This is a genomic window from Streptomyces sp. LBL (assembly GCF_029893585.1).
In the GTDB taxonomy this organism is placed as follows: domain Bacteria; phylum Actinomycetota; class Actinomycetes; order Streptomycetales; family Streptomycetaceae; genus Streptomyces.
Genome location: NZ_JARXYX010000015.1, coordinates 114173 through 170722 on the forward strand (window position 1 = coordinate 114173; position 56550 = coordinate 170722).

The 56550-nt window shown below is 70.8% G+C and carries 52 protein-coding genes (2 of these 52 only partly in view); 32 read left to right on the plus strand and 20 right to left on the minus strand.

Annotation, left to right across the window (positions count from 1 at the left end):
• The 4 genes from M2271_RS19760 to M2271_RS19775 all read left to right on the plus strand — a co-directional run.
• Nucleotides 1-177, plus strand: the 3' end of a protein-coding gene (locus M2271_RS19760; RefSeq protein WP_280888579.1) for a PEP-utilizing enzyme. It extends 1560 nt beyond the left edge of the window; 177 of the gene's 1737 nt are visible here — the last part of the coding sequence; the start codon falls outside the window, past its left edge; it ends in the stop codon at nucleotides 175-177.
• A gap of 86 nt (nucleotides 178-263) precedes the next feature.
• Nucleotides 264-578: a putative quinol monooxygenase gene (locus M2271_RS19765; RefSeq protein WP_280888580.1), complete on the plus strand. Its 315-nt coding sequence runs from the start codon at nucleotides 264-266 to the stop codon at nucleotides 576-578.
• A gap of 479 nt (nucleotides 579-1057) precedes the next feature.
• Nucleotides 1058-1552: a hypothetical protein gene (locus M2271_RS19770; protein ID WP_348539179.1), complete on the plus strand. Its 495-nt coding sequence runs from the start codon at nucleotides 1058-1060 to the stop codon at nucleotides 1550-1552.
• Nucleotides 1553-1576: 24 nt separating this feature from the next.
• Nucleotides 1577-2749, plus strand: a complete 1173-nt coding sequence (locus M2271_RS19775) for a substrate-binding domain-containing protein (RefSeq protein ID WP_280888582.1) — start codon at nucleotides 1577-1579, stop codon at nucleotides 2747-2749.
• Between the two features lie 95 nt (nucleotides 2750-2844).
• On the opposite strand, the gene M2271_RS19780 is transcribed toward M2271_RS19775, so the two are convergent.
• The 4 genes from M2271_RS19780 to M2271_RS19795 are packed head-to-tail and all read right to left on the minus strand — an operon-like array spanning nucleotide 2845 to nucleotide 5832.
• Nucleotides 2845-3882, minus strand: a complete 1038-nt coding sequence (locus tag M2271_RS19780; protein ID WP_280888583.1) for an NADP-dependent oxidoreductase — start codon at nucleotides 3880-3882, stop codon at nucleotides 2845-2847.
• A 4-nt stretch (nucleotides 3883-3886) separates the two neighbouring features.
• Nucleotides 3887-4105 (minus strand): transposase, encoded by a 219-nt coding sequence (locus tag M2271_RS19785; protein ID WP_280888584.1) that lies wholly within the window; start codon nucleotides 4103-4105, stop codon nucleotides 3887-3889.
• Nucleotides 4106-4108: 3 nt separating this feature from the next.
• Nucleotides 4109-4429, minus strand: coding sequence for a 2Fe-2S iron-sulfur cluster-binding protein (locus M2271_RS19790; protein ID WP_280888585.1), 321 nt, complete (start codon nucleotides 4427-4429; stop codon nucleotides 4109-4111).
• A complete protein-coding gene (locus M2271_RS19795) occupies nucleotides 4426-5832 on the minus strand; it encodes an aromatic ring-hydroxylating dioxygenase subunit alpha (RefSeq protein ID WP_280888586.1) in 1407 nt (468 codons plus the stop codon). The genes M2271_RS19790 and M2271_RS19795 overlap by 4 nt, the downstream gene beginning before the upstream one ends.
• 437 nt (nucleotides 5833-6269) lie before the next feature.
• Between M2271_RS19795 and M2271_RS19800 the strand changes: the two genes are divergently transcribed.
• The 3 genes from M2271_RS19800 to M2271_RS19810 all read left to right on the plus strand — a co-directional run bounded on the left by M2271_RS19800 (nucleotide 6270) and on the right by M2271_RS19810 (nucleotide 10200).
• Nucleotides 6270-7412, plus strand: coding sequence for a substrate-binding domain-containing protein (locus M2271_RS19800; protein WP_280888587.1), 1143 nt, complete (start codon nucleotides 6270-6272; stop codon nucleotides 7410-7412).
• Between the two features lie 63 nt (nucleotides 7413-7475).
• Entirely contained in the window at nucleotides 7476-9062 is a 1587-nt protein-coding gene (locus M2271_RS19805) for a sugar ABC transporter ATP-binding protein (protein WP_280888588.1), read from the plus strand.
• A 1-nt stretch (nucleotide 9063) separates the two neighbouring features.
• Nucleotides 9064-10200, plus strand: a complete 1137-nt coding sequence (locus M2271_RS19810; RefSeq protein ID WP_280888589.1) for an ABC transporter permease — start codon at nucleotides 9064-9066, stop codon at nucleotides 10198-10200.
• A gap of 105 nt (nucleotides 10201-10305) precedes the next feature.
• Here the strand turns inward: M2271_RS19810 and M2271_RS19815 are convergent, their stop codons facing one another.
• The 3 genes from M2271_RS19815 to M2271_RS19825 form a co-directional block, all read right to left on the minus strand.
• Nucleotides 10306-11103 carry a ThuA domain-containing protein gene (locus tag M2271_RS19815; RefSeq protein WP_280888590.1) on the minus strand — a complete coding sequence of 266 codons (798 nt, stop codon included), beginning with the start codon at nucleotides 11101-11103 and terminating at the stop codon, nucleotides 10306-10308.
• A gap of 2 nt (nucleotides 11104-11105) precedes the next feature.
• On the minus strand, nucleotides 11106-11870 hold the full coding sequence (locus M2271_RS19820) for an SDR family oxidoreductase (protein WP_280888591.1): 765 nt from the start codon (nucleotides 11868-11870) through the stop codon (nucleotides 11106-11108).
• Between the two features lie 156 nt (nucleotides 11871-12026).
• The gene (locus M2271_RS19825) at nucleotides 12027-13268 is read right to left on the minus strand and encodes an acyl-CoA dehydrogenase family protein (RefSeq protein WP_280888592.1); all 1242 of its coding nucleotides are present in this window, start codon (nucleotides 13266-13268) and stop codon (nucleotides 12027-12029) included.
• Between the two features lie 248 nt (nucleotides 13269-13516).
• Between M2271_RS19825 and M2271_RS19830 the strand changes: the two genes are divergently transcribed.
• The 3 genes from M2271_RS19830 (at nucleotide 13517) to M2271_RS19840 (ending at nucleotide 17473) form a co-directional block, all read left to right on the plus strand.
• Nucleotides 13517-15052: an AMP-binding protein gene (locus tag M2271_RS19830; RefSeq protein WP_280888593.1), complete on the plus strand. Its 1536-nt coding sequence runs from the start codon at nucleotides 13517-13519 to the stop codon at nucleotides 15050-15052.
• 159 nt (nucleotides 15053-15211) lie between these two features.
• Nucleotides 15212-16399 (plus strand): acetyl-CoA C-acyltransferase, encoded by a 1188-nt coding sequence (locus M2271_RS19835; RefSeq protein ID WP_280888594.1) that lies wholly within the window; start codon nucleotides 15212-15214, stop codon nucleotides 16397-16399.
• 63 nt (nucleotides 16400-16462) lie between these two features.
• The gene (locus M2271_RS19840; protein WP_280888595.1) at nucleotides 16463-17473 is read left to right on the plus strand and encodes a PDR/VanB family oxidoreductase; all 1011 of its coding nucleotides are present in this window, start codon (nucleotides 16463-16465) and stop codon (nucleotides 17471-17473) included.
• A gap of 109 nt (nucleotides 17474-17582) precedes the next feature.
• Here M2271_RS19840 and M2271_RS19845 read toward each other — a convergent pair whose 3' ends face one another.
• Both M2271_RS19845 and M2271_RS19850 read right to left on the minus strand, forming a co-directional pair.
• Nucleotides 17583-18503 (minus strand): sugar phosphate isomerase/epimerase, encoded by a 921-nt coding sequence (locus tag M2271_RS19845; protein WP_280888596.1) that lies wholly within the window; start codon nucleotides 18501-18503, stop codon nucleotides 17583-17585.
• Nucleotides 18500-19666: a Gfo/Idh/MocA family oxidoreductase gene (locus M2271_RS19850; protein ID WP_280888597.1), complete on the minus strand. Its 1167-nt coding sequence runs from the start codon at nucleotides 19664-19666 to the stop codon at nucleotides 18500-18502. The genes M2271_RS19845 and M2271_RS19850 overlap by 4 nt, the downstream gene beginning before the upstream one ends.
• A 198-nt stretch (nucleotides 19667-19864) precedes the next feature.
• Between M2271_RS19850 and M2271_RS19855 the strand changes: the two genes are divergently transcribed.
• Nucleotides 19865-20659: an alpha/beta hydrolase gene (locus M2271_RS19855; protein ID WP_280888598.1), complete on the plus strand. Its 795-nt coding sequence runs from the start codon at nucleotides 19865-19867 to the stop codon at nucleotides 20657-20659.
• Here M2271_RS19855 and M2271_RS19860 read toward each other — a convergent pair.
• From M2271_RS19860 to M2271_RS19870, 3 genes are read right to left on the minus strand one after another with little or no spacing between them, the layout of a single operon-like run.
• Entirely contained in the window at nucleotides 20631-22421 is a 1791-nt protein-coding gene (locus tag M2271_RS19860; protein WP_280888599.1) for an AMP-binding protein, read from the minus strand. The two genes, M2271_RS19855 and M2271_RS19860, sit on opposite strands and share 29 nt — an antisense overlap.
• On the minus strand, nucleotides 22418-24766 hold the full coding sequence (locus M2271_RS19865; RefSeq protein ID WP_280888600.1) for a CoA transferase: 2349 nt from the start codon (nucleotides 24764-24766) through the stop codon (nucleotides 22418-22420). The genes M2271_RS19860 and M2271_RS19865 overlap by 4 nt, the downstream gene beginning before the upstream one ends.
• A gap of 51 nt (nucleotides 24767-24817) precedes the next feature.
• Nucleotides 24818-25684, minus strand: a complete 867-nt coding sequence (locus M2271_RS19870; RefSeq protein ID WP_280888601.1) for an alpha/beta hydrolase — start codon at nucleotides 25682-25684, stop codon at nucleotides 24818-24820.
• A 127-nt stretch (nucleotides 25685-25811) separates the two neighbouring features.
• Here M2271_RS19870 and M2271_RS19875 point away from each other — a divergent pair, with 127 nt between their 5' ends.
• A complete protein-coding gene (locus M2271_RS19875) occupies nucleotides 25812-26297 on the plus strand; it encodes a MaoC family dehydratase N-terminal domain-containing protein (protein WP_280888602.1) in 486 nt (161 codons plus the stop codon).
• A gap of 35 nt (nucleotides 26298-26332) precedes the next feature.
• Nucleotides 26333-26707 carry an acyl dehydratase gene (locus M2271_RS19880; RefSeq protein ID WP_280888603.1) on the plus strand — a complete coding sequence of 125 codons (375 nt, stop codon included), beginning with the start codon at nucleotides 26333-26335 and terminating at the stop codon, nucleotides 26705-26707.
• A gap of 164 nt (nucleotides 26708-26871) precedes the next feature.
• Here M2271_RS19880 and M2271_RS19885 read toward each other — a convergent pair whose 3' ends face one another.
• From M2271_RS19885 to M2271_RS19900, 4 genes are read right to left on the minus strand one after another with little or no spacing between them, the layout of a single operon-like run.
• Entirely contained in the window at nucleotides 26872-27837 is a 966-nt protein-coding gene (locus M2271_RS19885) for a zinc-binding alcohol dehydrogenase family protein (RefSeq protein WP_280888604.1), read from the minus strand.
• Nucleotides 27834-28655: an ABC transporter permease gene (locus M2271_RS19890; RefSeq protein ID WP_280888605.1), complete on the minus strand. Its 822-nt coding sequence runs from the start codon at nucleotides 28653-28655 to the stop codon at nucleotides 27834-27836. Before M2271_RS19890 ends, M2271_RS19885 begins: the two co-directional genes overlap by 4 nt.
• A complete protein-coding gene (locus M2271_RS19895) occupies nucleotides 28652-29497 on the minus strand; it encodes an ABC transporter ATP-binding protein (RefSeq protein ID WP_280888606.1) in 846 nt (281 codons plus the stop codon). Before M2271_RS19895 ends, M2271_RS19890 begins: the two co-directional genes overlap by 4 nt.
• Nucleotides 29494-30492, minus strand: a complete 999-nt coding sequence (locus M2271_RS19900; RefSeq protein ID WP_280888607.1) for an ABC transporter substrate-binding protein — start codon at nucleotides 30490-30492, stop codon at nucleotides 29494-29496. The genes M2271_RS19895 and M2271_RS19900 overlap by 4 nt, the downstream gene beginning before the upstream one ends.
• A 298-nt stretch (nucleotides 30493-30790) precedes the next feature.
• Here M2271_RS19900 and M2271_RS19905 point away from each other — a divergent pair, with 298 nt between their 5' ends.
• The 10 genes from M2271_RS19905 (at nucleotide 30791) to M2271_RS19950 (ending at nucleotide 39774) form a co-directional block, all read left to right on the plus strand.
• Nucleotides 30791-32065: a Rieske 2Fe-2S domain-containing protein gene (locus M2271_RS19905; protein WP_280888608.1), complete on the plus strand. Its 1275-nt coding sequence runs from the start codon at nucleotides 30791-30793 to the stop codon at nucleotides 32063-32065.
• A gap of 115 nt (nucleotides 32066-32180) precedes the next feature.
• Entirely contained in the window at nucleotides 32181-33515 is a 1335-nt protein-coding gene (locus M2271_RS19910) for a peptidase dimerization domain-containing protein (protein WP_280888609.1), read from the plus strand.
• Entirely contained in the window at nucleotides 33512-34468 is a 957-nt protein-coding gene (locus M2271_RS19915; RefSeq protein WP_280888610.1) for a catechol 1,2-dioxygenase, read from the plus strand. Before M2271_RS19910 ends, M2271_RS19915 begins: the two co-directional genes overlap by 4 nt.
• Nucleotides 34465-35325, plus strand: coding sequence for an alpha/beta fold hydrolase (locus M2271_RS19920; protein ID WP_280888611.1), 861 nt, complete (start codon nucleotides 34465-34467; stop codon nucleotides 35323-35325). The genes M2271_RS19915 and M2271_RS19920 overlap by 4 nt, the downstream gene beginning before the upstream one ends.
• Nucleotides 35326-35335: 10 nt before the next feature.
• Nucleotides 35336-36169 carry an IclR family transcriptional regulator gene (locus M2271_RS19925; RefSeq protein ID WP_280888612.1) on the plus strand — a complete coding sequence of 278 codons (834 nt, stop codon included), beginning with the start codon at nucleotides 35336-35338 and terminating at the stop codon, nucleotides 36167-36169.
• Complete coding sequence (locus M2271_RS19930; RefSeq protein ID WP_280888613.1) at nucleotides 36166-36687, plus strand: MaoC family dehydratase N-terminal domain-containing protein; 522 nt, start codon at nucleotides 36166-36168, stop codon at nucleotides 36685-36687. Before M2271_RS19925 ends, M2271_RS19930 begins: the two co-directional genes overlap by 4 nt.
• Nucleotides 36684-37148 (plus strand): MaoC/PaaZ C-terminal domain-containing protein, encoded by a 465-nt coding sequence (locus M2271_RS19935; protein WP_280888614.1) that lies wholly within the window; start codon nucleotides 36684-36686, stop codon nucleotides 37146-37148. The genes M2271_RS19930 and M2271_RS19935 overlap by 4 nt, the downstream gene beginning before the upstream one ends.
• Before the next feature lie 194 nt (nucleotides 37149-37342).
• Entirely contained in the window at nucleotides 37343-38365 is a 1023-nt protein-coding gene (locus M2271_RS19940; protein WP_280888615.1) for an NAD(P)/FAD-dependent oxidoreductase, read from the plus strand.
• 1 nt (nucleotide 38366) lies between these two features.
• Nucleotides 38367-38699, plus strand: a complete 333-nt coding sequence (gene fdxA / locus M2271_RS19945; protein WP_280888616.1) for a ferredoxin — start codon at nucleotides 38367-38369, stop codon at nucleotides 38697-38699.
• 265 nt (nucleotides 38700-38964) lie between these two features.
• Complete coding sequence (locus M2271_RS19950) at nucleotides 38965-39774, plus strand: IclR family transcriptional regulator (RefSeq protein ID WP_280888617.1); 810 nt, start codon at nucleotides 38965-38967, stop codon at nucleotides 39772-39774.
• A gap of 53 nt (nucleotides 39775-39827) precedes the next feature.
• Here the strand turns inward: M2271_RS19950 and M2271_RS19955 are convergent, their stop codons facing one another.
• A complete protein-coding gene (locus M2271_RS19955; protein WP_280888618.1) occupies nucleotides 39828-41063 on the minus strand; it encodes an ROK family transcriptional regulator in 1236 nt (411 codons plus the stop codon).
• 915 nt (nucleotides 41064-41978) lie between these two features.
• On the opposite strand from M2271_RS19955, the gene M2271_RS19960 reads away from it, so the two are divergent.
• The 7 genes from M2271_RS19960 to M2271_RS19990 all read left to right on the plus strand — a co-directional run bounded on the left by M2271_RS19960 (nucleotide 41979) and on the right by M2271_RS19990 (nucleotide 50699).
• Entirely contained in the window at nucleotides 41979-43082 is a 1104-nt protein-coding gene (locus M2271_RS19960; protein ID WP_280888619.1) for a Gfo/Idh/MocA family oxidoreductase, read from the plus strand.
• 64 nt (nucleotides 43083-43146) lie between these two features.
• Nucleotides 43147-44085, plus strand: a complete 939-nt coding sequence (locus M2271_RS19965) for an NADP-dependent oxidoreductase (RefSeq protein ID WP_280888620.1) — start codon at nucleotides 43147-43149, stop codon at nucleotides 44083-44085.
• 167 nt (nucleotides 44086-44252) lie between these two features.
• The gene (locus tag M2271_RS19970) at nucleotides 44253-45818 is read left to right on the plus strand and encodes an ABC transporter substrate-binding protein (protein ID WP_280888621.1); all 1566 of its coding nucleotides are present in this window, start codon (nucleotides 44253-44255) and stop codon (nucleotides 45816-45818) included.
• Nucleotides 45815-46768: an ABC transporter permease gene (locus tag M2271_RS19975; RefSeq protein WP_280888622.1), complete on the plus strand. Its 954-nt coding sequence runs from the start codon at nucleotides 45815-45817 to the stop codon at nucleotides 46766-46768. Before M2271_RS19970 ends, M2271_RS19975 begins: the two co-directional genes overlap by 4 nt.
• Complete coding sequence (locus M2271_RS19980; protein WP_280888623.1) at nucleotides 46765-47646, plus strand: ABC transporter permease; 882 nt, start codon at nucleotides 46765-46767, stop codon at nucleotides 47644-47646. Before M2271_RS19975 ends, M2271_RS19980 begins: the two co-directional genes overlap by 4 nt.
• Nucleotides 47643-49754: an ABC transporter ATP-binding protein gene (locus M2271_RS19985; RefSeq protein ID WP_280888624.1), complete on the plus strand. Its 2112-nt coding sequence runs from the start codon at nucleotides 47643-47645 to the stop codon at nucleotides 49752-49754. Before M2271_RS19980 ends, M2271_RS19985 begins: the two co-directional genes overlap by 4 nt.
• Nucleotides 49755-49811: 57 nt before the next feature.
• Nucleotides 49812-50699, plus strand: a complete 888-nt coding sequence (locus M2271_RS19990; protein WP_280888625.1) for a sugar phosphate isomerase/epimerase — start codon at nucleotides 49812-49814, stop codon at nucleotides 50697-50699.
• Between the two features lie 115 nt (nucleotides 50700-50814).
• On the opposite strand, the gene dmpG is transcribed toward M2271_RS19990, so the two are convergent.
• The 3 genes from dmpG to mhpD are packed head-to-tail and all read right to left on the minus strand — an operon-like array spanning nucleotide 50815 to nucleotide 53644.
• A complete protein-coding gene (gene dmpG, locus M2271_RS19995; protein WP_280888626.1) occupies nucleotides 50815-51846 on the minus strand; it encodes a 4-hydroxy-2-oxovalerate aldolase in 1032 nt (343 codons plus the stop codon).
• The gene (locus tag M2271_RS20000) at nucleotides 51843-52826 is read right to left on the minus strand and encodes an acetaldehyde dehydrogenase (acetylating) (RefSeq protein WP_280888627.1); all 984 of its coding nucleotides are present in this window, start codon (nucleotides 52824-52826) and stop codon (nucleotides 51843-51845) included. The genes dmpG and M2271_RS20000 overlap by 4 nt, the downstream gene beginning before the upstream one ends.
• Nucleotides 52823-53644, minus strand: coding sequence for a 2-keto-4-pentenoate hydratase (mhpD, locus tag M2271_RS20005; RefSeq protein WP_280888628.1), 822 nt, complete (start codon nucleotides 53642-53644; stop codon nucleotides 52823-52825). Before mhpD ends, M2271_RS20000 begins: the two co-directional genes overlap by 4 nt.
• Before the next feature lie 224 nt (nucleotides 53645-53868).
• Here mhpD and M2271_RS20010 point away from each other — a divergent pair, with 224 nt between their 5' ends.
• Both M2271_RS20010 and htpG read left to right on the plus strand, forming a co-directional pair.
• Nucleotides 53869-54621 carry an IclR family transcriptional regulator gene (locus M2271_RS20010; RefSeq protein WP_280888657.1) on the plus strand — a complete coding sequence of 251 codons (753 nt, stop codon included), beginning with the start codon at nucleotides 53869-53871 and terminating at the stop codon, nucleotides 54619-54621.
• A 158-nt stretch (nucleotides 54622-54779) separates the two neighbouring features.
• Nucleotides 54780-56550 carry the 5' portion of a molecular chaperone HtpG gene (htpG, locus tag M2271_RS20015; protein WP_280888629.1) on the plus strand. It continues 131 nt past the right edge of the window, so only the first 1771 of its 1902 coding nucleotides appear in the window; its start codon is at nucleotides 54780-54782; its stop codon lies off the right edge, out of view.

Genomic DNA, 56550 nt, shown 5'->3' on the forward strand with positions numbered 1-56550 from the left:
GTGGATGTGGGCGCGCTCAACAGCCACGCCGTCGTGGTCTGCCGCGAGCTCGGCATTCCGGCCGTCATCTCGGTCGAAGGCGGTACGCGGCGGCTGCGGGACGGCATGGTGATCACGGTCGACGGCACCAAGGGCACGATCACCGTGGACAGCGTCCCGGCGCCACTCGGCGTCTGAACGGCCCGCGGGCCCGTCGTTCCTTCCTGACAGAGAGCGACGGGCCCACGGGCATGAGCGTGGACATGAGTGTGGAAAGGACCACCGTGGCAGAGGAAATCATCGTCGCCGGCTGGATGGACTACGAGCCCGCGGATCGGGACACGATGCTCAGGCACCTCCTCGAGGTCGGGAAGCGCACCCGTGCGGAGGAGCCAGGCTGCCTGGACTACGCCATGACGGCGGACCCCACTGACGGACGCCGGATCCGGGTCTACGAGCGATGGGTGTCCCAGGAGGCCCTGGACGAGCACTTCACCACGGCGCACATCAGGGAGTTCCGGGCGGTCACGTCCGCGCCGGCCCGGGTGGGGGCTTCCCTCAAGACCTTCAGCGTCGCGGTGGCTCGTTCCCTGCGATAGACGCCTCTGGAAATTTTTCTCAAAACGGCGGAACAAACGCATTCAAGGACAAAGTTCTAATATCTACATGAGAGCGAACATTCCCGTCTAACGATGAGCGACCGGACGGGCCGTCGGCGCCGCGATGAGAGAAGTGATCCGCATGGGCATGGTGGGGGATTCCATCGGTCCCTCACGCGCCCGTGAGCGGTTCCTGGAAGAGGGGCTGGTCGAGGGGGGCGTACGGGAGCCGATTCTGAGTTCCTGGCAGCGCTCCGCGCTGCTGGGTCTCTCGCCCGACCAGTCCGAGCTCCCCTACCGCGAGGACATCGATCTGGACGGCCGGCTCGTGCACGCGGCCAAACCGGTGCTCGACTGGCTGCAGTCCCGGTTCGCGGGCCGCCGCATGAACGTGGCTCTGGCCGACGCCAACGGGACCGTGTTGCAGCGTCGCTTCGGCATGGCGTCCATGGTCAGGCACCTCCCCCCCCTTCCAGGTCATTCCGGGGTTCGTGTTCGCCGAGGAGGTCGCCGGAACCAACGGCATCGGTATCGCACGCGCGGAACGACGGCTGTGTCACGTGTTCGGCGCCGAGCACTTCGCGGAGCGCTCACAGTCGAATGCCTGCTCGGCGATCCCCGTGCATGACCTGCTCAGCGGAGCTGTCGAGGGCATCCTCTCCCTCGGATGCTCGCGAACCGACGCGGATCCGACGATGGACACCGTGATACGCGAGGCGGCCAACGCCATCGAACGGCGACTCCTGGCGGAGAGCTCGGCCCGGGAGCGCGGCCTGCTGAGCGCCTATCTCGACGCCAGGCACCGTGGGCCGGCCGGGGCGGCGACGGGCGGGGACGGGCAGCTGATCCCGGTGGACGAACTGATGCACAGCGGTCTCGACCAGCACGATCGGACGATCCTCAAGGAGAAGGCCGCCGAGCTGATCTCCTCGGCCCAGCGGGCCGGCGTCGAGGTGCCCCTCTCCCACGGCTGACGGGTCGTCCTGCTGAGCCATGTCATGACGAACGCCTCCGGGGTGGAGGGCGTCGCCGTCGAGGCGGTCCTCCCCGACGACTCGGCGGGGCAACCGCCCGCCGTACCTGCGCACCCGTCGGGTGCGCCGCTCGGCCGCAGTGCACCGGAAGACGGGAGACCTGCCGTCCTGCCACCCGGGCCCCCCGGCGACGGGATGCCCATCCGGGCCGCCGCCGAGGCGGAGAAGGTGGACGTCTCCTGGAACGGCCCCACCACCGGACCCGCGGCCGTGCCGGGCAAGACGCTCGTCTACGTCGCGCAGACCATGACCAACCCCGGAGTCGCGGGCGTCGCGAACGGCCTGCGGGAGGCCGCGAAGGTGATCGGCTGGAAGGTCAGGGTCATCGACGGGCAGGGCACGCCCGCCGGCATCCAGGCGGCCCTGAGCCAGGCGGTCGGCGTCAAGCCCTCCGGCATCGTCCTCGGCGGCTTCGATCCCCGTGCGACGTCGGCGCAGGTCGCGCGGGCGAACGCGGAGGGTATCCCGCTCGTCGGCTGGCATGCGGTCGACTCCCCCGGACCGAGCAAGCACCCCGACCTCTTCACCAACGTCACGACCCAGGTCGAGGACGTCGCGGACATCAGCGCCGACTGGATCATCGCGCACTCCGACGGCCGGGCCGGTGTCGTCGTGTTCACCGATGCCTCGATCCCCTTCGCCAGGAACAAGTCCCAACTGATCGAGAAACGCCTGGCCACCTGTGCCGACGTGCGTCTTCTGGCGTCCGAGAACATCCCCATCCCGGACGCGGGCAGCCGCACTCCCCAGGAGGTCTCCTCCCTCCTGTCCCGCTTCCGCGGCAGGTGGACGTATTCCGTCGCCATCAACGACCTGTACTTCGCCGACGCCGCGCCCGCCCTGCGCGAGGCCGGCCGGAAGGGCTCCGGCCCCCCTTTCAACATCGGTGCCGGGGACGGCGATCCGTCCGCCTTCCAGCGCATCAACAGCAGGCAGTACCAGGCCGCCACCGTCCCGGAGCCGCTCACCGAGCAGGGCTGGCAGATCGTCGACGAGTTCGACCGGGCCTTCGCCGGCCGGTCCGCCAGCGCATACGTCGCTCCGGTCCACATCTCCACGGCCGGCAACAGCAGCGGAGCGAGGGCCTGGGACCCTCCCGGCTACCGCGAGGCGTACCGCAAGATCTGGGGCAGGTGAGAGGCGGTGCGGCAGGCGGGGAGGCTCGACCGCGTCTCCCGTTGTCTTCTCCGCGCCCTCCGCACCCCCGCCCGCCATGCCCTCCACGCTCGCAATCAGCTGTACGGATCCTGGGCCAGCCGGACCAGCATCTTGCCCACGTTGCCACCGTCCAGCAGGGTCAGCAGGGCCTGAACCGCGCTGTCGAGACCGTCGGTCACCGTCTCGCGGGCGGTGACGCGGCCCGAGCGCAGCCAGTCGGCGACCCGGCTCTCGAACTGTGGCCGTAGGTCGTCGTGGTCGCGGACGATGAAGCCGCGCAGGGTGAGCCGTTTGAGGACCGCCTGGATCAGCTGGTTGATGTCGGTGGACCGCCGCTCGCCCCCGAACTGCGACATCATGCCGCACAGGGCGATACGGCCGCCCGTCCGCAACGCGTGCAGGGCGGCGGCGAGTTGCTCTCCGCCGACGTTGTCGAAGTAGACGTCGATGCCGTCGGGGGCCAGCCGGGCCAGGGCCTCACGCACCGGCTCGGCGCGGTAGTCGGCGGCTTCGTCGTAGCCGAACTCCTTGACCAGCAGAGCGCACTTGTCCGGCCCACCGGCGGTTCCGACGACGCGCTCCGCGCCCAGCAGCCGGGCGAACTGTCCGGCGGCGCTGCCCACGGCTCCGGCCGCCGCCGACACGAAGACGGTGTCGCCGGGACGCACCTCGGCGATCCGCACGAGCCCGACGTAGGCGGTGAAGCCGGTCTGTCCGAGCAGCCCCAACCAGGTGGGCAGCGGGGCGAGTCGGGGGTCGACACGGCCGGCGGCATCGGTGTCCGCGGGGTCGAGCACGGCCCACTCCCGCCAGCCGAGCTGGTGGCGCAGGAAGGTGCCCGGTGGTACGGAGGGGCAGCGGCTCTCCTCGACGACGCCGAGGGCCCGGCCGTCCAGCGGCGATCCGGGGGTGAAGTTGTGCGTGTAGTGCTTCTCGGTGCTCTCCAGCCGCCCGCGCATCGACGGGTCGACGCTCATGTAGAGGTTGCGGACGAGCAGCCGGCCTTCGCCGAGCGGCGGGAGCGGGCGTTCCTCGACGGTGAAGTCGCGGAGCGCCGGCGCTCCTTGCGGCCGGCGCACCAGGCAGACCACCCGGGTGGTGCGGGGCGACACCGGCTCACTCCTCCGGCTGCCGGCCGCCGCGCCGTCGGGCGAGGCGGCCCACCCAGCCGGCCAGCTGGAGGTCGGCGTGGCGCAGTTCGCCGGACTGCCAGCGGGCCTGGAAGTCGAAGATGCCCTGCGCCCCGGTCCTGGGGTCGGTCACCTCCACCAGCCCGTCCTCCGTGAGCCGGTACACCTGTCCGGTCAGCGGATGGGTCACTTGCTTGGCGTTCACGGCTCACTCCTGCGGTCTGCGGCGTACGCCGCGCTTGGTCACGGTCACCGGGCCCTCGACCCGGAGCCGGCAGGCGAGCCGGGTCAGGCCGTCCACCGGTCTGCGCAGGGCCTCGATGCCCTCGCGCTCCAGCGGGCCCACGGGAGAACAGTTCTCGGCGCCCTCCTCGACCTGGACGAAGCAGGTACGGCAGGTGGCCTTGCCGCCGCAGACGGTGGGCCAGCGGTAGCCGAGCCGCTGGGCGGCGCTGAACAGGTCCTCGCCGTCCCGCACCGCCAGCTCGACACCCAGGGGCCGGACCGCGACCCGGTGGGTCACGGTCACCGGTTCATCCACCGGTCGAGCGTCTGGTTGAAGTGGCGGATGCGGCTCTCCTGGTAGTTGGCCAGGGTGATGCCCGGCTTGCGCATCGTCTTCAGGCCCTGCTGGACGTACGGGAGGTTCTCGCAGTCCTGGTCGAAGACGGGCCCGAGCACACCGAGTTCCGGGATGTCCGCGAAGAGCATGTCGTCCGGCACCCAGCGGATCCTGACGGGCGGCGGCATCTCGCCGGCCTGCTTCGGAGCCGACATGAAGATGATCTCGGCGGTGCAGGAGTCGGGGTCGAGGCCATTCGGCCTGAACCGGTAGATGATGTTGGACTTGGCGCCGCCCCAGGGATTGAAGTTGGGGAACAGCAGATAGTTGATGGCGTCCAGCAGTTCGGTGTCGGCGGTCTGCGAGAAGTCCTGCTGCGAGGTGGCCGCCAGTTGTGCGCGCATCCGCTCGGCGAGGACCTGGCGGGCGGTGCCGCCGGGCGGGATCGCGGGTATCTCGTCCCCCTCCCGCATCACCAGGTCGCGGCCCTGGGCGGCCGCGTAGAAGGCACGCGAGTCGTAGAACGTCTCCAGGACGTCCTCCTCCGTGACCGAGTCGGCCACGTGCGGGCTGGGGGCGCCCTGGATGTTGATCATGCGGTTCCAGTGCGGCTGGTCCGCCATGACGTCGTACTGGGAGTTGGCGTCGGCGAGCCACGGCAGCATCTGCGGGTGTGTGGCGATCACGTGGAAGGACTCGATGAACGCGTCCTGGGCGATCTTCCAGTTGCAGGGCAGCACCTTGGCGATGTGCAGCGACTTGTAGCGGTCCTGCAGCGGCCAGATGTAGTAGTCGTCGAACGTTCCGCGGTAGGTCTCGAAGGGCTCCGCGTACGGGTCCATGGTGATGAAGACGAAGCCGCGCCAGGTGGCCACCCTGGCCTCCGGCAGAGCGAACTTCTCCGGGGCGACGTGGGGAAAGTCCCAGGCGCAGGGCGGGGTCTGCAGGGTTCCGTCGAGGTTCCAGGCGAAGCCGTGGAACGGGCAGCGGAACTCGCCGACGTTGCCGCCGCCGGTGCGCAGTTTGCGGCCGCGGTGCAGGCACGCGTTGATGTACGCCCGGATCTCGTCCGGTGCCGTGCGCACGATGATCAGTGAGTCGTCGCCGATCTCGTAGATCTCGTGGTCTCCGACCTCGGGGATCTCGCTCTCCAGGCAGGCGAACTGCCAGACACGGCGCCACACCTGGCGCATCTCGCGCTCAGCCCATTCCCGGGAGGTGAAGCGGGTCGTGTCGATGTCCTCGCTGCCGAGGTGGTCGTTGTGGACGTGCCTGAGAGCGGCGGGAACCGGCCGGCTGTCCCGGTCGAGGTAGTCCTGGACGCTGGGCCCCGGGCACCGCGCCGTGCCCCACTCCGACGTGTCGTCCATCTTCTCTCCTCATCCAGAAACTTTATAGTGAGTGTAGTTATTGGTCGCGGCGGGGAGCAAGACTCACGACATCACCGGGGCACCACAGGACCCGAAACACCGAATACCGACATGCTCCACCTTGAATTTGTTGCGACCACCCCCTCCCCAAGGCCGACGGCGCGTGCCACACTCCCTCGCACCCGAGGCTGTAGAGCCTCACAAGTTTCTGTTCGGTTTGAGGCAAGGTCCGCCCGGTCTCCCGCCACAGCGCCGCCGATCTGCCCGACGGCCCGCGCCGTACCCCACGACGGCGATCCGACCAACCGCTCGATCAGCTGAGTGTGCCGTCCCGGCCCGGGCGGCACAGGATCCGCCGGCACGGCACCGGTACACCGCGGACGTGGGAACGACGCGGGCCGCTGCAGTGCGGGCACACACCACGGGAGTACTCAAAGATGAGTTCCAGACCCGGACGCGCGGTCCGTCGCGCGCTCACCGCGATCGTCCCCGTCACCACCCTGCTCGCCCTGACGGCGTGCGGCGCCGAGACGACTCCGGCCGCCGATACCGCGAAGGCGGCGGCTTCGGACGCCCCCGGCCTGACCGCGGCCCGGAACGCCCTGCGGACGTACTCGCAGCGCCCGGACAAAATTCCCGTCACCCAGCCGGTGGGCAAGAAGATCCCCGCGGGCAAGAAGATCGACTTCATTCTGTGCGGCGTCCAGTCCTGCAACGACCTGGCCGATTTCTTCACCGCCGCGGCCGACCAGCTCGACTGGAAGGTCAAGCAGATCTCCACACAGGGCACCCCGGAGTCCGTCCAGGCCGCCTACGAGACGGCGCTGCGCGACAAGCCGGACGCCGTCGTCGCCTCCGGATTCCCGCGCGCGGTGTACGCCAAGCAGCTGGCGCAACTGAAGGCAGCCGGTATCCCGGTCATCCAGTCGAACGCCGACGACGTGGTGGGCGACGGTATCGAGCTGCTGAAGAACGGGCCGAAGGAGGTCGGCGTCCAGGGCGAGATGCTCGCCTCGTGGGTGGTGTCCGACAGCGGTGCCCAGGCGGACACCGTCTACTTCGATCTGCCCGCCTACACCATCCTCAAGCCCGTCAAGGACTCCTTCGCCGCCAAGTACAAGCAGTGGTGCCCGGGCTGCGCACTGGACACCGTCGACGTGCCGATCACCTCGATCGGCAAGGACATCCCGGACCGCGTGGTGTCGTACGTCCGCTCGCACCCGAAGGTGACCCACATCGTCTTCTCGCTGGGCCTGCTCAACGTGGGCGTCCCGGCCGCGCTGAAGACCGCCGGCATCACGGGCAAGCACATCGCCGTGAACGTCGGTGACGCGCAGAACTACCAGTACATCCACAGCGGCCTCAGCGACGGCGCGATGGCGCTGAACTCGCACGAGACCGCCTGGCTCCAGGCCGACGCGCTGGCCCGCCGCTTCACCGGCCAGTCCATGGACGTGGACCAGAAGGCGGTGCTGCCCAACATGTTGATCACCAAGGACAACCTGTCGTTCGCTCTCGGTGATTTTCCGCTCGTCAAGGACTACCAGGCGCAGTTCGAGGCGCTCTGGGGCCTGAACTGACCGACCCGGGCCCCCGCCGCCGGCGACGTGCCGACGGCGGCGCCCTTCATGGAGGGAGCAGCAGTGCACGCTGACACGTCACCGCGGAGCACGCGGGGGCCGGCCGTTACCGACGAGAACGAGGGGCCGGTGCTGCGGGTGTCCGGGCTGTCGAAGCGCTTCGGCGGAACCCAGGCGCTCAAGGACGTCGACCTGGACATCGCGCCCGGTGAGATCCACGCGCTGATCGGACCCAACGGTTCCGGCAAGTCGACCCTCATCAAGATCCTCGCCGGCTATCACCACGCCGAGGCCGGAGCGGTCGCCGAACTGGACGGTGAGGCCTTCGACCTGGGCCAGGTCACCGGCTCGCGACACGACCGACTCCGCTTCGTCCACCAGGAGCTGGGGCTGGTCGGCGAGTTGAGCGCCACGGACAATCTCGCGCTCAGTCGCGGCTTCGCCCGTACCGCTGTCGGCAACATCCGCTGGTCGGAGATGGAGCGCCGGACGACCGCCCTGGTCGAGCGGTTCGGCCTCGGTATCGACGTGCGCCGCCCCCTGTCCACGGCCACCCCGGTGCAGCGCGCGGTGGTGGCCATCGCCGCCGCCCTGCAGGGCTGGGAGGGCCGCCGCGGCGTTCTGGTGCTCGACGAGCCGACCGCCGTGCTGCCGCCCGGCGAGGTGGCCCGGCTCTTCGACATCGTGCGGGAGATCCGGGACGCCGGGGCCGGTGTCCTGTACGTCTCGCACCGCATGGACGAGATCTTCGCGCTGGCCAACCGGGTCACCGTGATCCGCGGCGGACGCCGGATCGCCACCCGCCCGGTCGCCGAGCTCACTCCCCGGTCCTTGGCGGAGCTGATGGCGGGTGAGGAGAGGGAGACCGCGTACCGGCCGCGGCTCCCTTCCGCTCCCGCCGAGGCCGTGTCCGCTCCCACCGAGGCCGTACTGGAGGTCCGCGACCTGTGGGCCGGCCCGCTGCGCGGTATCGGCTTCGACGTCGCCCGGGGCGAACGGCTGGGCATCACCGGCCTGGTCGGCTCCGGTCACGAGGTGGTGCCGTACGCGGTGTGCGGGGCGTACCCGGGGCCGGTGCGCGGGAAGATGCGGCTGACGGAGCGCTCCGGGCGGTGGGTCGACGCACGGGAGGCCGGCGCGCTGAACATCCCGTTGGTGCCCGCCGACCGGGCGGGTGAGGGCGTGATCGGCGACTTCTCGGTCGGGGAGAACCTCACCCTCCCCCTGCTCGACCGGCTCCGCGCCCGGGCCGGACGGCTGCACCGGAGCCGCGAGTCCGCGCTGGCCGACGAGTGGATCCGGCGGGTGGGGGTGCGCACGGCCGGTCGCGGCGCCCGGATCACCACGCTGAGCGGCGGCAACCAGCAGAAGGTCGTCGTGGCCCGCTGCCTGGCTCAGCGGCCGCCGGCACTGGCACTGTGCGAGCCCACCGCGGGCGTCGACATCGCGACCCGCCTCCAGTTGTACGAGCTGATCGAGCGTCAGGCCGACGACGGGATGGGCGTGATCGTGTCCTCGTCGGACACGGAGGATCTGCTCGCCCTGTGCACCCGCGTCCTGGTGGTACGGGACGGCCGGATCGTCAGGGAGATCAGCGGTCGGGACATCACCGAACGCGCGCTGGTCCACGCCACGGAAGGAACCGAGTGACATGACATCCACCCCGACCCGGGCCGCCGAGCTCCGGCCGAGCGGATCGGACGAGCCGCCGATGCCCCCGGCAGGGCCACTGGGCGCGATGGCCCGGCGGGCGGCGGCCGCTCTGTCGTTCCGCACCATCGGCTCCGCCTACGTGTGGCTGCTGATCGCCGTCCTCTTCTCCGTATGGGCGCCGGACACCTTTCCGACCGTCACCACCGTCAAGCAGGTCCTCAACGGCAACGCGGTGGCCGGGCTGGTGGCGCTCAGCGTCGTCCTTCCGCTGGCCGCGCGGGTCTTCGACCTGTCGGTCGCCTACACCATGTCCCTCACCAGTGTCCTGACCGCGTATTTCCTGGTCTCCACGGGCCTCGGCCCGGCCACCGCGATCGCCCTGTCGATGACCGCCGCCCTGCTGATCGGGGTGGTCAACGGGATCGTCGTCGTGGTGCTGCGGGTGGACTCCTTCATCGCCACGCTGGCGACCGGCGCGCTGATCCAGTCCCTGATCACCATGGTCACCAACGACACATCCATCACCGGGGTCCAGCTGCTGGCCACACCGTTCTCCAGCATCGCCCAGCTGGACGCGGGCGGCATCACGCTGCCGGTGCTGTATCTGCTGCTCGCCGCGACGGCCATCTGGTTCCTACTGGAACACACCGCGAGCGGACGCCGGTTGTACGCGACCGGCTTCAACGCGGACGCGGCGCGTCTGCAAGGGGTGCGCACCGACCGGCTGCGTTTCCTGACCCTGGTGGCGTCCGCGCTGCTGTCCGGTTTCGCCGGCGTCGTCTTCGCGTCCTCGGTGGGCTCCGGATCGCCGACCGCGGGCACCCCGTATCTGCTGTCGGCGTACGCGGCGGCCTTCGTCGGGGCGACCCAACTGCGCGCGGGCCGGTTCAACGCCTGGGGCACGGTGATCGCGGTACTGCTGCTGGGCACCGGCATCACCGGGCTCGGCCTCGCCACCAGCGCGCAGTGGGCCGCGAGCCTGTTCACCGGCTCGGTCCTGATCGTCGCGCTCGTCCTCACGGGCGGACGGATCGCCCTGCCCGCGGTGCTGCGCCGCCGCAGGCCGCCGCACCATTCCGCGAGTTCGACAGTGGACGGCTCCGGGGCTGTCCCGGCCGGGGAGGGGCCGAGGTGAAAGGGGTTCAGTAGTGGGTCCGGGGCGGCGGGGGCGAACCCCACGAGGGCGGTACCGCCCCCTCGGTGCCGCCCCTCGGTGCCGCCCCTCGGTGCCGCCCCTCGCTCAGCGACCCACCGGATCCTCCGCCAGGCTCCTCGCGCCCACCATCCGCTCCACGCAGCGGCCCAGCACCGTCAGGAACTCCGGTGTCTCCCAGGGCCCCCGGTCCACGCGCCCCGTGTCGTCCACGCCCAGATCCCGCACGTCGTACCGCCCGCGGCAGTGGCCGAGAGTGAAGTAGCAGACCTCGCCGAGGCCATGGCGCTTGAGGTACAGCACGGGACGGGGTGCGTCGTCGAGCGCCGCCGTGTCGCCCTCGGCGAACCCGCGGCACGGCCCCGTGTACTCGGCGTGCAGCAGCACGTCCAGCTCTCCGTGCAGTGCGCACACGTACAGCTCGTCGGTGACCGTGAACGGCTCGATGCCCTCGACCAGGGGATGGTCCGGCCGGGTGACCCGTACCTGGTACGGCTCGATGGGCGGGTGGGCCAGGAACTGGCTGCCGAGCACACCGGCCAGGTCGCCGAACAGCCGCGGGGTGGTGAAGACCCGGGGTTGCCCGGCGCGCGGTGCCTCGATCACCGAGTTGGTGCCGTGCAGGGCGAGCCAGCGCCCGCCCCGCTCCACGAACCGTGCCAGCGCGGCCCGTTGGGACGGGCGGGGCCGTACGTCGCAGGTGTAGGTCACCAGCAGGTCGGCCTGCTCCAGCGCCGGCAGGCAGTCATAGTCCTGCTGGACAGTGGTGTGAACCCGAGGGTGGTCGCCGAGCATCTGGAGCAGCCGCAGCCGCGCATAGTCGAAGTCGTGCCACTTCCCGCCGCAGACCAGTACGGCGTCCAGGCGGCCCGCCGAGCCCGCCACGGCTAGTACTGGACGCGGGTGAGCAGCCCGCCGTCCACCACGAGGTTGACACCGACGCAGAACGAACCGGTCCGGCCCAGGAGGAACGCCACCGCGGCGGCCACGTCCTCCGCACTGCCGTAACGGCCGATCGGCAGCTTGGCGAGCACCTCCTCGTACACCTCGGGGCGGCTGGTGCGGATGGTCTCCCAGGCGCCGCCGGGGAAGTCGACGGGGCCGGGCGAGACGGTGTTGACCCGGATGCCCTTCGGGGCGAGGGCGTGGGCGAGGGCCGAGGCGTGCTGGACGACGGCGGCCTTCAGGGCGGAGTACGAGTTGGGCCCGGCCGGGCGTGCGGTGTCCGAGGCGTTGGTGGTGCCGATGGCCACGACGGCGGCCCGCTCGGAGGCCTCCAGATACGGCAGGGCCGCCTCCACGAGGCCCGCGAACGGGACCAGGTCGCCGCGCAGACTGGCCTCCCATGACTCGGGGCCCTTGACATTGCCCGCGGAGACATTGGAGACCAGCACGTCCAGCCCGCCGAGTTCGTCTGCCGCCCGCTCCACGAAGCCCGCGAGCGCGGCCGGGTCGGTGACGTCGACCGGCTCGGCGAACACGGTCGCCCCTTCGCCGCGCAGTTCGGCGGCGGCCTTCGCCAGGGCCTCCTCGCCACGGGCGCACAGAGCCAGCGCGCAGCCCTCGGCGGCCAGCGTTCCGGCGATCGCCCTGCCGATGCCCCGGCTCGCACCGGTCACCAGCGCCTTCGCACCTGTCAGTCCCAGATCCATCGATGTCACTCCTCAGTGCCCTTGTTGTGTGCGGGATCCCTGCGCGTCGCGGCCCTTGTCGTGTGCCGGATCCCTGTGCGTCGGGGCCCCTGTCGTGTGCCGGACCCCTGTGCTGTCGCGGCCCCTGTCGTGTACCGGACCCCTGTGCTGTCGCCTTCAGTTGCCGGGGAGTTCGGAGAACGGCACCTTGTCGACCCGCGGTTCCCCCGGCAGCTTCAGCACCCGTTCGCCGATCAGGTTGCGCTGGATCTGGTCGGTGCCACCGGCCAGCCGGTAGCCGGGGGCGCCGAGCAGGTGTTCCGTCCAGGCGAAGGTGCCCGGCTCGCCGGTGTCGGCGGTGATCCGGGCACCCATCAGCTCGGCGGCCACCTGGCCGGTCCGGGTGAGCAGGTCGGAGGCCATGAGCTTGGTCAGCGAGGCCTCGGGGCCCGGCCGTCCCCCGGACGCGCTCGCCCTGGCGACGCGCTCCACGGTGGCGGCGCGCAGGGCGCCGCGGACGTACAGGTCGGCGAGCCGTTGGCGTACCAGCGGGTCATGGGTCCGCTTCAGCGAGCGGGCGAGACCGAGTACGTCGTCGAAGGTGCCGCCCTTGCGCCGGTTCCCGGAGCCGGAGGTGGTGCGCTCGAAGGCGAGGGTGGCGGTGGCGACCTCCCAGCCCTGGCCGGGCCGTCCGATCCGCAGCGCGTCGGAGAGGCGTACGCCGCTGAGGAAGACCTCGTTGAAGGAGGCGCCGCCGCTCATCTGGCGGATCGGGCGGATCTCCACACCCGGGCTGTCCATCGGGACCAGGAAGGCGGTGATGCCGGCCTGTTTGACGACGTGCGGGTCGGTGCGGGCGAGCAGCAGGCCGTGGTCGGCGAACTGGGCGCCCGAAGTCCACACCTTCTGGCCGTCGATCACCCAGTCCTCGCCGTCCGGGCGGGCGCGGGTGCGCAGGGCGGCCAGGTCGGACCCGGCACCGGGTTCGCTGAAGAGCTGGCAGGCCAGCAGATCCGTACGCAGGAAGGCGCGCGCGTACGTCTCGCGCTGCTCGGGTGTCCCGAACAGCGCGACGGACATCGCGACCAGCCGCACCGTGACGCTGATCAGCTCGGTGGACGGCGGTACGTCGAACGCCGACTCCTCCTCGGCGAAAACGGCCGCGTGGGCGGCGGTCAGGCCCTGGCCGCCGTTCTCCCTGGGGAGGGTGAGGGCCTGGTAGCCGGCATCGTGGCGGGCGCGCTGGTAGGCGCGGCAACGGTCGAGCAGCCGTCGCTCCTCTTTGTCCGTGAGGTTGTGGAAGACGGCCAGGTCAGCGGCGGTGTGGCCGGTGGGCTCGGCGGCCCGACGGGGTTCGAGCACGGTGGCCAGCCACTGCCGGGCCTCGCTCCGCCACTCGTCCACCTTCGGTTGGGGCATGGTGACCTCCTCGGCACACGTGTCCAGACGGCACTTACCAGATGGCTGCTTCAGTAACGGTGGCTCGGCGTGGACCGCCACACCGGTCCAACAGGGGGAAGTGCCGTCGACTCGGGTCAGAGTGTTCCGTACTTTCTTGATAAACGCTACAGTCCTGCTGTCGACTCTCCCCTGCCCGGCCGCCGGGCGGACGGGGTAGCACCCGGTGGAGCGAGGGAGTGGACGAACCGAGGAGCGCCGGAGGATCCATGTCCCTACAGCCACTCGACCTGCGCGCCCGCGAACTGCCGGACGCGACCGCCCTGGCCGATGACACGGCGAGCCTGTCCTGGTCCCGGCTGGCCGACCAGGTGGCACGCCTGACCGGGCGGTTTCTGGAGGTCGCGCCCGAGCCGGAGGACCGGATCGCGGTCCTCGGCGACAACGCCATGGCCACGCTGGTGGCCCATCTCGCCGGGCTGCGGGCCGGTGTCGGCACGGTGGCCGTTTCCCGGCAGCTGACCGCCCGGGAGCTGGTCGACCTGCTCACCGACGCGGGCGCGAAGGCGGTGATCAGCGGCCCGGCGGGCGAGTCCGCCGCCCGGCAGGCGGGCGCGGAACTCGGCCTCCCGGTCGTCGTGCACGGCACTCCGGCCAAGGACGACGCCCTCGACTGGAGCCAGTGGCTGGCCGACGCGGAACCGGTGCCCCAGCCCGCCGGCCGCCCGGCTCGCCCCCCGCTCGTCTACACCTCGGGCACCACGGGACGGGCGCGCGGCACGGAGGTGCGCTGGGTGCGGACCCCGGCGGCCGACAGCGCCACCTACCTGGAGGCGGTCGCGGCCCGCCCCGGCTTCCCGCCGGGACCGCATCTGGTGTGTGGCCCGCTCCAGCACAACGGGCCGCTCACCGCACTGCGCCATCTCGCGGCCGGCCGGCCGGTGGTGGTCCTCGGCCGGTTCGACGCGGAGACCTTCCTGCACCACGTGGAGCGGTGGCGCGTCACCTCGTCGGTGATGGTGCCGACCCACTTCACCCGCCTGCTCGCCCTGCCGCGGGACGTACGCGAACGCTACGACGTCTCCAGCCTGATCCAGGTCTCGCACACCGGCTCCGCCTGCCCCCCGGAGGTGAAGCGGGCCATGATCGACTGGTTCGGCCCGGTGCTCACCGAGTCGTACGGGGCCAGCGAGGCGGGCACCGTCGCACGCATCACCAGCACCGAGTGGCTGGAGCACCCCGGCTCGGTGGGGCGCGTGCAACCGCCCCTCGACGTCCTGGTCACGGGCGACGACGGTCCCCTGCCCGCCGGGGAGCTCGGACTGCTGGCCTTCCGGGCGCCGGAGGGCCGCGGCGTGCGCTACCACGCGGACGCGGAGAAGACCAAGGCCGCATACGTCGCCCCGGGCGTCTTCACCCTCGGCGACATCGGCTACGTCGACCCGGACGGCTACATCTTCATCACCGACCGGGCCGCGGACATCGTGGTCTCCGGCGGGGTGAACCTGTATCCGGCGGAGAGCGAAGCGGTCCTGCGCGAGCACCCCGGAGTTGCCGAGGTCGCGGTCATCGGCGTGCCCGACCCGGACTTCGGCGAGTCGCTGCGGGCCCTGGTCGTCGTGGCCCGCCCAGGCGAGCCGACGGACGGGGAACTGGACACGTTCTGCCGCGGGCGGCTGGCCGCGTACAAGTGCCCGAAGTCGTACGAGGTCGTCCCGGAACTCGTACGCAACGCCATGGGCAAGCTCGACAAGCGGGCGATGCGCCGCCCGTACTGGAACTCCGACCGGACGATCGCCGGCTGAGCACCGTTACTTGCCCGGTGGGCGGATCGTGCTGCACTCCGTCAACGAGACGGCCCATCTGGTCGCGGACCGCGCTGTCGACCCGGTCGGCCGGCCCTCGTTCACGCCGTCCCTTCACCTTCACCTTCCCCTTCCACAGCCACTCAGGAGGCACCGGAGATGCCCGGATCCGTCATCGTCGCCGGAGCGAGAACACCCGTCGGCAAGCTCATGGGCGGGCTGAGCACCCTGTCCGCCGCCGACCTCGGCGCGCATGCCATCGGCGCCGCCCTGTCCGCGGCGCGGCTGGACGCGGCCACCGTGGAGGCCGTCGTGATGGGCCAGGTCGTCCAGGCCGGAGCCGGCCCCAACCCGGCCCGGCAGGCCGCGGTGGCTGCCGGCATCCCGTTCGCCGTACCGGCGAGCACCGTCAACAAACTGTGCCTGTCCGGGCTGCACGCCATCGCGCTGGCCGATCTCATGGTCGCCTCGGGGCGCCACGAGGTGGTCGTGGCGGGCGGCATGGAATCCATGTCCGGCGCCCCCCACCTGCTGCGCGGGTCCCGCACGGGCTGGAGGTACGGGGCGGCGACCGTCGAGGACGCCCTTGACCGCGATGCGCTGACCTGCGCCTTCGACGGGGTCTCCATGGGCGCGGCCACCGAGCGCCACCAGCGGCCCTTCGCGCTCACCCGTGAAGCTCAGGACGCGTACAGCGCGCTGTCGCACCAGCGGGCCCACCGCGCCCAGGAGTCCGGCGCGTTCGCCGCGGAGATCGCACCGGTCACGGTGGCCGGGCGCCGGGGCGCGACGGTGGTGGAGGCCGACGAGGGCATCCGGCCGCAGAGCACCGCCGAGAGCCTGGGCCGCCTGACCCCCGCCTTCGCCTCCGACGGCACGATCACCGCGGGCAACGCCTCGCAGCTGTCCGACGGCGCGGCAGCCGTCGTCGTGATGAGCGCGGACCGCGCCCGCCGGGAGGGACTGAACCCGCTCGCGGAGATCGGCGCCTACGGCACCGTGGCGGGCCCCGACCCCTCACTGCTCGTCCAGCCGGCCGGGGCGGTCCGCGACGCACTGTCCCGGGACGGCGGGCTGAAGACCGACGACCTCGACCTGTTCGAGATCAACGAGGCGTTCGCCGGCGTCGCGCTGGCCTCTCTACGGGAACTCGGCGTCCCCCTGGAGAAGGTGAACGTCAACGGCGGCGCGATCGCCCTCGGTCACCCGGTCGGCATGACCGGCGCCCGTCTCGTCCTGTCCCTCGCCCTTGAACTGCGGCGACGCGGCGGCGGTACCGGGGCTGCCGCCCTGTGCGGTGGCGGCGGCCAGGGCGACGCGCTGCTGCTGCGCGTACCGCGGTCCTGAGCGGCCCCGGCTCCCCCGCCACCATCCTCGTCCCCCACCCGTACGAGACTCAGGTTGACGCCCATGACCAGCCAGCCGCTCCAGGCCCCCCGCGCCCCCGATGCGCCGCGATCCTTTCCCGCGGACCACGAGGAGGTGACCCTTCTCGTGGACGCCCGCATCGATGCCGCCGACGGCGTGGTCTCCCTCGTTCTGCGCCACCCGAACGGCGGACCGCTCCCGGCCTGGGCGCCGGGCGCCCACATCGACGTGCTGCTGGACAACGGCCTCATCCGTCAGTACTCCCTGTGCGGGAATCCGGCCGACCGCGCGGCCTGGCAGATCGGCGTACTGCTCGAACCGGAGAGCCGGGGCGGTTCCTCGTACGTCCACGACCGGATTCGGGAGGGCTCGGCCGTGCGGGTGCGGGGGCCGCGGAACACCTTCCCGCTGCGCCCTGCCCAGCACCATCGCTTCGTCGCGGGCGGGGTCGGCATCACTCCGATCCTGGCGATGGTGGAGGCCGCCGAGGCCGCGGGAGCCGACTGGCGCCTGTTGTACGGCGGCCGTACCCGCGCTTCCATGGCGTTTCTGGACCGCCTCGCGCCCTACGGGGACCGGGTGCTGATCCGGCCGCAGGACGAGTACGGGCTGCTGGATCTCGCCGCCTTCATCGGCCCGCCCCGCGCGGACACACTGGTGCACGCCTGCGGTCCGGAACCGCTGCTGCGTGCCACGCAGAAGCAGTGTGCCGACTGGCCCGCCGGCACGCTGGGCATCGAGCGGTTCGCCCCGGTCCGGCCGACGGGGGCCGAGGCGGCTCCGTCCGCCTCCTTCGAGGTGGTGCTCACACGGTCGGGGCGCACGCTCACCGTGCCGCCGGACCGCTCGGTGCTCGACGTAGTGGAGGAGGCGGGCGTCCCGGTGCTGTTCTCCTGCCGGGAAGGCACCTGCGGCACCTGTGAGACGGATGTCCTGGAGGGCACGCCGGACCACCGGGACTCAGTGCTCGACGAGGACGAACGGGCCACCGGCGAGACCATGCTGATCTGTGTCTCGCGTTCCTGCGGTCCCCGACTGGTACTCGACCTCTGAGGGGTCGTACGGCGGAGGCAGGTGTTCGCCCCACCGGCCGCCCCACCCGCCACCGCACCGGCCACCCTGTGCTCAGCCGCCGGCCTTACCCCGGCGTCTGCCCGCGGCCTCAGGCCACGATCAGTGGTCGCAACGTGCGGTGGGCGATCTCCAGACCGGTCTTGACCTTCGACTCGGTGCCGCTCCACACCGGGTCCTCGTGCTCGACGGAGAGCGTGCCGGTGAAGCCGTGCTCGTACAGCGCGTCCACCACCGCGTTCCAGTCGACCTGGCCACGGCCCGGCACGCGGTAGCGCCACCACCCGGTGTCCCAGGGATCGGTCCGCCCGACGGCCTTGCCGAAGACGCCGTAGCGGTCGATGTGGCCGGGCAGGATTTCGAGGTCCTTGGCCTGGGCGTGCACGATCCGGTCGGCATACGGGGCGATGGTCTTCACCGGATCGACGCCGATCCACGTCAGATGCGACGGGTCCCAGTTGAGGTAGAGGCCGAGAGTGAACATCCACTCCCACAACTCCGGCGAGTAGGCGAGGTTGCCCGGATAACCGTCCGGGTGCCAGCCCTCCATCACACAGTTCTCGATGATGACCTTCACGCCGCGCTCACCCGCGTACTCGACCAGCTGGGGGAAGACCTTCTCGGCCTCCTCCAGATTGGCCGCGACCGGCCGGGTCCAGTCCCGGCCGACGAACGTCCCCACGTACGGAACCTCCAGCGCGGCCGCCGCATCGATCACCTTCTTCAGGTGGGCGTGGATCTCCTCACGGCGTCGGATGTCGGGGTGGAGGTTGTTCTCGTAGTACGCGAGCGCGGACAGGTGCAGGCCGTACCGGTCGAACAACGCGCGGGTCTCTTCGGCCTGTTGCGCGCCGAACCCGACAACGGGCAGGTGGGATGCCTCGAAGTCACGGCCGCCGGTGTCGGGCCAGGCGGCCACCTCCAGGGCCTCATAGCCCGCACCGCTCGCCCAGGGCGCGATCTCGGCGAGCGAGAGCTGAGGCAGACACGCGGTGAGCATCCCGAGTTTCATACGAGGGTCTCCTGAGTGGTGGCCGTACGGGTGGTGGCCGTGTCGTCGACGTCGGTCCAGGCGAGGGACGCGGCGGAACGCAGCACGGCGTCGACGATGTGCGCCGAGCGCACTCCGTCGACGCCGGTCGGCAGCCCCTCAGGAGCGGCACCTCCGATCGCCGCGTAGGCGTCGGTGACGAACGCGGCGAAGCAGTCTTCGTAGCCTTGCGCGTGCCCGGCCGGCAGCCGGGACAGCCGCCGCTGCTCGGCCGATCCGTGCTGGGGGTCGCGGACGAGGATCCGGGCCCCGTCCTGGGCGCCCAGCCAGGCTGTCTCCGCGTTCTCCTGGTCGAAGACCGCGCTGCCGTCCGCGCCGTCCAGCTCGAACCACAGCCGGTTCTTGCGGCCCGCCGACACCTGGGACACCGTCAGCGTGGCCGGCACCCCCTCGGCCGTACGCAGCAGCGCCGTGGCGACGTCCTCGGTCCGCACCTCGACCCGCGGGCCCTCCCCGGCAGTCGCGAAGCTCGCTCCGGTGCCCGCGGGCCGGGTGGCGATGGTGGTGTCGAGCCGCGCGGTCAGCTCGGTGAAGCGGACTCCGGCGACCCACTCCACGAGATCGCACCAGTGCGAGCCGATGTCCGCGAACGCCCGCGACGGTCCGCCCTCGGCGGGATCCACCCGCCACGACATCGCGTCCTCGGACAGCATCCAGTCCTGCAGATAACTGCCGTGGATGAGCTGCCAGGCACCGAACTCGCCGCGCAGCCGGCGGTCGCGGATCTCCCGTACGAGGGGGTGGTAGCGGTAGACGAACGGCACGGCCAGCAGCAGTCCCGCCCGGTCGGCCAGTGCGGTCAGCCGCTCGGCGTCGGCGGCCGAAGTGGCCAGCGGCTTCTCGCAGATCACATGCTTGCCGGCGCGCAGAGCCGCCTCGGCGTGGCGTACGTGGAGGGCGTTCGGAGTGCAGATGTGCACGACGGCGACACTGTCGTCGGCGAGCACGGCCGCGATGTCCGGGTAGCGGGCGGGCACGTCCCACTCCTTGGCCACCTGCGCGCTGCGCTCAGGGGTGGACGCGACGACCCCGGCCAGGTCGCCCCCGGCGGCGCGAATCGCGGCGGCGTGGACTGCGCCGATCATTCCGGTTCCGACCACAACCGCTCGTAGCGAGCCACTCACTGGTGCACCTCCGTCGTCGGATCCATGGGGGGAGCCTGCGCCGGAGGAGCACGGTCGCCAAGGCGCACGGTCCGGACAGCGGACCGGTCGTCTGGTGCCCTGCGACCACAGTCACCACAGTGGTCGCAGGGGGCGGTTCCCACGCTGCTCCGCCATGCCCCCTCGCCGGCCCGACAGCAGACGAAAGCAGGTCACCCCATGACGGACACGCTTCGGCGCGGCTATGTGGCCACTCCCTTCGGGCAGTTGCACCTGGTCGAGTGCGGTGCCGGAGAGCCCGTCGTGATGCTGCACCAGACCCCGCGCTCCTGGACCGAGTACCTCGACGTGCTGCCGCTGGTCGGTGCCGCGAATCGGGCGATCGCCATGGACACCCTGGGCTACGGCGCCTCCGCGAAACCCGCGGGCCCGCATTCGATCGAGCGTTTCGCCGACGCCGCCGGGGCACTCGTCGAGGCGCTGGGGCTGGACCGCTTCCATCTGGTGGGACACCACACGGGCGGCGTCGTGGCGGTGGAACTCGCCGCCCGTTTCCAGGACCGGGTGTCCAGTCTGCTGCTCTCCGCCACCTCGTTCGTGGACGACGAGAAGCGACGCCCGGCCGTCGGGCACAAGCCGGTCGACCACGTCGTGCCCACGACGGACGGCTCGCACCTGCGGGAACTGTGGGACCGGCGCCGCCCTTTCTACCGGGAAGGCGAGGAGGCCGCCCTCACCCGGTACGTGATCGACGCGCTCACCGTGCTGGACCGGGTGGAGGAGGGCCACCAGGCGGTGCGGCGCTACCGCATGGAGGAGCGTCTGCCGTACGTCACCGCCCGCACCCTCGCGGTCTGCGCCCCGGGCGACCACTTCTCCCTTCCCTCGCTGGCGAAGTTCGCCACGGCGCTCGGCTGCGAGACCCGGGTACTGTCCGGCGGCCACGTGCCCGTGCCGGAGCAGCTGCCTGAGGAGTTCGCCGAGGTCATCCTGGAGTGGGTCGCGAGGGATTGACCCCAGACCCGGAGGGCGGGGCCCCGGCCTCGCGGTCCCAGGTCGTGGCGGTGATCCCACGTTCACGCAGGACCGCCTTGCGGACCTTCCCGGTCTCGGTGAGCGGCAGTTCCGCGACGGTCTCGATGTACCGGGGCACCGCGAAGGCGGGCAGCTCGCGCTCACAGTGGCGGACCAGCTCCCGGGGATCCAGGCCGCGTTCGGAGCTGGGCAGCACCGCGACCATGACCTCGTCCTCCGCCAGCTCCGACGGCACCGGGAAGGCCGCGGCGTCGGCGACCGCGGGGTGTGCGCGGAGCACGGACTCCACCTCCTGCGAGGAGATGTTCTCACCGCGCCGTCGAATGACGTCCTTGAGACGGTCGACGAAGAGGAACCAGCCGTCGGGTTCGCGGACCACCCGGTCTCCCGTACGGCGCCAGGATGCCGGCGGCAGGTTCTCGGCGTCCCCCAGGTAGCCGGTGGAGAACGCGAACGCTTGGTGGCTGTGGACCAGCAATTCGCCCGCCGTGCCGTCCGGGACGGGGGCCAGGCACTCGTCGACCACGCGCGCGGAGAAGCCGTCGCGCACGGTGCCGATGTAGCCGGGCCGCTGTTCCTCCGGGGTCGATCCGATGACGAGGTTCGTCTCGGTGGAGCCGAAGCCGTCGACGAGGGTGACACCGAAGCGCTCATGGAAGGGCTGCCAGGCCGGACCCGGAGTGGCCGGGGAGAGGCCGCACCGAACCCGGTGCGCGCGTTCGTGGAGACCGGGAGGCTGCGCCAGCAGCATGGGCGCCATCGCGCCGAGCAGATAGACGACGGTCGCTCCGGCGTCGGCCACCTGGGTCCAGTACCGGGTCGCAGAGAAACGTGGGGCCAGGACATACGTGGCCCCCACGGTCATGGCCTGGGCCAGGGCGTTGAGGGCGTTGGTGTGGAACAGCGGGAGGCAGGTGTGCAGTACGTCGTCGGCGGTGAGGTGCAGTGCGTCCGCGACGTTACGGCCCCACCAGACGGACTGGGCATGCGGGCAGCGCACGCCTCGTGAGGTCCCGGTGGTGCCCGAGGTGAACAGGACGAACGCCGTGTCGTCCGGGCGCACCGGGGCGGGCGGGAGCGCAGGCGCGCCGCCGGGGACCGGTACGTCCTCCTCCCCCAGGACCCACAGCGTCCCCCGGTAGCCGGCGTCGGTGACGCGTGCCGCCGACTCGGCGTCCGCGAGCAGGAAGGCCGGCTCCGCGGTACGCAGGACGTCGCGGAGTCCCTGGCCGCGCAGGCCGGTGTTCAGGGGAACCAGGACCGCTCCCAGCCAGGCGCCGCCGAGGATCAGGTCGACGTGCTCGATCCGGTTGCCGGCCATGACGGCGATGCGGTCGCCCGGCCCGCAGCCGCGCGCCGCCAGGGCTCCGGCCATGGTGGCCGCCGCCTCGCGGGACTCCCGGTAGGTCCGCGTCACCTCACCCACCCGCAGGAACACCCGGTCCCCGAACTCCTCGGCGGCGAAGGCGAGGAGCCCGGGAAGGGTCATGGCGTCGGCCGGCGGGGAAGGGGGCGTCGCGGCGGCTTCGGCCTTTGCGGCGGCTGCGGCGACTGCGGCGACATCGGTGGCTGCGGCGGCTTCCGCGGCTGTGGCGGCCGCGGCGGCTCCGGCTCCGGGTGTCTCCCTCGCGCGGGAACGAGTCGTCCCGGCGATCCCGGTTCCGGATTTCGCCTCGTCACGGGCAGCTGCCGTTGCGGCGGACCCGACACCGGTCCGCTCCCCCGCTGCGTCTTCGCTCACCGCAGCACTCCTGCCTCGCGCAGCCCCCGGATCCGCTCCCGGGACAGGCCCGCCACCTCGTGCAGCACCTCGTCGGTATCGGCACCCAGTACGGGCGCCGACTCGCGGATGCCGCCGGGTGTGCGAGTGAGGCGGATCGGGACACCCTCGTGGAGGAAGGCGCCCGCGACCGGGTGCTCGCGGCGCACATAGAATCCGCGTGCCCGCAACTGCGGGTCGTGTTCGACGAGTTCACGGCCGTCCTGCACGGCACCGGCCGGGACACCGCGCGCCTGGAGCAGCTCGGCAGCGGCGTCGGCGGACATGGTGCGGGCCCACTGCCCCAGCGCGCCGTCGACCAGGGTCCCCGCCTGCCTGCGGGCCTGCGCCGTGCGGGTGCGTTCGTCGGTGACGAGTTCGGGGCGGCCGATCACCTCGCACAGCGCCGCCCACTCGGTGTCGTCGCGCACGCTGACGGCCAGCCAGCGGTCGGCACCGAGGCACCGGTAGACGCCCTGCGGGCTCCAGCTCGGGTGGCTGTTACCGGTCGGCCGCACCTCAGGACCGCCGAGCAGGCTGGTGCCCATGTGGGCGGCGATCGCCTCCAGTTGGGACAGGTCGATGTGCTGTCCGCGCCCGGTCGTGTCCCGGTGCTCCAGCGCGGCGACCGTGGCGAGCGCCGCCTGCAGGCCCGCGACGATGTCCCCGTGGCCGTAGATCACGCCGACCACGTCGTCCGGTCCCCAGCCGGTCAGGCCGGTCAGGCCGCCGCTCGCCGAGACCGTGTCGGCGTACGACACCCAGCCGTTGCGCGGACCGGTGTGCCCCATGCCCGACATGCTCACGTACACGATGTCCGGGTTGATCCGGCGCAGTTCCTCGTAGCCCAGGCCGAGCTTCTTCATGACGGTGGAGCTGAAGTTCTCCACGAGGACGTCGCTGTGGGCGATGAGGTCGCGCAGCACCGCGACGCCTTCCTCGGTCCGGGTGTCGAGCGCGATGCTGCGCTTGTTGCGGTTGACCTCGTTGAAGTAGCCGTTGGTGTTCGGGTCCTTGTGTCCGTCCCGGGAGAGGTGCATGAAGGGCGCGAACCGGGTGGGGTCGGGCCGGCCCGCCGACTCGACCTTGATCACCTCGGCGCCGTGGTCGGCGAGGATCTTGGTGCAGTACGGGCCGGCGAGGACCCACGTCAGGTCGAGGACGCGGATGCCGTCGAGGGCGCGGATGCCGTCCGGAGCTGGGCGTATCGGGTCCTGGGCGACGGAGGTCGTGGGCGCGGGGCGGCGTTCGTCGAGCAGGTGCCGGTCCGCGTCGAGGCCGGCGGTCTCCAGTTCCTGGATCCGCCGGCCCTCCGGGAAGGCGAAGGGAAAACCGAGGTCGGTGCGCTCGCCCTCCGGTGTCCGTACCCGGGTGAAGAACGCGCGGGCCGCGAGCTGCGGGTTGTCCGGCAGCTCATGGGGCAGGTCGACGGCGGCCCAGGGCAGCTTCCTGGCCTGGGCCCGTTCCGCGAACTCGGCCTTCGGCCACCTGCCCACGAAGTCCTGGACCACCTTGAACACGTGCTCCTGGTGCCGCTTGCGTTCCGCCGGGTCCTGCCAGCGCGGCTCCGCGAGATCGGCCTCCGCGCCCTCCTCGACCAGCCAGGCCAGCAGCGCGTCCCACATGCGCGGGCTGCCGCCGAGCCCTCCGCCCAGATAACCGTCGGCGGCACGGAACAGCCCGTGCGGCACGAGGGGATGCACCCGGCCCGGGCGCGGCGGGACCCGGTCCTCGTGCAGATAGGCGAGGGCACCGGCCTCCAGGGCCGCCGCGACGCAGGCCTGCGCGGAGACGTCGACGAGCTGCCCCGCCCCGGTGCGCCGGGCACGCATACCGAGCAGGGCGGCGATCGCCGCGTTGACGCCCGCGAGCTGCTCGGCCTGGCTCTCCGGCAGCCGCAGCGGCGGACCGTCGGGGTCGCCCACCTGCGCGAGCATCCCGCCCAGCGCGGCCACCACGAGGTCGGTGCCCTGCCAGTGGGTCCGAGGCCCGACCAGGCCGAAGGGCGTCACGCGCACATGGACGAGGTGATCGAGTCCGTCGGCGAGCGTCTCCGCTCCGTCCGGGGTTCCGTCCAGCAGAATGTCGGCGCCCTCCAGCAGACGCCGCAATTCCGCGGTGCCGGTGCCGGTGCCGGTATCGACACTCACCGAACGCTTCCCCGCGTGCCAGTGGACGAACGCGTCGCCACTCCCCTCGCGTCGGGTCGCGTCGCCCTCCGGCGGCTCGACCAGCACCACGTCGAAGCCGAGCCCGACCAGCAGCCGGCCGGCGAACCGGGTGAAGGGGCTGGACAGTTCCACGACGCGCAGAGCCGACTCGCTCACGTCTTCTCCCTGGTGGGTCAAGTGTGCCACTGGTTCAGTTGTGCCGCTGGTTCAGTCGTGCAGCTGGTTCAGGAAGCCGGAGACGACGCTGTGGTAGTCGTACGGCCGTTCCTCCTGGGGGTGGTGGGAGGCCTCGCTCATCACGTGCAGGTTGCCCTTGGGGATCATGCGGGCCAGCATCAGCGGGTAGTCCGGCGTCAGGAACGCGTCGTGCATGCCCCACAGGAAGAGCGTAGGCGCGGCGATCCGGCCGAGTTCCGCGGTGAGGTCCTGCCAGTCGCCGCGCGGGTTGTCGGAGGCACCGGCAAGCGCGGTCTCCTCGGGGTCCAGGCTCTGTTCGAAGCGCAGGGTGACGGTGCCGTCGGGAATGGCCTCGGGGTCGTACCACTCCAGGCGGGCGATGAGTTCGCGCATCTTCTCCCACGAGGGGCCGGTGCCGCCGTAGTACACGTCACGGGCGTTGCGTCCGCGCCGGCCGCCTTCCGGCAGCGGGGCGAGCGGGCCGTAGAAGACGGGCATGCTGCCGGTGATCACCAACGACCGCACGCGCTCCGGATACTTGGCAGCCAGGTTGAGCGCGATGGTGCCGCCCCACGAGTTGCACACGAAGTCGGCGCGTTCGATGCCCAGGGTGTCGAGGAGCGCCACGGTCTTGGCCGCGTGGTAGTCCCACATGGGGCCCTCGATGACGGGCTTCGCGGACTTCCCGTACTGCGGGATGTCGACGAGGAGGCAGCGGCGGTCCGCGGCGAACAGCGGCGCCACCTGCCCGAAGTCCGACCAGCCGGTACACCCGGGGCCGCCGCCGTGCAGGAAGACGGTGGGACTGCCCTCCCCCAGTTCGACGTAGTGGTACGTGACGCCGTCCGCTTCCGCGTAGGCGCCCTCCGGGGGTGTCTGGATGTCCATGAGGTCCATGCCCTGATGGTGGAACGGCGACGATCTCCGCCCAAGCGGATCGGTCCGCTGAACGGGCCGGTTCCATGGCGGCCGGGGCCCCGCGGTCCTTAGCGTCCGCCCATAGGACCACCGCAGGGAGGCAACCATGGGCACGACGGCCGCGTTGGAGCTGGTCGAGAAACGGGCCCGGGCATCGATCGGGAGCTGGGAACGGCGGTCGCTGGGCGTCGTACGGGCCGAGGACGCGGCGGAGTTCGCCCGGGCGGCCGGAGAGAGCGCGCCACAACTCGTCGACCCCGGGCACGTCGGCTTCGCCGTCCACCCGATGTACGTGGTCAGCGTGTTGCGCGGAGCCCCCGGGGCCGACCCGGCGGAGTTCCGGCCCGACGGCATGTACCGCGACGAGGTGCCCGGCACCGACGGACTCGACGTCCGGCTCATGGCGGGCGGCCAGGCCGTGCGGTGGACGGGCGAGGTACGGCCCGGCGACCGGATCGAGCTGCGCCGGGCGCTGACCGCGGTGGAACGCAAGGGCAGCGGGGAGGGCTTCCTGCTGCTCACGGTCGAAAAGATGTACGCGGCGGCCCGGGGCACCCTGGTCGAGGTCACGGAGAGGTTCATCGTCCGGTGAATCACCACGAGCAGCGAGTTTCGGTGGGCCAGGAGGTGCCCCCCGTCGAACTGACCCCTGACGCGATCACCCTGCTGCGTTTCGGCGCGGTCACCCGCAACGCCCATCGCATCCACTACGACACCGCCTTCGCCCGATCCGAGGGACTGGCCGCGCCGGTCGTCATGGCCCAGCTCCACGGCTGCCTGTTCCACCGGGCCGCGGCGCGGTTCGCCGGCGCGAGCGGGCGGGTGCGGGAGGTCGGATGGCAGAACCGGGCACCCGCGGGCGTCGGGGACCGGCTCGTGGTCAGCGGCACCGTGCGCTCGGTGGACGCGGTCACCGGTGAGATCACCCTGGACCTGATCGAACGCTGCGGCCCCGGCGACGTGGTGTGCTGCCGGGGGCATGCGGTGGTCGTCCTGGGGTGAGACCCCTTGCGGCGTGGCGGGGGCCCCGGGGCACGGTGGGCCCCCGCAGCACGGTGGGGCCCAGGAACATGGTGGGGGCCCGCAGCGCAGTGGGGGCCCGCAGCACAGTGGGCCGCCCCGCAGCAGAGCGGGAACCCCCGCAGCATGATGAATGCCCCTCGGGCTCAGCCCATTTCGAGGACCACCTTGCCGATGGCCTCCCCCGTACGCAGCCGCTCCACGGCCTCCGCCAGCCCGTCGAGGCCGTGTCGCTCGATCGCCAGCGTCAGCTCTCCGGTCCGCAGGTCCGTCAGCAGCCGCTTGGCGTCCGCGGCGACCTCCTTGCCCCGCGTCATCAGGTTGACCGGCAGCAAGGCCACATCGGCCAGCAGGAAGTCCGCGAGGTCCACGCCGAATTCACGGCCGGCGGTGTAGCCGACCAGCGCGGCGCGACCGCGCGGCCGGACCAGCGGAAGGGCGTCCCGCAGCACGGGGCCGCCCACCGTGTCGACGAGCACGTCGACCTGCCCGCCCACCGACTCCACGGACAGCTCGGTGGCGAGGACGGGCTTGGCGGGGGCCGGGACGTGACCGAGCTTGCCGGGCCGTCCGACGACGCCGACGACCTCGGCACCGGCCCGCGCGGCCACCTGTACGGTCAGTGCCCCGACCGCGCCCGCCGCGCCGGTCACCAGGACCCGCTCCCCCGGCTGTACGTCGGCGACCGCGTGCACCGCCGCCCAGGCCGTACCGGCCGGGGAGAACCAACTGCACGCGAGGGCGGGGTCCGTGCCCTCGGCAACCGCCTCCACGGCCGCGTCCGGCACCAGCGCGTGATCCGCCCAGCAACCGTCCCGCCGCATGCCGAGCGCCTTCCCGCCGAGCCGCACGAGGCTGCCCTCCGGGTGGGTGTCCGAGGCGAGCACGACACCGCATCCGGTGCTGCCGGGCACCGCGGGCAGGTCCGGGAGGATCCCGAAGCGGCCGTCCACGATGTTCAGATCGAGGTGCCCCACCTCAGCCGCCCGCATCCGTACGAGGGTGTGACCGGGCCGTGGCTGCGGCACGGGCCGCTCCACCAGCCGGGGCAGCGAACCGAACCGCTCCAGCACCAGGGCGCGTGACATCTCGCCCGAAAAGGCCTCACTCACAGCTTCACTCCGTATCGACGTAGTACGCGGGACGCCACGATCCGCAGCACGCGGTCGAAGACGAACCCGAGGATTCCCAAGGTGATGATTCCGACGAAGACCCAGTCGATCCGCCCGTAGTTGCGAGAGGTCCAGATCAGCGAACCGAGCCCGACCTGGGCGGCGACGATCTCGGCGGAGACGATGGTCAGGAAGCTGTTGCCCATCGCCAGACGCGCACCGGTGACGATGTGCGGCACCGTCGACGGCAGCACGATCCCCCGCAGGATCTGCCGGCGGCTCGCGCCCAGGTTCTGTGCCGCGCGCAGCTTGGACTCGCTCACCGACATCACTCCGGCGCTGGTGTTCACCGTGACGATGAACACCGCCGTGTAGAAGATCAGGACGACCTTCGACGACTCGCCGATGCCCAGCCACACCACCGCGAGGGTCACGAACGCGACCGGCGGGATGAACCGGAAGAACTCGATGTACGGCTCCAGGAGCTGCCGCACGAGGGGGATCTGCCCGACGAGCAGACCGACCGGTACGCCCACGAGCACACCCAGTCCCCAGCCGATCAGGATCCGGCGGCCGGAGGCAATGATCGAGTTGGTCAGGGTGCCGTCCGCGGCCAGCTCGCGCGCCGCGGACAGGGTCTGCGTCGGGGAGGCGACCAGGGAGGGGCCGTACTTCGTCGCCAGCAGTTGCCAGACGACGAGGCCGATGAGGACGGACAGGACGTACATGCCGGTCGTGCGCAGGGTCCGGGCGACCGCCCGGGCCGAACCTCGCGTGGCCTTGGGGCCGACGGCGGCGTCCGCTGTGACAACGGTCATCGGTCGCTCTCCTCGGGGTCGAATCCCTGGTGGCGCAGCGTCTTGCGGACTTCCTCGCCGATGTCCTGCCGCAGCTTGCGGCGCAGTTCGGCGGTGGCCGGGTCGGCCTCGTCCCGGGGCCTGGGCAGGTCGACCGGGTAGACGGACTTGACCGAGGCGGCGGGGCCCGCGGTCATGACGGCGATCCGGTCGGCCAGCAGGATCGCCTCGTCGATGTCGTGGGTGACGAAGACGACGGTGCAGCCCGAGGCCCGCCAGATGCGGTCCGTCTCCTCCTGCATGACCTGCCGGGTCTGGGCGTCGAGCGCCCCGAACGGCTCGTCCATGAGGACGACACCCGGTTCGTTGGCCAGTACACGGGCGATCTGCACCCGTTGCCGCATGCCTCCGCTGAGCTGGCCGGGGAAGCGGTCCGCGCAGTGGCGCAGTCCGACCAGGCCGAGGTATTCGTCTGCCAGCTTCGTCTGCTCTGCGCGGGACGCGCCGCGCATCCGCGGGCCGAACGCGACGTTCTGCCGTACCGTCATCCAGTCGAAGAGGGCCTCGCTGCTCTGGAAGACCATGCCCAGCTCCGGATCGGGGCCGGTGATCGCGGCACCGTCGACGGTGAGACCGCCTTCGCTCACGGTGACGAATCCGGCCATGGCGGACAGCAGCGTGGACTTGCCGCACCCGCTCGGGCCGAGCAGACACAGGAACTCACCGGCGGCGATGTCCAGGGAGATGTCCCGGACGGCCTGGAAGGAGTCGAAGCGGATGCCGACACCGTCCGCGGACAGGGCCCCGCCGCGCCCGCTGCCGAGAGCGGTTTCGAGGCGGTCGGTCTCGATGGCCTTGGTCATCGTGATCCCTTCCCGTGCTCGGTGAACCAGCCGCGCTGGACGACCGCGCTGACATCCGGCTTCGCCTTGACCTTGCCGCTGTCCAGGACGAACTGAGCCGTTCCCTCGTATCCCTTGAGGTCCGCGGCCGTGAAGTCACGGGCCCCGAAGTCGATCTCCTTGATCGCGGTCAGGGTCTGGGCCGCCGGCACCTTCACGGCCTTCTGGGTCGCCTCGGCGGCCGCCTGCGGATCGGACTCGGTCAGCCGGGCCGCCTCCTCCAGGGTCTGGGCGACCTTGACGGCCGTGTCCTTGTTGTTCTTCAGCCAGTCGGATCTCGTGAGCAGCCACTGAGCGTAGGTCAGTCCGTAGGAGCCGGTGTTCTCCAGGACCTTGCCGCCCAGCTCGACGCCCTTGGCGGGCCACGGCTCCCACAGCACGTATCCGTCGACATCGCCCTTCTGCATCAGGGCGGGGATCTCCGGCGGGTCCGCGGTGACGAACTCGACCGACTTCGGGTCGATGCCCTTCGACTCCAGGAACCGGGTCGCCGCCATCTCGGACAGTCCCGGGGCGACGGCCATCTTGCGGATCTTCGACGGCGCCGTGACCTTCGGACCGAGCACCACCTTCAGATACTTTCCGGACTGCTCGTACACCAGCAGGGACCGCAGACCTGGGTCCTGCTGGAGCATGCTGATGGTGGTGGTGTCCGAGTTCCCGGACATCTGCACCTGCCCGGCGGTGAGGTTGTTGACGCCCTCGCTGCCCTGCCCGAACTGCACGAGCTGCACGTCGACACCGTGCTTGGCCCACAGTCCTTCGGCGTCGGCGAGGAAGAACGGCGCGTACGAGGCGTCGATGCCGACACCGATGCGGATCGTCGGGCCCCCGGCGCTGTTGCCTGCGGCGGTCGAGTCGGTGGTGCCCGCGCCGCACGCGGTGAGCGTGAGCAGCGAGGCGGCGAGAGCGGCGGGGCCTGCGAGGAAACGACGTGCGCTGGATCGTGTCTGCAATGAGCACCTCGTGGGTTGCGGCTTGGCTTGCGGCTGGTCGGCGGGGTGCGGCCCGATACTGGGCGCACGGTAGAACGGACAGTGCCCCGCACGCACCGAGGCGGGTCCGCTCAGCGGGACGTGCGGGTGAGTCCTGGCACCGGCCCATGTCCGCCGCCTCCACCCGGGGTGCCGCCGACCGGTGACGCTGCGTACATGCGGGGTGCGGTCTGCTCAGCGAGACGGGTCCCTTGGGCGGATCCGCCGGTCCGCCGCATGCTCGCCTCACAGTTCACCCGGCAGCAGGAGGACACGCACGATGACGGTCGAGGACTCTCCCGACGCAAAGCCCACGGTCCGGAGCCGCCGCAGATCAGCAGGAGAACCCGGACGTCAGGACTGGAAGTCGTGGCCCCACTACGACGCGGCGGGCGCGGGCTTCCGCGGCTACTGGTATCCGGTCACCTGGTCCAGCCAGATCACCGGCGATCCGCTGCCGTTCACGATCTGCGGCGAGAAGATCACGCTGATCCGGGACGGCGGCACGGCGTACGCGCTGCACAACCGCTGCCCGCACCGCGGCGTGCCGCTCTCCGAGGGAGACCAGCAGTTCCCCGGCACCGTCAGCTGCCCGTACCACGGCTGGACCTTCGACCTGCCCACCGGCAAGCTCGCCGCGGTCATCACCGACGGGCCGGGCTGCCGGCTGACCGGCAAGGTCTCGGTGCGCACCTACCCGGTCGAGGAACGCCTCGGCATGGTGTGGGTGTACATCCCCCTCGCCGACGAGGAGCCGCACCCGATCGACTCGCAGCTGCCCGAGGAGCTCGTCTCCAACGCCTTCGTGATGGGCGGCCGGATCGACCCGCGCAGCGGCAACTGGCGCTTCGCCTGCGAGAACGGCTTCGACGAGGGCCACGCCAAGTACCTGCACCGCACCGCTCTGTGGCGGCTGTTCAAGCCCATGCCGACCTGGAACATCACCCGGATCGTGCCCAAGGGCCGCTGGATCTTCCGGGTCCAGGACGAGGTCCACTGGGAGGCGGACTTCCCCGGAGTGGGCCACTGGACCAACAAGCGCTGGTGGAAGGCCCGGCCGCCGAAGGAGACCTTCAACATCGGCAACACGGGCAAGCCGGACAAGGTCGACCCGACGATCGAGGCCCAGGAGTTCCCCGGCTTCGCGTCACTGTCGATGCCCGGCGTGCTGCGCATCGCGTACCCCAACTTCATCCACTACGAGTTCTACGTCCCGGTCGACGAGGACAACCACCGCTACGTCGGCGTGATGGTCAACTTCACCGAGGGCTTGGACACCCTGCGGTTCTACGCCAAGTACCTGGGCGCGATCCGCTGGCTGTTCCACGGCCAGTTCTCCGGTCAGGACGCATGGATGGTCGACATCACCGACGCTCCCCCGGAGAAGCTCTACCGCCCCGACATCTCGCTGACCGCCTGGCGGAACCTCAGCGAGGAGGAGTACGGCAAGAAGCTGGCCGGCCCGGGCTCCCCCACCGGCAAGGACTCCCCCACCCCCACCCCCACCCCCACCGGCACCGGCACCGGCACCGGCACCGACGAGAAGAAGGCATGACCATGGGCCGCATCCTCCTCACCCTGCTGATCGGCGCCGCGGTCGCCGTCGGGCTCCCGATCGCCAAGAAGCGCTTCGAGCGCACCACCATGACCCAGGTCCACCGGATCAACCAGTGACCGTCGACGAACTGGCAGGACTGGACAGTCGGCGTGCCGCCTGGGTCCAGGAAGCCTGGCGGCAGGTGACCGGTGACCGGCTGCGCGAGCTGATCACCGGCCTCGTCGACATCCCGAGTCCGACCGGCGACGAGGGCCCGCTCGCCGAGCACATCGCCGCCACTCTCACGGCCGCGGGCTGCCGGGCCCGGGTCCAGCCGCTCGACGACCGGCAGGCCAACGCCTGGTCCCGGCTCGACGGCGACGGCACCGGCCCCGACCTGATGCTGTACGCGCCGATCGACACCCTGACGGTCGGCGAGGAGAGCGAGGATCTCCCCTGGATCGGCCCCGAGTTGCGGGACGACATGCGCCCGCGGGCCACCGTCCACGACGACCTGGTCGTCGGCCTGGGAGCATCCAACCCCAAGGGCCATGCCGCGTGCGTGATGATGGCCGCCGAGGCGATCGCGCTCGCCGGGATCCCGCTCACCGGCGACCTGGTCGCGGCCTTCGGCGCGGGCGGCATGCCCACCAACGCCCGGCCGGGCCCCCGCCGCCACACCGGCCAGGGCGTGGGTTGTTCGTTCCTGCTGGAGCAGGGAGTGTGGACCGACTACGCGGTCATCGCCAAGCCCGGCTGGACGGTGTCCTGGGACGAGGTCGGTCTCGTGTGGTTCGAGGTCACCGTCCGCGGCACGCACACCTACGCCGGCTCGCGCCACCGGCTCCCGTACGACAACGCGATCGCCCGCGCCGGTGAGGTGGCCCGGTACCTGGAGGAGTGGTTCGTCGAGTACGCCGACCGGCACACCGCCGGGACGGTCGCGCCGCAGGGCATCGTCTCCTCGGTGCGCGGCGGCTGGCCGCGGATGGCGGCGGTGACACCGGCCGCCTGCACCCTCATGGTGGACCTGCGCATCAGCCCCGACACGACGCCGATGCGGGTGAAGCGGGAGTTCATGGCCGCCGTCGACGCCATGCGCGACACGATGCCCGGGCTCGACGTCACCGCCGACATGGTGCTGGCCATCGCCGGAACCCGGACCGATCCGGACAGCTGGGTGCGCCGCAGCGCGACGGCCGCGTGGGAGGCCTTCGAGGGGCGCGAGCACGAGGTGATCCTCGGCAACAGCGGCGCCACCGACGCGAACATCCTGCGCGGGCGCGGCATCCCCACGGTGCGGGTCGGGATGCCGAAGGTCACGGAAGCCCCTTTCGACATCGACTTCGCGCGGGGGATGAACACCGTCTCCGTACGGGCCATGGAGAGGCTGACGCGTCATCTGATCCGTACGGCCCTCGACACCGTCACCCGCTCCCGCGACGAGCTGGAAGGAACAGCGACATGACCGAGATAGTCCTGGGTGTGGGCGCGTCGCACAGCACGCTGATGAACACCCACTGGGAGGAGACCCTCCACAAGGACCGGGCCGAGCGGTTCCGTGACGCGCTCACGCAGGCGCGCGAGGCGCTCGCCGCGGCCCGGCCCGACACGGTGATCCTGGTGGGTTCCAACCACTTCCGCGGCTTCTGGCTGGACCTGATCCCGAGCTTCACGATCGGTGTCGGCGAGTGCGTCGCCAGCGGCGAGTCGGGCACTCCCAAGGGCCCGCAGCCGGTGGACGTGCCGCTGGCCCGGCACATCGCCGGCTCCCTCGTCGAAGGCGGCGCTTTCGACCCCGCCTTCTCGGCCCGGTTGCAGATCGACCATGGTCAGTCGCACGCGATCCAGTACCTCCTCGACGGGCTGGACGTGGAGATCGTGCCGCTCGTCGTGAACGTCTTCGCCCCTCCCCTGCCCACACTCGCGCGCTGCGAGGACCTGGGCCGGGCGATCCGGGAGGCCGTACTGGCGTTTCCCGGGGACCGTCGCGTCGCCGTCATCGGCTCGGGCGGTCTCTCGCACCGGCTGCCCTGGCCGGACTGGCGGGAACCGCACGGCGACGACGAGGAGTTCATGGTCGGCGCGTGGCTCAATGGCCGGGAGAACTGGCAGGACTACGACGTCCGGCGGCGCGAGATCATCCGGGCCGCCGAGGCCGCGCTCAACCCGGAGTTCGACGACGAGTTCCTCTCCCTCGTCGAGCGCGGCGAGACGCACCGCATCACCGAGTACACCACCGAAGAGCTGGAGAAGGTGGCCGGCAACGGCGCCCAGGAAGTACGCACCTGGCTGCTCATGGCCGCCCTGCTCCACCACGTTCCCGGCCGGCGCCTCGCCTACGAACCGATGCCCGAGTGGCTCACCGGCATGGGCGTCGCCGTCCTCGACCCCGCACACACCGACGAAAGGCAGCCATGAGCATCTGGACCGAACTGACGGGCATCGACTACCGCCACGCGTACGTCGAGACCGGCGACGTGACGACCCGCGCTCTGCAGGCGGGTCCCGAGGACGGCGAGCATGTGGTGTTCCTGCACGGCACGACCGGCCACCTGGAGGCGTTCGTCCGTAACATCCCGGCGCACGCCGAGGCCGGCTATCGCTGCCATGCCATCGACATGCTCGGCCACGGCTACACCGGCAAGCCGGACCGCCCGGGCGAGATCCCCGCGTATGTCGAGCACCTGATGGCGTACCTCGACGCGGTGGGCGCCGAACGCGCGCATGTGGTGGGCGAGTCGCTGGGCGGCTGGGTGGGGTCCTGGGCGGCGAGCGAGTACCCGGACCGCGTGGCCTCCCTCCAGCTGCTGTGCATGGGCGGCACGAAGATCAACCCGGCGGTGATGGACCGGCTGAAGACGTCCACGCGCAACGCTGCCCTCAAGAAGGAGATCTCCTTCACCCGGGAGCGGCTGGCGCTGCTGTGGGCCGAGTGGGACGAGGAGCTCGGCGAGGAACTGACCCAGGTGCGCTACGAGATCTACCACCACCCCGAGTTCCAGCGGAACCTGCACAACCTGCTGGCGCTGCAGGAGGTCGAGGCGCGTGAGCGCAATCTGCTGCGCCCCGACCGCATGGCCCGGATCAAGGCACCTACGCTGGTGGTCTGGGGCAACAAGAACCCTATGGGGGATGTCCCGGAGGCCGAGGCCATCGCCGCGGCCATCCCCGGAGCCCGCCTGGAGGTCTTCAACGAGTGCGGCCACTGGCCGCAGCACGAGAAGGCCGACCTCTACAACCCGCTCAGCCTGGCCTTTCTCGCCGAGTCGCCGTGAGGTGCCTGCCATGACCGTCGTCCCGATCGAGCGCGCCCCGCTCGACTCCGCCTCGCCTTCCCCATCCCCATCCCCATCCCCCTCCCCGCCGTCGTCGTATCCCGACTCGATGAACTCCGTCCTGGGCAAGGTCCGGCCCATACTGGAAGCGTTCACCGTCGACGACGACACGCTCTCCCTCGCCGACCTCGTGCGCCGCACGGGCGTGGCGAAGGCCACCGTGCACCGGCTCTGTCAGGAGCTGGTGGTCTGGGGACTGCTGGAGAGAGCGGGCTGCGACTACCGGCTCGGGTTGCGGCTGTTCGAGATCGGTCAGCGGGTGCACCGGCAGCGGATCCTGCGCGAGGTGGCCCAGCCGTACATGGAGGACCTGCTGCTGGCCACTCAGGAGACGATCCACTTCGCGATCCACGACGGCATCGACGTGGTCTATCTGGAGAAGATCCTGCCGCACCGGGGGCTGAGCGAGGAGTCCCGGGTGGCGGGCCGGCTCCCGTTGTACGCCACCGCCACCGGCAAGGCGATCCTGGCCTTCTCCCCCGCCTCTCTGTTCGGCGAGGTGGTCAGGAACGGGCTGAAGCCGTTCACCCGCCACACGATCACCTCGCCGGGGCGGCTGCGCGGCCAGCTGGAGCGGGTCCGGGAGCAGGGCATCGCGACCGAGGGGGAGGAGATCAGGCTCGGTTACATGAGCATGGCCGTGCCGGTCTTCGGGCAGCAGAACGCGCTGGCGGGCGCGTTGTCGATCACCGCACCGACGTACCGCATGGACGCCACCGCGCACGCGAGCGCGCTGCGCATCGCGGGTCTGGGCATCAGTCGGTCGCTGCGGTCGGCCCTGTGAGCACGCTGGAGGAGGTGCTGGCCCGGGCCCGGGGACTCATCGGCCGCTGGGAGGACGAGGACTGCGGCACGGTCACCGTCAAGGACTTCTGCCGGTACGCCGCCGCGATCGACGACGTCGACTACATCCGCCGGGCGCGCGCCCAGGAGTCGGCCGGTGCGGCGGTGGAGGCCCCCGCCCTGTTCCTCGCGTCCACCATGAGCTGGGAGGACGGGCCGGCCGAAGCGGAGTTGCGGCCGGACGGACTGACCGCCCGGGAGTCGCCGTGCACCCAGGGCCTTCCGGTGCGTCAGGTGCACGGCGGCCAGTCGGTACGGCTGAGCCGGGCGCCGCTCGCGGGCAGCCGGGTCACCGCCTCGCGTGCGGTCACCTCCGTCGAGCGCAAGCACGGCCGGTCCGGCGACTTCGTCCTGCTCGGCCTCACCACCCGCTTCACCTCGGCGGACGGCGACGAACTGACGGCGGTGGACGAGACGATCGTCGTGCTGGCGGCCGTCCCCGAAGGAGCGGCCTCATGAGCCCCCCTGCCGATCGCCCCGCGGCCACACCCGGCCCCGGCCCCTGCCCCGTCGCGGGTGAGGTCTGTCCGCCGCGGCGGTACGCGCACAGCAGGGTGCAGTTGTTCCGGTTCAGTGCCGTGTCCTGGAACTCCCACCGCATCCACTACGACGCCGAGTTCGCGGCCACGGAGGGCTTTCCCGACGTGGTCGTCCAGTCCACCCTGCACGGCGAGACCCTCAGCCGGTACGCGCTGGAGTGGGCCGGGCCGGACGCCCGGCTGAAATCGGTGAGCTGGCGCAACGTCACGACCGCGGTGGCCGGCGAGCCGCTCACCTGGACCGGGACGGTCCGTGTGGTCGCGCCCTGCGACGAGGGCGTGTGGATGACGCTCGACGTCCGCGTACTCAAGGACGACGGCGCTCCCTGCGTCACCGGGCACGTCGAACTCACCTGCCGTGGAGCTCGTACGACCTCTTGAGCAGAGCGGTGTCCATGCCGCGGACGGCGAAGGTGATCTCCCGGATCGCCTTCGCCGTCCGCGTTCCGCGTTGTGCTCCGTCGTTGTGCTCCGTCCGGCTCGGCTCCGCGGGCGGCCATCGTGTCCGCCGTGCGTCCCGTCAGGCGGACCAGTTCCGTTGGGCGGGGGCCGGGTCGTCCCTACGCTCCTGAACCATGAGCGTTCCTACTGATGAGCCGGTCACCACGGGCGATGCCCCGGTGGTCGAAGCCGACATCCTGATCATCGGTGCCGGCCCGTCGGGCCTCTACGGCGCCTACTACGCGGGCTTCCGTGGACTGCGCGTCGCGGTCATGGACGTCCTGCCCCAACTCGGCGGCCAGATCAGCGCGATGTACCCCGAGAAGCCCATCTTCGACATCGCCGGTTTCCCGTCGGTGCGCGGACGCGACCTCGTGGACAACCTGGTCGCCCAGGCGGAGCCGTACGGCGTCCGCTACCTCCTCGGGGAACGGGCCGTGGAGCTGTCCTACGAGCCCGACGGCCGGCCCCTCGTCCGCGGCGACCGGGGGACGACCGTACGGGCCGGGGCAGTGGTGATCACCGGCGGGGTGGGCACCTTCACCCCCAGGCCGCTGCCGGCCGGCGAGGACTACCTCGGCCGCGGCCAGGTCTACTTCGTGCCGGACCCGACCGACCACACCGGCCACGACGTGATCGTCGTCGGCGGTGGCGACAGCGCCTTCGACTGGGCGGCGACGCTCGCGCCGATCGCCCGCTCCGTCCGGCTCGTCCACCGCACGGGCCGTTTCCGGGCGCACCACGCGACGGTGGAGAAGGTGCGGGCCCTCGGTATCGAGATCATCACCGACTCCGAGGTGAGCGCGCTGCACGGCACCGCGCGGGTGGAGCAGGTGGAGGTCCGGCACCGCACCACGAAGGCCACGCGGCTGCTTCCGGCGCACAGCGTCGTCGCCGCCCTCGGCTTCGTCGCCGACCTGGGTCCGCTGCAGAACTGGGGACTCGACCTGCAGGCACGGCGGATCGCCGTGGACACCCGGATGGCCACCAACCTGCCCCGCGTGTTCGCCGCCGGCGACATCACCGACTACCCGGGCAAGGTGCGGCTGATCGCCGTGGGCTTCGGCGAGGCCGCCACCGCCGTGAACAACGCGGCCACCGTCATCGATCCGGAGGCAGCACTGTTCCCCGGACATTCCACAGACAAGGAGAACTGACATGGCCTACGTGATCGGCGCGGCCTGCGTCGACATCATGGACCGGTCCTGCATGGAGGAATGCCCGGTCGACTGCATCTACGAGGGCGAGCGCAAGCTCTACATCAACCCGGTGGAGTGCATCGACTGCGGCGCCTGCGAGACGGCCTGCCCGGAGCAGGCGATCACCGTCGACCGGCTCGCCGACCCCGAGTTCCGCGCCGACAACCGCCGCTTCTTCGAGGAGCCGCTGCCCGGCCGTACGACCGCGCTGGGCACGCCCGGCGGAGCGAGCGGCCTCGGTCCGGTGGGCATCGACACCCCCCTCGTCAAGGCCGCGGCGGAAGGCGCCTGAGGGGCGCCGCCGCCTCCGCCAGGGTGTCCAGGACCGCCGCCGCGCAGCTGGAGGCACTGGACGACCGTCGAGCGCGCCTTCCAGCCGGTGCCGCCAGGCCCCTGCCGCGGTCCCGGCCACCGGGGGGGGCGGCACGGCAGGTCCGCAGGCCCCCGCGTCACTGCGGGTACATACCGAAGTGCCTGAAGTACGTCTATATTTTGCCTTCTCGGTACTGGTGGCCGTCTCCGTCCGAGGCGCGCCGCTCAGGTGAGGAGGACGAGTCATGGTCGCTGCGTACGAGGTCGGTGAGGACGGCGGAGGTACCCGGCCGGAGCATGAGCCTCCCAAATCGGTCCTCGGCAAGGTCGGACTCATTCTGAGCGCCTTCCGGGACGACGACTTCTCGCTGAGCCTCGCCGAGCTGACGGCCCGCACCGGGGTCGCGAAGGCCACCGTCTACCGCCTGTGCCAGGGGCTCGTCGCCGGCGAGCTCCTGGAGCGGGAGGGCTCGGACTACCGTCTCGGGCTGCAGCTGTACGAGATCGGTCTGCGCGCGCCGCGCCAGCGGACCCTGCGCGAGGCCGCGCGGCCCGTCGTCGAGAACCTCGCGCAGAGCCTCGACAACGCCGTCACCCTGGCCGTGCCGAACGGCTCGGAACTGCTGTGCATCGAGAACGTCGGCACCCACCGCAACCGGGCCCGGGCCAGTGTGGGCGGACGGCACATCCAGCTGCACAGCACCGCCTCCGGGAAGCTGACCCTCGCCATGCTTCCCGACCAGTACCCGCTGTCCGTGGTCCTGCCGCGGATGCGCCGCCGTACGCCGCGCACCTTGAACGCCGCCCAGCTCCCCGACGAGCTCGTCCGTATCCGGGAGCAGGGTTACGCCACCGAGGTCGAGGAGTTCCGCGACGGTTACCTCGCCGTCGCGGTGCCCGTGCGCGGCACCGACGAGGCCTATCTGGGCGCCCTGTCGGTCATCGCCCCGACGGCGGGCAGCAACGTCCCCAGGATGCTGGTGGCACTGACCGGCGCGTCCCACACGATCACCGCGCGCCTGACCCTGTTCGAGGCCTACCGCGCCCCGCGGTGACGAGGGATCCTCGTACCGCGGTGAGGCCGTACTGAGCAATCCTCGTACCGCCGTCAGGGCGCTCCCGCGTCGTCGACCAGCATCCGGGCGATGCCTCGTTCGCTGAAGACGTCTCGCAGGGCGAGGGCGACACCGCCGTGGATCGAGGAGTTCTCACCGAGCTGAGTCGTGGTGATGGTCAGCTTCCGGGTGGCCAGGGGCAGGGCGCGCTGATAGACCACGGCGCGGACCCCGGAGAGCATGTCGTCGCGCAGCTCGCTCAGCGGGCCGCCGAGGATCAGCGTGCGGGGGTTGAACATGTAGACCAGCATCGCCACCACCTCACCGATCTCGGTGGCGGCCTGACGCAGGGCACGTACGGCGGGCGGGTCGTTGTTCGCGACGCGTTCGGCCAGCGTGTGAGCGCCGAAGAGGGGATCCTCCTCGGTCGACTCGGGGATACCCAGACTGCTCAGGACGGCCCGGTGGGAGGCGAGCGCTCCCACACAACCGATGTTGCCGCAGGTGCACAGGACGTCGCCCCCGCCGCCGACGGCCCGGATGTGGCCGACGTCGCCGGCGGCTCCGTCCGCCCCTCGGTGCACCTCGCCGTCGGCCGTGATGATGCCGACGCCGATACCCGCGCCTATCTTGATGCAGAGCAGCGGGGTGTCGACCTGGTCCTGGGCGGCCTCGCCAACGGCCATGAGGTTGGCGTCGTTGTCCACCACCGCGGGGGCGTGGAAGCGACTGCGCAGCCACTCGGCCACCGGGAAGCCGTCCCAGCCGGGCATGCCGGTCGGCCGCACGGCGCAGCCGCGCTGAGGGTCCACGGGTGCGGGCAGGCCCACGACCACCTCGCGGACCCGGTCCGGATCGCGCCCGCACCGCTCCAGCAGGTTGAGCAGTTCCTCGGTCACCGCTTCGAGCACGGCCTGAGGCCCGGCCTCGATCGGAATGACCACCGTCTCCTGCGCGAGCACCCGCCCGCCGAGATCGGCGATCGCGACCTGGGACGCCAGAGTGTCGATGTCCGCCACGGCAATGGTTCCCGCCCGGGGGCTGAGTGTCAGCACGCGCGGCGGCCGTCCCCGCACGGATTCGCTGGACTCGATCTCCCGCAGGATGCCGTGCCCGACGAGGTGCTCGACCTGCTGACCGACCGTCGAACGGGCCAGACCTGTGCGCCGCGCGAGCTCGGCACGGCTGGTCGCTTCGCCCGACACCACGAGGTCCAGCACTTTGGGCAGCCCTACGGGCACCGCGGGGAGCAGGGAAGGATCGACCAGAGAGTCATCGGCTTTATGCACGTCCAAGACCATAATTACGTCGTCTCGCAACCGTCAACGGCCGTGCCCCTCAAGTCAGACTTCCCGGACGACCGCCCCAGGAGGAAGATCCCTGCCTTCGGCCATCTTTACTCCACACAAAAAATTAAAAATACCATCTTGTTCTACGGACACGAACTAAACGATGGTGAGGCAAGACGCGACCTTCAGGTGCACATCGGGCACCATGACGGCGCATCGCCGCCAAAAACGGCGGAGTATCTCAACGGCACGGAACTGAAGTCAATGACATGCGGTCCCCTCATGGGTCGGACACTCGCACCCGAGGCCCCCTCGGCGCACCTGACACCCCCGTTCACGGGCGGGCCCGGGTGCGCCTTCACTGCGTCCGCAGGTTCCGCCTCCGGGCCGCAGACAGCTCCCACGACACACCTTGAGTTCCGCACTGAGCTGCGGCTTTCGGCGCAGCTGCGTCCGAGGCGCCCGGGGCCGGCCGACCGCCTGGACGGTCGCCGAACAGGGACCCGAGCAGCCGACCCGACAGCCCACCGCGGCCACTTATCACGATTCGATAACCAGGCCGTGAGTGTTCTGCTCAGTGGACCGGGCGCCTCGTGCGTCCCTCGACACCGCTCTTAAATACACAGCAGCCGGGCGAGAAACAGGCGCGGCACTGGGATTGAGGGACCGGCACACCCCGCCGCCCGACCGGGATCCCCCGGCACGGCCGGAAAACCGGGCGTCCTCGATCCACGCGGTTCGGCACCCGCTCAGAGCGGAATCACCTTCTGCCGCCCGGTCCGAAGTGTCCCTGTCGTGGCCCTGCCGTCGACGACCACGTACGAACCCAGCGACCACACCCCATCCCCGGCACCCGCACCCGCACCCGCACCCGCACCCGCACCGTGCATCGCCACCTGGAGAGGAACCCTCGCAATGGCCAAACAGACGCATCGAATCGGCATTCTCGGCAGCGGAAACATCTTCGGCCGGTACGTCACCGGCCTCGCCCGCTACCCGGAACTGCAGATCGTGCGCGTGGGCGACATCGACGCGGCCCGGGCCAAGCAGGCCGCCGCCGATCACGCCATCCCGGCCTGGGGCGACGACGCGGAGCTGTACGCCGACGAGTCGGTGGACATCATCGTGAACCTCACCCCGCCGGTGCACCACGCGCGCACCATCAGCACCGCCCTGGCGGCCGGCAAGCACGTCTACGTCGAGAAGCCCCTGGCCACCACGGTCGAGGAGGGCAGGACCGTCCTCGCGGCGGCGGCCGGGAGCGGGCGCATTCTCGGCTCGGCCCCCGACACCTTCCTCGGCAGCGCGAGCCAGACGGCCCGCAAGGCCCTGGACGCCGGCCGGATCGGCACACCGATCGGTGCCTCGGCCTTCATCGGCCACAGCAAGGCCGAGACCTGGCACCCGGACCCGCGTTTCCTGTTCCAGCCGGGCGGCGGCCCGGTGATGGACATGGGCCCGTACTACTTCGCGATCCTCGTCAACCTCCTGGGGCCGGTCCGGTCCGTCGCCGCGTCCAGCAGGATCGGTGCCCCGCGGCGGACCGTGACAGCGCCACAGCGGGCTGTCGACTCCATCGAGGTCACGGTTCCCACCCACGCCGGCGCGGTGCTGACCTTCGCCTCCGGAGTCATCGGCACGACGCAGATGAGCTTCGACGTGTGGGACACGGACCTCCCGTTCATGGAGATCTACGGCACCGAGGGCACGCTGTCCCTGCCCAGCCCGAACAACTTCGACGGTGACGTGCGGCTGCGGCGGCACGGCGAGAGCGAGTGGACCGTGCTGGAGCCGGCGGTCGAGCTGTTCGGCGCCGTCGGCACCCGCGAACAGGCCCGCCGCGGCCTCGGCGTCCGCGATCTCGCGGACGCGATCGAGGGCGGCCCGCACCGCGCGAACGCCCCCTTCGCCTTCCACGTGCTCGAAGCGCTGTGCGCCGTGGACGAGTCCTCCCAGCAGGGTCGCGTGGTGGAGCTGGGCAGCACCTGCGATCGCCCGCAGCCGCGTTTCTCCGGCTGACGCCCACGGCTTCGGCCCGACGTCCGGCCGAAGCCCCGTACGGCACATGAACAGGAGACTCACAGTGCCTGACGCCTACGGATTCACCAGATACGGCGGACCTGAGGAGCAACGATTCCTCGATCTGCCCAAGCCCGTACCCGGGCCGGACGAGCTGCTGGTCGAGGTGTACGCGGCCGGCGTCAACCCGGTGGACTGGGGCGTCCGGGCCGGAAAGCACCGTGCCTTCCTGCACCTCGAGATGCCGGCCGTGCTCGGACGTGAGGCCGCCGGGGTGGTCGAACAACTCGGCGAGGGTGTGGACGGGTTCGCGGTGGGCGACCCGGTGTTCGGCACCACCCTCCGGGGCGGCGGCTGCTACGCCCGGTACGCGCTCCTGACAGCCGGCCAGACGGCGCCGAAGCCCCCCTCGGTCTCCTTCACCGACGCGGCGGCGCTGCCGGTGGCGGCCGGCACCGCCCACGACTGCGTGAACCAGCTCGGTCCGACGGCCGGCCAGACCCTGCTGATCCTGGGAATCGGCGGCGGTGTGGGCGTCGCGGCGGCGCAACTCGCACGCGACGCCGGAGTGTCCGTCGTCGGCACCGCCTCCGCGGCCAAACGAGAGTTCGTCGAGTCGCTCGGCGCCACGGCGATCGACTACGACGGCGCGGACTTCGGCAAGCAGCTCGATGCCGCCCTGCCGAACGGAGCCGACACGGTCCTCGACCTCGTGGGCGGCGGTGCGCTGGACAGCGTCTCGTCGGTGATCTCCCCCGGCTGCCGGGTCATCTCGGCCACCGACCCGGAGACGGCGGCCCGGTTCGGCGCTCTGCCGATGTCCCGCAAGAGCTCGACCGCGACGCTCACCGAGCTGGCCCGGCGCGTGGCGGAAGGCCGGCTCGACCCTCAGGTCCGCGCCGTCTTTCCTTTCGAGGACGCCGAGGCCGCCCTGCGCGAAGTCGAGTCCGGTCATCCGTGGGGCAAGGTGGTGCTGGACATGACGTCACGTTCGAGCCACTGACCTGCGGCCTTCCCCTTCGAGGGCGACCACCGCTGCGGGCGTGACCGGTGGCCGTGCCTGTCCTCATCGTGCGTCACGCTCCTCGTCCGTCCGCACCACGGGGCGGATGCTCCCCTCCTGCCGCCCCTCACCCACCAAGAGTCCCCCGAACATCTCTAGGAGCACCGATGTCACGAACCAAGCCAGGCTGGCAACGTCGGCTGATAGCGGGCACCGCCGCAGGCGCGGCACTGCTCACGTCCGCCGCGTGCAGCGCCGCCACACAGCCCACCAGCGGGAACTCCGCCGCCGCCGGCCCGGTGCGCAACGGAGGCACCCTCGTCGTCGCACAGACGAGCGACGCCGATCCAGGCGGGTTCCTCAAGACTTCGATCGGCAACATCCTGTCCGAGTACCAGGTCCTCGAGACCTTGACCCTCATCGGTGCCAAGACCGGCCAGCCGGAAGGCGTCCTCGCGAAGTCGTGGAAGCTCGCACCCGACGCCAAGAGCATCGACATCACGCTCCGTGACGATGTGACGTTCCACAGCGGCCGCAAGCTGACGGCGAGCGACGTCATCTTCACGCTGAAGAAGGTGCGGGACCCGGCGACGGGCGCGGCCAACCAGCCTCTCGCCGCCCAGGTCTCCTCGATGAAGGCCAACGGCGACCACGAGCTCACGCTCACCTTCTCGAAGCCGACGCCGAACATCTTCGACCTGTTCGAGACGATGCCGATCCTCAACCCCGCGACCTACGCCGACTACGCGGCCGGCAAGGTCGTCGACGGCACCGGTCGTTTCGCCTGGAAGTCCTGGACGCCCGGGGGCAAGGTCGTACTCACCAAGTACGCCAAGTACCGCGACGCCAAGAACACACATCTCGACAAGATCGAGATCAACATCATCAATGACCCGACCGCCATCGTGTCGGCGATCCGCAGCGGTCGCGTCCAGTACGGCGTCGGCATGCCCGCCCTCGACGCGCGCACCCTGAGCAAGCAGTCGGGCTACGCCCTGGTGACGTCGGGCGGGTCGGCGATCCCCCTCGCCTTCGACGTGACGAAGGCGCCGTTCGACAACAAGACCGTGCGCCAGGCGATCCAGTACGCGATCGACCGCAACCGCATCGTGCAGCAGGTCGAGGGCGGTCAGGCGCAGGCGACGGACCTGCCGTGGAAGACGTCCACCGCCGGCTACGACGCCACCCAGGCGAAGCAGTACACCTACCAGCCGGACAAGGCCAAGAAGATGCTCGCCCAGGCGGGTGTGAAGGGTGCCTCGTTCGACGTCGTCACACTGAACACCCCTGAGGCCACCGGCATCTTCCAGATCGTCAAGAACAACCTCGCCGCCGTCGGGTTGAACGCCAAACCCGTCATTCTCAGCGCCACCGAGTACGACGAGCGGATCGCCAAGCAGGACATCGGGACACCTGCCGTCCTGATGATGAACAGCAACGCGCTGTCGCCGGCTTCCCAGGTCGTCAGCCGCCCGGAGCTGGTCGCGAGCGAGAACCTGCTGAAGTTCCAGAGTCCCGAGTACACGAAGCTCGTCCAGAAGGTCACCGGCGCCGCCACGACCGATGCGCAGAAGAAGGCGGTGCACGACTACAACGCGTACTTCCTCGACCAGGCGTTCGCGCTCCCGCTGATCACGCGCTCGACCATGACGGTCCGGTCACAGGAAGTCGGCGGCATCGCGTCCACCCGGACCGGCTTCCTCGACCTCGGCAAGGCGTGGCTGTCCAAATGATCAGGTATCTGACGCGCAAGGTGCCGTCAGTGATGTTCGTGCTCCTCGCCAGTTCGATCGTCGCTTTCGCGCTGCCTCGGCTCGCACCGGGAGACGTCTCCGTCACCCTCGCCGGGTCGGATCCGACAGCCGCCAACATCGCCGCCATCCGACGGGAGCTGGGTCTGGACCGGCCCCTCACCGTGCAGTACTGGGAGTGGATCTCCGGACTGTTCCACGGTGACCTGGGCCAGTCCTACCTCCTGCACCGCAGCGTCTCGAGCCTCATCGGCGACCGGCTGGAGAGCACCGTCGAGCTGGCCGTGTTCGCCACCCTGCTCGTCCTCGTCATCGGGACCACGCTGGGAGTCCTCGCCGGGTCGGCCAAACGCTGGTGGGCGCGGACGGGGTTCGACCTGGGCAACAGCATCCTGGTCGCCGTACCGTCGTTCCTCATGGCCCTGGCGTTCATCCTCGTCTTCGGCGTGTACCACCGCTGGCTGCCCGTCAGCGGCGAGGTGAGCGTGCTGCACGATCCCTCGATCGGGATCCAGTACCTGGTCCTTCCCGCGGTCGCGCTGGCCCTGTCGCCCGCCGGGAGCGTGGCCCGCCTGCTCCAGACGGAGATGTCCAGGGTCCGCAACGAGGACTTCGTCGACCTGGCCCTGGCCAAGGGCGCCTCACCCCGGCGGATCACGCTGCGCCACGTGCTGCGCAACAGCTTCGGCACCGCGGTCGTGGCGATCGGCCTGGAGATCGGAACCCTGCTCGGCGGCGCCGTCGTCATGGAGTCGGTCTTCAACCGCAACGGGCTCGGCCAGCTCGCCGTCTCCAGCGTGCAGACGCGCGACTTCACCGTCCTTCAGGTACTGATCCTCGGTGTGGTCTGCGTGGCGGTGATCTGTCAGATCGTCACCGAGATGGTCCTCGCGGCACTCGACCCGAAGATCAGGTTGGGAGACCAGTCATGACCCACGTTCCCCTGCCGGCGTCCGGTGCGGCCCCCGCGGCGACGCGCCGGACGCTGAACCCGACGCTGGCCCGCTATCTGTCGGCCTTCCGCACCCCGAAGGGCATCATCGGGCTGTCGATCCTCGCCGTCATGGTGCTCGCCGCCCTGCTCGCTCCGGTCCTGTTCTCGGGCGGCTTCGACCAGCAGGGGTCGGACACCTTCGCCGGGCCCTCGCTCGGACACCTCTTCGGTACGGACGAGTTCGGCCGTGACATCTTCGTCCGCAGCGTCTACGGGCTGCGCGTCGATCTGAGCCTCATCCTGAGCGCGGTGCCGCTCAGCATGGCCGTCGGTACGCTGCTCGGCCTCTGCGGTGCCCTCTACGAATGGCTCGGCGCGGGGGTGCAGCGGCTGCTCGACGTGATCATCGGCTTCCCCGGGCTGATCCTCGGCGTCTGCCTGGTGGCGATCCTCGGTCCCGGCTGGTTCGGGTTGTTCCTCACCATCCTGATCGGCGGCCTGCCCAGCGCGGGGCGTCTGGCGCGCGGCGCGTGGCTCACCCAGCAGGGCAAGGAGTACGTCCTCGCCGCCCGGGTGCTCGGCGTCTCGCGCCGGCAACTGCTGATCCGGCACGTGCTGCCGAACGCGATGGACGCCATCGTCGTCAACGGCGCCGTCTGGATGGTCATCGGCGTCTACATCGAGGCGGGCCTGTCCATCGTCGGCCTCGGTGTGCAGCCGCCGACGCCGTCGCTGGGCGTGCTACTCAACAACGGCCTTCGGTTCGTATCCCAGTCCCCCACCTACATCATGGGCCCCGCGCTGCTGCTTCTGCTGCTCGCGGTGGGCGTCAGCCTGATGTCCGACGCGCTCAACGAGGCGGTGAATCGCCGATGACCTCCTCGGCCAACTCAAGTCTGACCCAGCCGCCGGCGGCGGTGAAGAGCAAGGGTTCGCCGCTGCTGCGCGTCCAGGGCCTGGGCACGGAGTTCAGACTGAAGAGCGGCGGCGTCAAAGCCGTCAACGATGTCAGCTTCGACATCTACCCGGGCGACGTCCTCGGCATCGTGGGCGAGTCCGGCTCGGGCAAGTCGGTCACCGCGCGCTCCATCATGCGGATGGTGCGCCCGCCGGGCGAGATCTACGCCGGCACGGTGCAGTTCGACGGCGAGGACCTGCTCGCGCTGCCCGAGAGCGAGATGCGGCGCAGGCGCGGCAGCAAGGTGGCGATGGTCTTCCAGGACCCGCAGGCCGCGCTCAACCCCGTCATGAAGGTCGGCGACCAGATCGTCGAGGCCATGACGGTCCACGGCGTCGACAAGAAGACCGCGCGCGCCCGGGCGGTCGAACTTCTCGAACAGGTCGGCATTCCCGACATACCGACGAAGATCGATCAGTACCCGCATCAGTTCTCCGGCGGCATGCGCCAGCGCGTCGTCATCGCGATCGCCCTCGCGAACGATCCGGCGCTGCTCATCGCCGACGAGCCGACGACCGCTCTCGACGTCACGATCCAGGCCCAGATCCTGCGGCTGCTGTCCAGGCTGCGCACCGAACTCGGCATCGCTGTCGCGATCATCACGCACGACATGGGCGTGGTCGCCGAGCTCTGTACGGACGTGGTCGTGATGTACGGCGGCCGCACGGTGGAGAAGGGCACCGTCGAGCAGGTCTTCACGCATCCTCGCCACCCGTACACGGCGGCGTTGCTCGATGCCATGCCACGCCTCGACGACGACCGGGACGGCCGGCCGCTCCCGGCGATTCCCGGCGCCCCGCCCGACCCCGCCGCCCTCCCGGCGGGCTGCGCGTTCGCACCGCGCTGCCAGTTCGCCGAGGACGCGTGCGGGCAGGGAACGCCGGAGCTGCTGCAGATCGGTGGGACGGGGCAGACCGCGGCGTGCTTCGTCGCCCAGCGTGGCGTCGACGTCTCCCCGAGCCATGTCGTGGCGACAGTGCCCGCCGAGGATGCGGCGCCCGCACCGCAGACCCCGGTGCCGACCGCCGAAACGGTGCTGGAGGTCCGCGACCTCAGGATCGATGTCGGATCGCGGCGGCACGGGCTGTTCCACCAGGAACCCCCGGTGTACGCCGTCGACTCGGTGAGCCTGTCCGTGCACGCGGGCCGCACCCTCGGGCTCGTGGGCGAGAGCGGCTGCGGCAAGTCGACGCTGTCCCGCGGCATCGTCGGCATCAACCCCATCGCCGGCGGGTCGGTCCTCGTCGGCGGAACCGATGTGAGCGCCATGCGCGAGGAGGACCTCAAACGGGTCCGGTCCTCGGTGCAGTACGTGTTCCAGGACCCCTACGCGTCACTGAACCCGCGCCGCACGATCCGGCAGTCCCTCTCCGAGGCGCTCGCGTTCCGCGGCATCGGCGGCCAGGCTCTCGAAACGGCGGCGCGCTCGCTGATGGAACAGGTGGGACTGCGCCCGGAACTCCTCGACCGCTACCCGCACGCGTTCTCGGGCGGGCAGCGCCAGCGGATCGGCATCGCCCGGGCTCTGGCCCGCGAACCACGCACGCTGGTGCTCGACGAGCCGGTCTCCGCGCTGGACATGTCGGTCCAGGCACAGATCATCAACCTGCTGGAGGAACTGCAGAACGAACTCGGCCTGGGGTACCTGTTCATCGCCCACGACCTGTCGGTCGTGCGTCACCTCAGTGACACGGTCGCCGTGATGTACCTCGGCAGGATCGTCGAGTACGGCGATGTCGCCGACGTCTACGGCAGCCCCCAACACCCCTACACCGCCGCACTGTTGTCGTCGTCGCCGGTGGCGAGCGTCGCGGAGCGGGAGCGGGAGAGCATCGTTCTGCGGGGCGATCTGCCGAGCCCGGCGAACCCGCCCTCCGGCTGCCGGTTCCGCACCCGGTGCCCGATCGGCCCGCTGGCGCACCCGGACCGGACGATCTGCGCGGAATCCGACCCGCAACTCACCCTCACCCCCACCGGCCAGCGTGCCGCCTGCCATTTCGCCGGCGAACTCGCGGGCCGGCCCTGAACCGCGTCCCGACGGCACCTTCCGCCCTTCTGGCCGCACCTTCCGAGAGGAACCCGTATGCGTATCGCGCTCAACCCCATTCAGTGGATGGCCAGTGACGACGGCTGGCTCGACCCGTCCAAGGCACCGGAAAGGTCGCAGCTGCTGTCGCTGATCAAGCAGGCCGGTTTCGACTCGGTGATGGCCGAGGTCCCGGCGGACTGGACCGTCGACCGCTATCTGGCGGCCCTGGACGAGACCGGCCTGGCTCTGGCACCCGGCTACTTCGTGTGCCGGTCGGACGGCCGGGACGGCAACGAGAACGACATCGTCGCGAGCGCCGGCGTCATCGCGCGCCAGCACGCCGAACTCGGCATGACCCAGATCGGTATCGGCCTGGCGATGGGCAAGGACATGCCGCGCGTGGCGCACCCGGCGCAGGCGTACGACGCCGACCCCTCGCGCGTCGAGGCCGTGACGGCGTTGATCGCGAGGATCGCCGACGCGATGGTCGCCGAGGGCGTCCGGCCCAACCTGCACCCGCACGTGGGCACCTGGATCGAGACCGAGGAGGAGGGCCGGGCGGTGCTCGACGCCATTCCGGCATCCCGGCTCGGTTTCCTGCCCGACACCGGGCACCTGGCGTGGGCGGGCTCGGACGTCGGCAAGTTCGTCGCGGACTACGCGGAGCGGATTCCGTTCGTCCATGTGAAGGACTGCCGGCTCAGTGTGGCGGCCCAGGGCCGCGAACAGGACTGGGGCTATCAGCAGACCGTCATGGGCGGCCTGTGGGTGGAACCCGGTCGCGGCGAGCTCGACCTCACCGGGATCCTCGGCAACCTGCCGAGCACGTTCGACGGCTGGCTGATGGTCGAGGTCGACTGCCCGGACATCGCCGATCCCTACGACAGCGCCGTCGCGTCGGCGCGCTGGATGCACGACACGTTCCCCTCGACGACCACCTGATCACGTGAGGTTTCAAGAGACGTAACGGCAGTGCACGGCGGCGGCCCGTCACCTGAGGGTGACGGGCCGCCGCGTCGGTGTGTCATCAGCACCACCGCTCTTCACACGATCAGCGTCAGAGCGTGGTCCGGGCCGCCGCGAGGTCGAGGGCGATGTCGGTGATCATGTCCTCCTGGCCGCCGACCATCTTGCGCCGGCCGACCTCGACCAGGATCGCCCGGGTGTCGATGCCGTAGCGGCGGGCGGCGGTCTCGGCATGGCGCAGGAAACTGGAGTACACGCCGGCGTAGCCGAGGGTGAGCGTCTCGCGGTCCACCCGTACTTCGCGGTCCTGCAGGGGCCGTACGACGTCGTCGGCGGCGTCCATCAGCGGGAACAGGTCGCAGCCGTGCTCCCAGCCCATCAGGTCCGCGACGGCGACGAACGCCTCCAACGGGCAGTTGCCCGCACCGGCGCCCTGGCCGGCGAGGGAGGCGTCGACGCGGGTGACGCCGTTCTCGACGGCGACGACCGAGTTGGCCACGCCCAGGCCGAGGTTGTGGTGGGCGTGGATGCCCACCTCCGTGTCCGGGGACAGGACGTCGCGGTAGGCACGGACGCGGTCGCGGACGCCGTCCATGGTGAGGCGGCCGCCGGAGTCGGTGACGTAGACGCCGTGCGCGCCGTAGGACTCCATCAGCGCGGCCTGCCGGGCGAGTTCGGCGGGTTCGGCCATGTGGGACATCATGAGGAACCCGGCCACGTCCATGCCCAGGTCGCGGGCCGCGGCGATGTGCTGGGCGGAGATGTCGGCCTCGGTGCAGTGGGTGGCGACCCGGACCGAGCGGATGCCCAGGGCGTGGGCCTGCTTCAGGTCGTGCAGCGTGCCGATGCCGGGCAGCAGCAGCGTGGTGGGCACCGCGTGCCGGACGACATCGCAGACGGCCTCGATCCACTCCCAGTCGGTGTGTGCGCCGACGCCGTAGGTGATGCTGGAGCCTGACAGGCCGTCGCCGTGGGCGATCTCGATCGCGGCGACGCCGGCGGTGTCGAGGGCGGCGGCGATGGTGCGGGCCTGGTCGACGGTGTAGCGGTGGCGGACGGCGTGCATGCCGTCCCTGAGGGTCACGTCCTGCACGTACAGGGTGGTCGGCCGGGGCGCGGTCATCGGGAGACCACCTCCATCAAGCGGTGTGCGGCCATGCGCTCGGCGGTGCGCAGGGCTGCCGAGGTCATGATGTCGAGGTTGCCGGCGTAGGCGGGCAGGTAGTGGGCGGCGCCCTCCACTTCGAGGAACACCGACACCTTGGCGGCCTCGCCGGAGCGGGATGCCTCCGGGAGCAGGGAGCGCAGCGGGTCGTCGGCGACGACCCGGTCGAACTGCACCTTCTGCTTGAGGCGGTAGCCGGGGACGTAGGCCTGGACGCGGGTGACCATCTCCTCCACCGAGGCGATGACCGCGGCGTCGTCGCAGTCGCCGACCAGGCAGTGCACGGTGTCCCGCATGATCAGCGGGGGCTCGGCGGGGTTGAGGACGATGATGGCCTTGCCGCGGGTCGCGCCGCCGACCTTCTCGATGGCCGCGGAGGTGGTCTCGGTGAACTCGTCGATGTTGGCCCGGGTCCCGGGACCGGCCGAGCGGGAGGAGATGGAGGCGACGATCTCCCCGTAGTGCACCGGGGTCACGGCGGCGACGGCGGCGACCACGGGGATGGTGGCCTGCCCACCGCAGGTGACCATGTTGACGTTCGGCGCGTCCAGATGGGCGTCGCCGTTGACCGGCGGCACGACGTAGGGGCCGAGCGCGGCGGGCGTCAGGTCGACGACCGTACGTCCCAGGGAGCGCAGCACCTCGTCGTGGCGGCGGTGGGCGCCGGCGGAGGTGGCGTCGAAGACGATCTCCACGTCGGCGAACTCGTCCAGGGCGACGAGCCCTTCGACGCCCTGGTGGGTGGTGGCGACCTTCAGGCGGCGGGCACGGGCCAGGCCGTCGGAGTCGGGGTCGATGCCCGCCATGGCGGCGATCTCCAGGGAGTCGGACAGCCGCAGGACCTTGATCATCAGGTCGGTGCCGATGTTGCCCGAACCGATGACGGCGACCCTGGTCGGGCCGGCGGTGGGCCGTGGGGCCCGGGGAGTGGTGGTCATGCTCCGGTTCCTTCCGTGGCGGCGGCCGCGAACGCGGCGCCGACCGTGCCGAGGCCTTCGATGTGCGCGGTGAACTCGTCGCCTTCGGCGGCGACCACCATCGGGCCGAGCGCGCCGGTCAGGACGATGTCACCGGCCCGCAGCGGCTCACCGAGGCGGGCGAGGGTGGAGGCGAGCCAGAGGGCGGCGGTGAGCGGGCTGCCGAGACAGTCGGCGCCGGTGCCCTGCGAGACGGTCTCGCCGTTCCTGGTCAGGGTCATCCGTACGCCGCGCAGGTCGACCCGGTCGAGCGGTACGGGGGTGCCGCCGAGGACGAACAGGCCGCTGGAGGCGTTGTCGGCGACGGTGTCGACGATGGTGATGTCCCAGTCGGCGATCCGGCTGTCGACGATCTCCAGCGCGGGCAGGGCGAACGCCGTGGCCCGCAGCAGGTCGGCGACCGTCGGGTCCCGGTGCGGGAGGTCCGCGCCCAGCACCAGAGCGACCTCCGCCTCGACCTTGGGCTGCAGGAGGCGACCGGGAGCGATCGAGGCCCCCTCGGGCACGGCCATGTCGGCGAAGAGCGCTCCGAAGTCGGGCTGGTCGACGCCGAGCTGGCGTTGCACGGCGGGTGACGTCAGACCGATCTTGCGGCCCACCAGCCGCCGGCCCGCGGTGACGGCACGCTCGACGTACCGCCGTTGTACGGCGTAGGCGGCGTCGATGTCCGCTTCGGGCAGGACATGGCGCACCGGGGAGCAGGGGACGCCGGTGCGGACGGCTTCGTCCAGGACGGCCGCCGCCCTGGTCACGGCGTCGGCGGAGGCGTGAGCGTTCATGCCCGCCTCCGGCCCGGAGCGGTACGGCGAGAGTGGGGGACGAGCATGCGGCTACCTCCTGGAGTGAACGGGACACAGCGAAACGGGGCACCGCGAACGGCGCATGGTGCCAGATGTTCGGCGGAGGGGACGGCGGCCGTCACATCCGCGCATCTCAGGTATAGGCGCGGGCTCCGCACCGCGGCAAAATATGTTCCATGACACGGAACAGCGCGAACGGGAACATGCTCGAAAAGGCGGTGGCGATCCTCGACTGCTTCCGTCCGGCCGGGGGCGCGTTCCGCCTCACAGAACTCACCGCGCGTACGGGACTCGCCAAGGCCACCGTGTTCCGGCTCTGCGCCGACCTGGTGCGCCTCGGTCTGCTAGAGCGCGAGGCGGAGACCTACCGGCTGGGCGGCGCGCTCTTCGAACTGGGTTCGCTGGTCCCGCGCCGGCTCGATCTGCGGGAGACGGCGCTGCCCTTCCTCCAGGACCTCTTCGAGGCCACGCACGAGACCGTGCACCTCGGGGTGCGGGACGGACACGACGTGGTCTACATCGAGCGGATCCACGGCCATCAGGCCCTGGCCCTGCCATCTCGCATCGGCGGCCGGCTCCCGCTGACGTGTACCGGGGTCGGCAAGGCGCTGCTGGCGTTCTCCGGCACCGAGCTGACCGACAACGTACTGGCCCGGCCGCTGGCCCGGCTCACCCCGCACTCGGTCACCGACCCGGCGCGGCTGCGTACCGCCATCGAGCAGGTCCAGGTGTCCGGCCTCGCCTACGAGGAGCAGGAGGCGGCTCTCGGCGTCAGCTGTATCGCCGCGCCCGTCTTCGACGGACCGACGGCTGTGGCGGCGCTGTCGGTGGCCGTGCCGCGAGCCCGGTATCACCCGGCCCAACTGGCGCCCGCCGTGCGGACGGCCGCCCTGGGCCTGTCGCGGGTGCTGCGTACGGGCCGGGACGCGCAGGGAGGCGCCCGCGCCTCGACGTGAGCTCTTCGTCCGGCCTGCCGTGCAGGAGAACTTCGCAAGAGGACTTCACAGGGGAACTTCGCAGGGGAACTTCGCGCTTCACTGCAGGGGTTTGATTACAGTGACTGCACCGGTGACCGGTGATCCATCGACCAAGTCAAGTGAGGTAAGCGCGAACCATGTCGACCGAAACGTTTGAGTTCCAGGTAGAGGCCCGTCAGCTGCTCCAGCTGATGATCCACTCGGTCTACTCGAACAAGGACGTCTTCCTCCGTGAGCTCGTCTCCAACGCCTCCGACGCGCTGGACAAGCTGCGTCTGGCCGTACTGCGGGACGACTCACTCGACGCCGACATCTCCGACCTGCACATCGAGCTCGAGATCGACAAGGACGCCCGTACGCTCACGGTGCGCGACAACGGCGTCGGGATGTCGTACGAGGAGGTCGGACAGCTCATCGGCACGATCGCCAACTCGGGCACGGCCGAGTTCCTCCGGGAGTTGCGGGAGGCACAGGACACGGCCGGCGCGGAGGGACTGATCGGCCAGTTCGGTGTCGGCTTCTACTCCGGCTTCATGGTGGCGGACGAGGTCACCCTGCTGACGCGGCGCGCAGGCGAGAAGAAGGGCACCCGCTGGACGTCCAGCGGCGAGGGCACGTACACCCTGGAGCACGCCGACAACGCGCCGCAGGGCACCTCGGTCACGCTGCGTCTCAAGCCGGCCGACCCCGACAACCAGCTGCACGACTACACCTCGGTGTGGAAGATCAAGGAGATCGTCAAGCGCTACTCGGACTTCATCACCTGGCCGGTCAAGCTGGTCGGGGAAGCGGGGAGCGAGGACGGCGGACCGGCCGAACCCGAGACGCTGAACTCGATGAAGGCGCTCTGGGCGCGTTCACGCGACGAGGTGTCCGAGGACGAGTACCACGAGCTGTACAAGCACATCAGCCACGACTGGCGCGACCCGCTGGAGACCATCCAGTTGCAGGCCGAGGGGACGTTCGAGTACCAGGCCCTGCTGTTCGTCCCGGCGCATGCCCCGCACGACCTGTTCACGCAGGACTTCAAGCGCGGGGTGCAGTTGTATGTCAAGCGCGTGTTCATCATGGACGACTGCGAGGCGCTGCTGCCTCCGTATCTCCGCTTCGTCAAGGGCGTGGTCGACGCGCAGGACCTCTCGCTCAACGTCTCCCGCGAGATCCTGCAACAGGACCGGCACATCCGGATGATGCAGCGGCGGCTGACGAAGAAGGTGCTGTCGTCGGTCAAGAGCATGATGGCCGGCGACCCCGAGCGTTACGCCACGTTCTGGCGGGAGTTCGGCGCGGTGGTGAAGGAAGGGCTCATCACCGACTCCGACAACCGCGACGCCGTTCTCGCGGTGTCGTCGTTCGCGACCACGCACGGCGAGGACGAGACGGTCACGCTGAAGCAGTACGTGGAGCGGGTGCCGGACGGGCAGGAGAACATCTACTACATCACCGGCGGGTCCCGGCAGAGCATCGACAACTCCCCGCACATGGAGGCCTTCCGGGAGCGGGGCATCGAGGTGCTCCTGCTCACCGATCCCGTCGACGAGGTGTGGGTCGACGCGGTGGGCGAGTTCGAGGGCAAGCGGCTTCAGTCGATCGCCAAGGGGGAGATCGACCTCGGTGCGCAGGGTGACAAGACGTCCGAGGACGAGCGGGAGAAGCAGGCCGAGGAGTACGCGGACCTGCTCGGCTGGATGAGCCAGGAGCTGGACGAGGACGTCAAGGAGGTGCGGCTGTCGTCGCGCCTGACGGTGTCGCCGGCCTGCGTCGTCGCTGACGCGCAGGATCTGACACCGGCGCTGGAGAACATGTACCGGGCCATGGGGCAAGAGGTGCCGCGTACCAAGCGCATTCTCGAACTCAACGCCGACCACCAGCTGGTGAAGGGCCTGAACCAGGCGTACCGGGATCGCG

What these genes read in the sequence shown, in the direction of transcription:
- M2271_RS20010 (WP_280888657.1), top strand. Translation starts at nt 53,869, where the DNA reads ATGCTCGAAAAGGCGGTGGCGATCCTCGACTGCTTCCGTCCGGCCGGG.
- M2271_RS19905 (WP_280888608.1), top strand. Translation starts at nt 30,791, where the DNA reads ATGACGGTCGAGGACTCTCCCGACGCAAAGCCCACGGTCCGGAGCCGC.
- M2271_RS19990 (WP_280888625.1), top strand. Translation starts at nt 49,812, where the DNA reads ATGCGTATCGCGCTCAACCCCATTCAGTGGATGGCCAGTGACGACGGC.
- M2271_RS19875 (WP_280888602.1), top strand. Translation starts at nt 25,812, where the DNA reads ATGGGCACGACGGCCGCGTTGGAGCTGGTCGAGAAACGGGCCCGGGCA.
- M2271_RS19895 (WP_280888606.1), bottom strand. Translation starts at nt 29,497, where the DNA reads ATGACCAAGGCCATCGAGACCGACCGCCTCGAAACCGCTCTCGGCAGC.
- M2271_RS19950 (WP_280888617.1), top strand. Translation starts at nt 38,965, where the DNA reads ATGGTCGCTGCGTACGAGGTCGGTGAGGACGGCGGAGGTACCCGGCCG.
- M2271_RS19920 (WP_280888611.1), top strand. Translation starts at nt 34,465, where the DNA reads ATGAGCATCTGGACCGAACTGACGGGCATCGACTACCGCCACGCGTAC.
- M2271_RS19985 (WP_280888624.1), top strand. Translation starts at nt 47,643, where the DNA reads ATGACCTCCTCGGCCAACTCAAGTCTGACCCAGCCGCCGGCGGCGGTG.
- M2271_RS19845 (WP_280888596.1), bottom strand. Translation starts at nt 18,503, where the DNA reads ATGAAACTCGGGATGCTCACCGCGTGTCTGCCTCAGCTCTCGCTCGCC.
- M2271_RS19835 (WP_280888594.1), top strand. Translation starts at nt 15,212, where the DNA reads ATGCCCGGATCCGTCATCGTCGCCGGAGCGAGAACACCCGTCGGCAAG.
- M2271_RS19820 (WP_280888591.1), bottom strand. Translation starts at nt 11,870, where the DNA reads ATGGATCTGGGACTGACAGGTGCGAAGGCGCTGGTGACCGGTGCGAGC.
- M2271_RS19970 (WP_280888621.1), top strand. Translation starts at nt 44,253, where the DNA reads ATGTCACGAACCAAGCCAGGCTGGCAACGTCGGCTGATAGCGGGCACC.
- M2271_RS19775 (WP_280888582.1), top strand. Translation starts at nt 1,577, where the DNA reads ATGACGAACGCCTCCGGGGTGGAGGGCGTCGCCGTCGAGGCGGTCCTC.
- M2271_RS19980 (WP_280888623.1), top strand. Translation starts at nt 46,765, where the DNA reads ATGACCCACGTTCCCCTGCCGGCGTCCGGTGCGGCCCCCGCGGCGACG.
- M2271_RS19915 (WP_280888610.1), top strand. Translation starts at nt 33,512, where the DNA reads ATGACCGAGATAGTCCTGGGTGTGGGCGCGTCGCACAGCACGCTGATG.
- M2271_RS19870 (WP_280888601.1), bottom strand. Translation starts at nt 25,684, where the DNA reads ATGGACCTCATGGACATCCAGACACCCCCGGAGGGCGCCTACGCGGAA.
- M2271_RS19935 (WP_280888614.1), top strand. Translation starts at nt 36,684, where the DNA reads ATGAGCCCCCCTGCCGATCGCCCCGCGGCCACACCCGGCCCCGGCCCC.
- M2271_RS19855 (WP_280888598.1), top strand. Translation starts at nt 19,865, where the DNA reads ATGACGGACACGCTTCGGCGCGGCTATGTGGCCACTCCCTTCGGGCAG.
- M2271_RS19840 (WP_280888595.1), top strand. Translation starts at nt 16,463, where the DNA reads ATGACCAGCCAGCCGCTCCAGGCCCCCCGCGCCCCCGATGCGCCGCGA.
- M2271_RS19800 (WP_280888587.1), top strand. Translation starts at nt 6,270, where the DNA reads ATGAGTTCCAGACCCGGACGCGCGGTCCGTCGCGCGCTCACCGCGATC.
- M2271_RS19830 (WP_280888593.1), top strand. Translation starts at nt 13,517, where the DNA reads ATGTCCCTACAGCCACTCGACCTGCGCGCCCGCGAACTGCCGGACGCG.
- M2271_RS19940 (WP_280888615.1), top strand. Translation starts at nt 37,343, where the DNA reads ATGAGCGTTCCTACTGATGAGCCGGTCACCACGGGCGATGCCCCGGTG.
- M2271_RS19810 (WP_280888589.1), top strand. Translation starts at nt 9,064, where the DNA reads ATGACATCCACCCCGACCCGGGCCGCCGAGCTCCGGCCGAGCGGATCG.
- dmpG (WP_280888626.1), bottom strand. Translation starts at nt 51,846, where the DNA reads ATGACCGCGCCCCGGCCGACCACCCTGTACGTGCAGGACGTGACCCTC.
- fdxA (WP_280888616.1), top strand. Translation starts at nt 38,367, where the DNA reads ATGGCCTACGTGATCGGCGCGGCCTGCGTCGACATCATGGACCGGTCC.
- mhpD (WP_280888628.1), bottom strand. Translation starts at nt 53,644, where the DNA reads ATGAACGCTCACGCCTCCGCCGACGCCGTGACCAGGGCGGCGGCCGTC.
- M2271_RS19925 (WP_280888612.1), top strand. Translation starts at nt 35,336, where the DNA reads ATGACCGTCGTCCCGATCGAGCGCGCCCCGCTCGACTCCGCCTCGCCT.
- M2271_RS19960 (WP_280888619.1), top strand. Translation starts at nt 41,979, where the DNA reads ATGGCCAAACAGACGCATCGAATCGGCATTCTCGGCAGCGGAAACATC.
- M2271_RS19890 (WP_280888605.1), bottom strand. Translation starts at nt 28,655, where the DNA reads ATGACCGTTGTCACAGCGGACGCCGCCGTCGGCCCCAAGGCCACGCGA.
- M2271_RS19975 (WP_280888622.1), top strand. Translation starts at nt 45,815, where the DNA reads ATGATCAGGTATCTGACGCGCAAGGTGCCGTCAGTGATGTTCGTGCTC.
- M2271_RS19825 (WP_280888592.1), bottom strand. Translation starts at nt 13,268, where the DNA reads ATGCCCCAACCGAAGGTGGACGAGTGGCGGAGCGAGGCCCGGCAGTGG.
- M2271_RS20000 (WP_280888627.1), bottom strand. Translation starts at nt 52,826, where the DNA reads ATGACCACCACTCCCCGGGCCCCACGGCCCACCGCCGGCCCGACCAGG.
- M2271_RS19795 (WP_280888586.1), bottom strand. Translation starts at nt 5,832, where the DNA reads ATGGACGACACGTCGGAGTGGGGCACGGCGCGGTGCCCGGGGCCCAGC.